Origin of the sequence: Pseudomonas sp. WS 5051, assembly GCF_012985715.1 — a bacterium.
GTDB classification, from domain to species: Bacteria; Pseudomonadota; Gammaproteobacteria; order Pseudomonadales; family Pseudomonadaceae; genus Aquipseudomonas; species Aquipseudomonas bubulae.
In genome coordinates this window covers 1-57,671 of record NZ_JAAQWV010000014.1, presented here as the reverse complement: position 1 = coordinate 57,671, position 57,671 = coordinate 1, and the positions used below count along the sequence as shown (strand labels likewise).

The 57,671-nt window shown below is 59.7% G+C and carries 44 protein-coding genes (1 of these 44 running past the window's edge); 11 read left to right on the top strand and 33 right to left on the bottom strand.

Annotation, left to right across the window (positions count from 1 at the left end):
* Positions 1-469, top strand: the 3' end of a protein-coding gene (locus tag HBN79_RS19190) for a metallophosphoesterase family protein (RefSeq protein WP_153379364.1). It extends 932 nt beyond the left edge of the window; only the last 469 of its 1,401 coding nucleotides appear in the window; its start codon lies off the left edge, out of view; it ends in the stop codon at positions 467-469.
* A 115-nt stretch (positions 470-584) separates the two neighbouring features.
* Here HBN79_RS19190 and garD read toward each other — a convergent pair whose 3' ends face one another.
* The 5 genes from garD to HBN79_RS19165 all read right to left on the bottom strand — a co-directional run bounded on the left by garD (position 585) and on the right by HBN79_RS19165 (position 10,646).
* On the bottom strand, positions 585-2,138 hold the full coding sequence (gene garD / locus HBN79_RS19185) for a galactarate dehydratase (protein WP_095025637.1): 1,554 nt from the start codon (positions 2,136-2,138) through the stop codon (positions 585-587).
* Between the two features lie 11 nt (positions 2,139-2,149).
* Complete coding sequence (locus tag HBN79_RS19180) at positions 2,150-3,505, bottom strand: MFS transporter (RefSeq protein WP_095002494.1); 1,356 nt, start codon at positions 3,503-3,505, stop codon at positions 2,150-2,152.
* 150 nt (positions 3,506-3,655) lie between these two features.
* Entirely contained in the window at positions 3,656-4,567 is a 912-nt protein-coding gene (kdgD, locus tag HBN79_RS19175) for a 5-dehydro-4-deoxyglucarate dehydratase (RefSeq protein WP_095002493.1), read from the bottom strand.
* A gap of 353 nt (positions 4,568-4,920) precedes the next feature.
* Positions 4,921-5,670, bottom strand: a complete 750-nt coding sequence (locus HBN79_RS19170) for a FadR/GntR family transcriptional regulator (RefSeq protein ID WP_095002585.1) — start codon at positions 5,668-5,670, stop codon at positions 4,921-4,923.
* Positions 5,671-5,933: 263 nt separating this feature from the next.
* Complete coding sequence (locus tag HBN79_RS19165; protein ID WP_169917043.1) at positions 5,934-10,646, bottom strand: AAA domain-containing protein; 4,713 nt, start codon at positions 10,644-10,646, stop codon at positions 5,934-5,936.
* A 182-nt stretch (positions 10,647-10,828) separates the two neighbouring features.
* Between HBN79_RS19165 and HBN79_RS19160 the strand changes: the two genes are divergently transcribed.
* Entirely contained in the window at positions 10,829-13,798 is a 2,970-nt protein-coding gene (locus tag HBN79_RS19160) for an autotransporter outer membrane beta-barrel domain-containing protein (protein ID WP_169917042.1), read from the top strand.
* A 234-nt stretch (positions 13,799-14,032) separates the two neighbouring features.
* Here the strand turns inward: HBN79_RS19160 and HBN79_RS19155 are convergent, their stop codons facing one another.
* From HBN79_RS19155 to HBN79_RS19095, 13 genes are all read right to left on the bottom strand, one after another.
* Positions 14,033-14,611 carry a TerD family protein gene (locus HBN79_RS19155; protein ID WP_095002490.1) on the bottom strand — a complete coding sequence of 193 codons (579 nt, stop codon included), beginning with the start codon at positions 14,609-14,611 and terminating at the stop codon, positions 14,033-14,035.
* A gap of 39 nt (positions 14,612-14,650) precedes the next feature.
* A complete protein-coding gene (locus HBN79_RS19150; RefSeq protein WP_016783512.1) occupies positions 14,651-15,226 on the bottom strand; it encodes a TerD family protein in 576 nt (191 codons plus the stop codon).
* Positions 15,227-15,252: 26 nt separating this feature from the next.
* Positions 15,253-16,299: a TerC/Alx family metal homeostasis membrane protein gene (locus HBN79_RS19145; protein WP_095002489.1), complete on the bottom strand. Its 1,047-nt coding sequence runs from the start codon at positions 16,297-16,299 to the stop codon at positions 15,253-15,255.
* Between the two features lie 7 nt (positions 16,300-16,306).
* Positions 16,307-16,756 carry a tellurite resistance TerB family protein gene (locus tag HBN79_RS19140; protein WP_095002488.1) on the bottom strand — a complete coding sequence of 150 codons (450 nt, stop codon included), beginning with the start codon at positions 16,754-16,756 and terminating at the stop codon, positions 16,307-16,309.
* A gap of 66 nt (positions 16,757-16,822) precedes the next feature.
* Positions 16,823-18,028, bottom strand: coding sequence for a TerD family protein (locus HBN79_RS19135; RefSeq protein WP_130872472.1), 1,206 nt, complete (start codon positions 18,026-18,028; stop codon positions 16,823-16,825).
* Positions 18,025-18,615: a TerD family protein gene (locus tag HBN79_RS19130; RefSeq protein ID WP_169917041.1), complete on the bottom strand. Its 591-nt coding sequence runs from the start codon at positions 18,613-18,615 to the stop codon at positions 18,025-18,027. Before HBN79_RS19130 ends, HBN79_RS19135 begins: the two co-directional genes overlap by 4 nt.
* 73 nt (positions 18,616-18,688) lie before the next feature.
* A complete protein-coding gene (locus HBN79_RS19125; RefSeq protein ID WP_095018727.1) occupies positions 18,689-19,366 on the bottom strand; it encodes an HAD family hydrolase in 678 nt (225 codons plus the stop codon).
* Complete coding sequence (locus HBN79_RS19120; protein ID WP_095020649.1) at positions 19,363-20,322, bottom strand: HpcH/HpaI aldolase/citrate lyase family protein; 960 nt, start codon at positions 20,320-20,322, stop codon at positions 19,363-19,365. Before HBN79_RS19120 ends, HBN79_RS19125 begins: the two co-directional genes overlap by 4 nt.
* Positions 20,322-21,416 carry a cysteine protease StiP family protein gene (locus HBN79_RS19115; protein WP_095024398.1) on the bottom strand — a complete coding sequence of 365 codons (1,095 nt, stop codon included), beginning with the start codon at positions 21,414-21,416 and terminating at the stop codon, positions 20,322-20,324. Before HBN79_RS19115 ends, HBN79_RS19120 begins: the two co-directional genes overlap by 1 nt.
* Positions 21,409-22,167, bottom strand: a complete 759-nt coding sequence (locus HBN79_RS19110; protein ID WP_095018724.1) for a trehalose phosphatase — start codon at positions 22,165-22,167, stop codon at positions 21,409-21,411. The genes HBN79_RS19115 and HBN79_RS19110 overlap by 8 nt, the downstream gene beginning before the upstream one ends.
* Positions 22,157-23,293 carry a phosphoribosyltransferase domain-containing protein gene (locus tag HBN79_RS19105; RefSeq protein ID WP_095020647.1) on the bottom strand — a complete coding sequence of 379 codons (1,137 nt, stop codon included), beginning with the start codon at positions 23,291-23,293 and terminating at the stop codon, positions 22,157-22,159. Before HBN79_RS19105 ends, HBN79_RS19110 begins: the two co-directional genes overlap by 11 nt.
* Before the next feature lie 77 nt (positions 23,294-23,370).
* The gene (locus tag HBN79_RS19100; RefSeq protein ID WP_169917040.1) at positions 23,371-24,513 is read right to left on the bottom strand and encodes a trypsin-like peptidase domain-containing protein; all 1,143 of its coding nucleotides are present in this window, start codon (positions 24,511-24,513) and stop codon (positions 23,371-23,373) included.
* Between the two features lie 40 nt (positions 24,514-24,553).
* Positions 24,554-25,567 carry an ATP-grasp domain-containing protein gene (locus tag HBN79_RS19095; RefSeq protein ID WP_169917039.1) on the bottom strand — a complete coding sequence of 338 codons (1,014 nt, stop codon included), beginning with the start codon at positions 25,565-25,567 and terminating at the stop codon, positions 24,554-24,556.
* Positions 25,568-25,743: 176 nt separating this feature from the next.
* Here HBN79_RS19095 and HBN79_RS19090 point away from each other — a divergent pair, with 176 nt between their 5' ends.
* The 3 genes from HBN79_RS19090 (at position 25,744) to HBN79_RS19080 (ending at position 29,189) form a co-directional block, all read left to right on the top strand.
* A complete protein-coding gene (locus HBN79_RS19090; protein WP_095024395.1) occupies positions 25,744-27,039 on the top strand; it encodes a carbohydrate porin in 1,296 nt (431 codons plus the stop codon).
* A 90-nt stretch (positions 27,040-27,129) separates the two neighbouring features.
* Entirely contained in the window at positions 27,130-28,590 is a 1,461-nt protein-coding gene (locus HBN79_RS19085; protein ID WP_169917038.1) for a phospholipid carrier-dependent glycosyltransferase, read from the top strand.
* Between the two features lie 92 nt (positions 28,591-28,682).
* Positions 28,683-29,189: a hypothetical protein gene (locus tag HBN79_RS19080; protein ID WP_095018720.1), complete on the top strand. Its 507-nt coding sequence runs from the start codon at positions 28,683-28,685 to the stop codon at positions 29,187-29,189.
* A gap of 46 nt (positions 29,190-29,235) precedes the next feature.
* Here HBN79_RS19080 and HBN79_RS19075 read toward each other — a convergent pair whose 3' ends face one another.
* Entirely contained in the window at positions 29,236-29,958 is a 723-nt protein-coding gene (locus tag HBN79_RS19075) for a histidine phosphatase family protein (protein WP_232527685.1), read from the bottom strand.
* A gap of 368 nt (positions 29,959-30,326) precedes the next feature.
* On the opposite strand from HBN79_RS19075, the gene HBN79_RS19070 reads away from it, so the two are divergent.
* Entirely contained in the window at positions 30,327-32,249 is a 1,923-nt protein-coding gene (locus HBN79_RS19070; RefSeq protein WP_169917036.1) for a methyl-accepting chemotaxis protein, read from the top strand.
* A 52-nt stretch (positions 32,250-32,301) separates the two neighbouring features.
* Here HBN79_RS19070 and HBN79_RS19065 read toward each other — a convergent pair whose 3' ends face one another.
* The 6 genes from HBN79_RS19065 to HBN79_RS19040 all read right to left on the bottom strand — a co-directional run bounded on the left by HBN79_RS19065 (position 32,302) and on the right by HBN79_RS19040 (position 39,033).
* A complete protein-coding gene (locus HBN79_RS19065; protein WP_169917035.1) occupies positions 32,302-33,747 on the bottom strand; it encodes a SulP family inorganic anion transporter in 1,446 nt (481 codons plus the stop codon).
* A 199-nt stretch (positions 33,748-33,946) separates the two neighbouring features.
* A complete protein-coding gene (gene ggt, locus HBN79_RS19060) occupies positions 33,947-35,614 on the bottom strand; it encodes a gamma-glutamyltransferase (RefSeq protein WP_095020641.1) in 1,668 nt (555 codons plus the stop codon).
* A gap of 289 nt (positions 35,615-35,903) precedes the next feature.
* Positions 35,904-36,161, bottom strand: coding sequence for a DUF3077 domain-containing protein (locus tag HBN79_RS19055; RefSeq protein WP_095018716.1), 258 nt, complete (start codon positions 36,159-36,161; stop codon positions 35,904-35,906).
* A 336-nt stretch (positions 36,162-36,497) separates the two neighbouring features.
* Entirely contained in the window at positions 36,498-37,418 is a 921-nt protein-coding gene (locus HBN79_RS19050; RefSeq protein ID WP_169917034.1) for a LysR family transcriptional regulator, read from the bottom strand.
* Between the two features lie 116 nt (positions 37,419-37,534).
* Positions 37,535-38,125, bottom strand: coding sequence for an NAD(P)H-dependent oxidoreductase (locus HBN79_RS19045; RefSeq protein WP_169917033.1), 591 nt, complete (start codon positions 38,123-38,125; stop codon positions 37,535-37,537).
* A 143-nt stretch (positions 38,126-38,268) separates the two neighbouring features.
* Positions 38,269-39,033 (bottom strand): sulfite exporter TauE/SafE family protein, encoded by a 765-nt coding sequence (locus HBN79_RS19040; RefSeq protein WP_169917032.1) that lies wholly within the window; start codon positions 39,031-39,033, stop codon positions 38,269-38,271.
* A gap of 167 nt (positions 39,034-39,200) precedes the next feature.
* Between HBN79_RS19040 and HBN79_RS19035 the strand changes: the two genes are divergently transcribed.
* The 3 genes from HBN79_RS19035 to HBN79_RS19025 all read left to right on the top strand — a co-directional run bounded on the left by HBN79_RS19035 (position 39,201) and on the right by HBN79_RS19025 (position 42,105).
* On the top strand, positions 39,201-40,082 hold the full coding sequence (locus HBN79_RS19035; protein WP_095020640.1) for a LysR substrate-binding domain-containing protein: 882 nt from the start codon (positions 39,201-39,203) through the stop codon (positions 40,080-40,082).
* A 137-nt stretch (positions 40,083-40,219) separates the two neighbouring features.
* On the top strand, positions 40,220-41,623 hold the full coding sequence (locus HBN79_RS19030; RefSeq protein ID WP_095018713.1) for an amino acid permease: 1,404 nt from the start codon (positions 40,220-40,222) through the stop codon (positions 41,621-41,623).
* A gap of 137 nt (positions 41,624-41,760) precedes the next feature.
* Entirely contained in the window at positions 41,761-42,105 is a 345-nt protein-coding gene (locus HBN79_RS19025; protein ID WP_016783536.1) for a cupin domain-containing protein, read from the top strand.
* Between the two features lie 60 nt (positions 42,106-42,165).
* Here HBN79_RS19025 and mmsB read toward each other — a convergent pair whose 3' ends face one another.
* Both mmsB and HBN79_RS19015 read right to left on the bottom strand, forming a co-directional pair.
* Positions 42,166-43,053: a 3-hydroxyisobutyrate dehydrogenase gene (gene mmsB / locus HBN79_RS19020; protein ID WP_095002466.1), complete on the bottom strand. Its 888-nt coding sequence runs from the start codon at positions 43,051-43,053 to the stop codon at positions 42,166-42,168.
* Between the two features lie 11 nt (positions 43,054-43,064).
* A complete protein-coding gene (locus tag HBN79_RS19015; RefSeq protein WP_095002465.1) occupies positions 43,065-44,579 on the bottom strand; it encodes a CoA-acylating methylmalonate-semialdehyde dehydrogenase in 1,515 nt (504 codons plus the stop codon).
* 114 nt (positions 44,580-44,693) lie between these two features.
* On the opposite strand from HBN79_RS19015, the gene HBN79_RS19010 reads away from it, so the two are divergent.
* Positions 44,694-45,641, top strand: coding sequence for a LysR family transcriptional regulator (locus tag HBN79_RS19010; RefSeq protein WP_095002464.1), 948 nt, complete (start codon positions 44,694-44,696; stop codon positions 45,639-45,641).
* Between the two features lie 58 nt (positions 45,642-45,699).
* Here HBN79_RS19010 and HBN79_RS19005 read toward each other — a convergent pair whose 3' ends face one another.
* From HBN79_RS19005 to recC, 6 genes are all read right to left on the bottom strand, one after another.
* Positions 45,700-46,203 (bottom strand): OmpA family protein, encoded by a 504-nt coding sequence (locus HBN79_RS19005; protein ID WP_095002463.1) that lies wholly within the window; start codon positions 46,201-46,203, stop codon positions 45,700-45,702.
* A 7-nt stretch (positions 46,204-46,210) separates the two neighbouring features.
* Positions 46,211-47,482 carry a diguanylate cyclase gene (locus HBN79_RS19000; RefSeq protein ID WP_095002462.1) on the bottom strand — a complete coding sequence of 424 codons (1,272 nt, stop codon included), beginning with the start codon at positions 47,480-47,482 and terminating at the stop codon, positions 46,211-46,213.
* Positions 47,479-48,054 carry a YfiR family protein gene (locus tag HBN79_RS18995; protein WP_095002461.1) on the bottom strand — a complete coding sequence of 192 codons (576 nt, stop codon included), beginning with the start codon at positions 48,052-48,054 and terminating at the stop codon, positions 47,479-47,481. Before HBN79_RS18995 ends, HBN79_RS19000 begins: the two co-directional genes overlap by 4 nt.
* 182 nt (positions 48,055-48,236) lie before the next feature.
* Positions 48,237-50,321 carry an exodeoxyribonuclease V subunit alpha gene (gene recD, locus HBN79_RS18990; RefSeq protein ID WP_095018712.1) on the bottom strand — a complete coding sequence of 695 codons (2,085 nt, stop codon included), beginning with the start codon at positions 50,319-50,321 and terminating at the stop codon, positions 48,237-48,239.
* On the bottom strand, positions 50,318-54,007 hold the full coding sequence (gene recB, locus HBN79_RS18985) for an exodeoxyribonuclease V subunit beta (RefSeq protein ID WP_169917031.1): 3,690 nt from the start codon (positions 54,005-54,007) through the stop codon (positions 50,318-50,320). Before recB ends, recD begins: the two co-directional genes overlap by 4 nt.
* Complete coding sequence (recC, locus tag HBN79_RS18980) at positions 54,007-57,456, bottom strand: exodeoxyribonuclease V subunit gamma (protein WP_169917030.1); 3,450 nt, start codon at positions 57,454-57,456, stop codon at positions 54,007-54,009. The genes recB and recC overlap by 1 nt, the downstream gene beginning before the upstream one ends.
* On the opposite strand from recC, the gene HBN79_RS23895 reads away from it, so the two are divergent.
* Positions 57,455-57,671: hypothetical protein (locus HBN79_RS23895; RefSeq protein ID WP_222931195.1), on the top strand; the 217-nt coding region annotated here is incomplete at its 3' end. The two genes, recC and HBN79_RS23895, sit on opposite strands and share 2 nt — an antisense overlap.

Below are 57,671 nucleotides of genomic sequence, written 5' to 3'. Positions count from 1 at the left end.
CGCCCGCCCCGAAGATACCGAGCCGTTGAAAACTGCCTGGAAGCCGCTGTTCGAGCGTTATGCGGTGGATCTGGTGTTGCAGGGCCATGATCACTGCTACAGCCGTGTCAGCAACGAGGCCGGGCGTGTTGCGTCCAAAGCCGCACAAGCCGGCGGCAAGATTCAGGGACCGGTGTATATGGTCTCGGTAGCGGGTTCGAAGATGTATGGCCTCAATGACCGGGCCCGGCAGCAACCAGATCGCAGTGCTGAAGAAACCCAGCTGTACCAGACGGTCGACGTACAGGACTCAAGGCTGAAGGTGCGCAGCTACACCGCGGCTGGCAAGTTGTATGACGCCTTTGACCTGGAGCGCGACGGCAAAAATCGCAACCACTTGCGCGAGCCGGTGAAAAACCTGCCCGCCGAACGCGCCTGCACGCAAACGGCTGGCCCCGACGGCTTCGCCTGCAGCTCAAGGGCCAAGTAACCCGCTGCTACGGGAAAACTTCAACTGTGGGAGCGAGCCTGCTCGCGAACGACCTTCGCGAGCAGGCTCGCTCCCACTGGAAGGTATCTACAGGGTTCGGGGGCACCTCACTGCTCTAGGTGATCGGCGCCGGATTGAACAGGGTGATGTCGTTGTGCAATTTGTGCTGCTCGGCCCAGGTGTGTTGTTTACCGCTGGCCACGTCCAGGTAGTAATGGAACAGCTCCCAGCCCAGTTCCTCGATGCTCGCGCGCCCGGTGGCGATGCGCCCGGCGTCGATATCGATCAGGTCCGGCCAGCGTCGGGCCAGCTCAGTGCGGGTCGAGACTTTCACCACCGGTGCCATGGCCAACCCATAAGGCGTGCCGCGACCTGTGGTGAATACGTGCAGGTTCATACCGGCGGCCAGTTGCAAAGTACCGCAGACAAAATCGCTGGCAGGCGTGGCACAAAAAATCAGGCCCTTGCCCTTGACCCGTTCGCCGGGCCCCAGCACGCCATTGATCGCGCTGCTGCCGGATTTGACGATGGAGCCCAGGGACTTTTCGACAATATTCGACAGCCCGCCTTTCTTGTTCCCCGGCGTGGTGTTGGCGCTGCGATCCGCCTCACCCTTGGCCAGGTAACGGTCGTACCAGTCCATTTCACGCACCAGTTCTCGGGCGACGGTTTCGTTGGCAGCACGGGAAGTCAGCAGGTAGATAGCGTCGCGCACTTCGGTGACTTCGGAAAACAGCACCGTCGCCCCTGCCCGCAGCAGCAGGTCCGAGGCAAAGCCCAACGCCGGGTTGGCAGTGATGCCGGAGAACGCATCGCTGCCACCGCACTGCATACCCAAAATCAGCTCGGACGCAGGCACGGTTTCGCGGCGACGTTGATCGAGTTTTTTCAACCGCACTTCGGCCAGCGCCATGATCTGTTCGATCATTTCGGTAAAGCCGTGGCTGGAGTCCTGCAAGCGGTACAACCACGGCTCGCTCAAGTCCACTGAGCTGTCGTTTTCGTGCATCACCTGGCCGGCCTGGAGCTTTTCGCAGCCCAGACTGATCACCAGTGCTTCGCCACCCAAGTTGGGGTTGCGCGCCAGGTTGCGCACGGTACGGATCGGGATATAGGCGTCGGTGGCGCTGATCGCCACGCCGCAGCCGTAGCTGTGGGTCAGGGCCACCACATCATCGACATGCGGGTAACGGGGCAACAACTCGTCCTTGATACGCTTGACCGCATGGTCCAGCACGCCGGTCACACACTGCACGGTGGTGGTGATGCCGAGGATATTGCGCGTCCCGACCGTGCCATCGGCGTTGCGATAACCCTCGAAGGTGAAGCCCTCAAGTGGCATTTGCGGTGCGGGAACATCGGTGGCCAGTGGCAGGCTATCGAGCGGCGGTGCGGTGGGCATGCGCAGTTGGTCCTCATTGACCCAACTGCCCCGCGCAATGGCTTGCAGGGCATAGCCGATCACCTGACCGTAGCGGATCACCTCGCCACCTTCGGCAATAGCCGCCAGCGTGACCTTGTGGCTCTGGGGGACAAAATCCACCGTCACCAGCCCGTCGGCAAACACAGTACCCGCCGGTACGCCCTGGTCGTTGACCACCACCGCGACATTATCCCGCGGGTGCAGGCGGATCGAGCGCGGTGAGTCGGAATGTTCAATCAACGTCATGACGCCGCTCCTCAAATATGGACAGGTAAAATGTCAGCGATTTTCGGGTCGCTGGTCGGTGGTTCTTTAAGTACCACACGCTTGATCGGGCCGACGATCACCAGATAGCTGAAGACCGCCACCAGTGCGTTGCAACCGACAAACACCAGCGCCCATTTGAACGAGCCGGTGGCACTGATGATGTAGCCAATGACGATCGGGGTAGTGATGGAGGCGATGTTACCGAAGGTATTGAACAGGCCGCCGCTCAAGCCGGCGATCTGCTTGGGCGAGGTGTCGGAAACCACGGCCCAGCCCAGTGCGCCCACGCCCTTGCCGAAGAAGGCCAGGGCCATAAAGCCCACCACCATCCATTCAATGTCCACATAGTTGCAGGCCACGATACTGCTCGATACCAGCAGGCCGGCGATGATCGGCGCCTTGCGGGCGAAGGTCAGGGAGTGGCCCTTGCGCAGCAGGTAATCGGAAATGACCCCGCCCAGCACGCCGCCGATAAACCCGCAGACCGCCGGCAGTGAGGCAATAAAACCGGCCTTGAGGATGGTCATGCCGCGATCCTGCACCAGGTACACCGGGAACCAGGTCAGAAAGAAATAAGTGATGCCATTAATGCAGTACTGACCCAGGTAAACGCCGAGCATCATGCGATTGGTCAGCAGTTGGCGTATGTAGTCCCACTTGGGGCCGTCGGCCTTTTTGCCTTTCTGGTCCATGTCGACCATGCCGCCGTTGTCGGCGATGTGTTTGAACTCCGCTTCGTTGATGCGCGGGTGCTCACGCGGGCTGTAGATCACTTTGAGCCAGATGCCCGAGAAGACGATGCCGAACACACCCATCACGATAAAGACGTGCTCCCAACCGTAGGAATACACGATCCAGCCCATCAACGGTGCAAACAGCACGGTGGCAAAGTATTGCGCCGAGTTGAAAATAGCTGAGGCCGTGCCACGTTCGGCGGTGGGGAACCAGGCGGCCACGATGCGGGCGTTGCCGGGAAAGGACGGCGCTTCGGCCAGCCCCACCAGAAAACGCAGCATGAAGAGCGCCACCACGGCCGTGGACATGCCGAATTCACCGACAAAGCCTTGCAGCACGGTGAACAGGGACCAGGTAAAGATGCTCAGAGCATAGATTTTTTTCGAGCCGAACCGGTCGAGCAACCAGCCACCGGGGATTTGCCCGGCCACATAGGCCCAGCCAAATGCGGAGAAGATATAGCCCAGGGTCACGGCGTCGATGCCGAGGTCTTTTTGCAGGCTGGAACCTGCGATGGCGATAGTGGCACGGTCGGCATAATTGATCGTGGTCACCAGAAAAAGCATGAGCAAAATCAAATAACGGACATGCGTCGGCTTGGTCGCTTGCATGTAGTACTACTCCCACTGATTATTTTTATGTGCGGGTTAATCTGTTTTGGCTGTAGCTGACGGGTGGAACTTATGTGGGAGCTGCGTGAGCCACCGATCGTATTCCTTTACGTAAAAAGCCGCTGATTACTCAGCGGCCTTGGTCATTGCTTACTGCGGACCTTGCTTGTCGATCAAGGCTGCCAGCGCCTCGTACTCGTCCGGCAGCAGATCGGTCAGCGGGGTACGCACCGGGCCTGCGCCGTAACCGGAAATGGTGGCCCCGGCCTTGACGATGCTGACCGCGTAGCCGGCTTTGCGGTTGCGGATGTCCAGGTACGGCAGGAAGAACTCATCGATGATCTTGCCGATCGTGCCGTGATCGTCACGGGCCACCGCACGGTAGAACTCCATCGCGGTTTTCGGGATAAAGTTGAACACCGCCGAAGAGTAAACCGGAACGCCCAGTGCCTTGTAGGCCGCGGCGTACACTTCGGCCGTCGGCAAGCCGCCCAGATAGCTGAAGCGATCACCCAGGCGGCGACGGATCGACACCATCAATTCGATATCGCCCAGGCCATCCTTGTAGCCGATCAGGTTGGGGCAGCGCTCGGCCAGACGTTCCAGCAGCGGTGCGGTCAGACGGCAAACGTTGCGGTTGTAGACGATCACGCCGATGTTTACCGACTTGCACACAGCCTCAACGTGGGCGGCAACGCCGTCCTGGCTGGCTTCAGTCAGGTAATGCGGTAACAGCAGCAGGCCTTTGGCGCCCAGGCGCTCGGCTTCTTGAGCGTATTCGATGGCCTGGCGGGTCGAACCGCCGACACCGGCCAGGATCGGCACGCTGGTAGCGCAGGTATCGACTGCGGTTTTGATCACTTGCGAATATTCGCTGGCTGCCAGGGAGAAGAACTCACCCGTGCCGCCAGCGGCAAACAGGGCCGAAGCGCCGTACGGAGCCAGCCATTCCAGACGTTTGATGTAACCCTCAGGGTGGAAATCACCTTGAGCATTGAAGTCGGTTATCGGAAAGGACAACAGACCGGAAGAGAGGATGGACTTCAGTTCTTGTGGATTCATTATTCGAACACCCTGGGAGCACATTGTGATGAGAAATACGTTAGCGATTCGTTGCGTCGTACGTCATCGTACAACTTAAAAAACGAACGTCAATCTCATTTCTTGAAATCGTGGCTGCCCTGGGGCGAATCAGTTTCGATAAAAACAAAAAAACCCGTCTAGTACGGGCTTTGGTGGAGTGTGGTGAAAGTGAAATTTAATTTTTGGTAAGTGACAGGTTGTCGTAGAACAGCTCATCTTACGCAGCAATACCCTGTGGGAGGGGCTTGCTCGCCATGCAAGCGCCGCGTTCTGTCAGGCAATCCGCGTCGATACGATCGCGGCCAAGCCCGCTCCCACAGGTGGAGGACGCCCTACCCGCGCTGCGCCTCTGCCTCTTCATGGGCATGGCGCAGGCGCTCGCGGCTGTTGGTCAGGTGCAGGCGCATGGCAGCGCGGGCCGCTTCCGAATCCTGACGGGCAATAGCCTGGTAGATTTCTTCGTGTTCACGGTTCAGGCGGTCCATGTACTGCTGCTGGTCATCATGGGCCAGACGCGCCGAATTGAGCCGGGTTCGCGGGATAATGCTGGTGCCCAGGTGAGTCATGATGTCCGTGAAGTAGCGGTTGCCGGTCGACAGTGCAATCTGCAAATGGAACTGAAAATCCGAGGCCACGGCATCTCCGTTACGCGCGGTGTTTTCATTCAGGGCATCCAGCGCTGCGCGCATTGCGGCCAGTTGTTCGGCACTGCGACGCTGCGCCGCCAGCCCTGCAGATTCAACCTCCAGGCTGATGCGCAACTCAAGAATCGCCAGCACATCGCGCAATGTGACGACAGTTGCCGGATCGATGCGAAAACCGCTCGGGCTCGGTGTATCCAGCACAAAGGTGCCGATGCCGTGTCGCGTCTCGACTTGCCCTGCGGCCTGCAGTCGGGAAATGGCCTCGCGCACCACCGTACGGCTAACACCATGGGCTTCCATGATCGCCGACTCGGTGGGCAACTTGTCGCCGCGCTTGAGCATGCCGTCGCGGATCTGCTCGGACAGCACCGTCACCAACTCTTGCGCCAGGCTGCGGCGCTTGCGAGGGAGGCGGGGTACGTCGTTGTGGTTTTCCATGGTGAACATTTTTCTCGAAATCAAAAGGATCGGAAGCATTGATGATTAAAGCAGCTGATCTATCGCCTTGGCCGACCTGAACACTGCGAAATCGCGCCCCCGTATGGACGCATCATAGCTCAAGGTGGTTGTACGATCACCTGCTGACACATGACAACGCAAAACCCCAAGGGGCTGGCCTGCCTGTAATACGGGCGCTGCGGTCTGGCTGGCCGGGTCACGGTATCGCGAGCAGGCTCGCGCCTACTGTTCCCCGGCGACCATCAGACGGTCAGTGGCAAAGGCTGCTCAGCCTCGACATCGCTCACGGCCAATGTGTCGTCCGGTACCCAGAACAAAAACGGGTCTTTGGCCGGACGGTTATCATGGGCCCGCACACGGCCCTCCTCGGTGACTGTTCCTGCGCGTTCAAAGCCATATACCTGACGGCGCTCGACATGAATGCTCGGCGCCGCGCCTTCGCCGCTGGCAGGCTCGATGTTCATTGCCTTCAAGGTAGCCAGCAAATCATCAATGATCTGCTGACGATCAAGGGTAAAAGCCGATGCAAAGCAACGCCAGAAACGCCAGCCCGCCCGCTCCAGAATACGCTGGCGACGCATGTCGCTGTCCCAGCGGTCCGGGCCGTGGAAGCGGTCGCCGTCACATTCGATGGCCAGGCGACTGTCGTTGTCGCCCTCGACCACCATGTCGATGCGATACGCGCCAACGCCCACCTGCGGAATCACCCGATAGCCACGCTGGGTCAGCTCATCGTACATCTCCTGCTCGAAGCCGGATTCGCACAACTCGCGCAGATCACTGACCTGCGCAGCATCCTGGGTAAAAGGGCTTTCAAAGTGCTCAATCAGGCCGCGGCGCAAACTGTCCACAGGGCTGAGGTCGGTCAGCTCGACACTGCGCACCAGGTACATGCGATCCCGTGCCCGCGAAGCGGCCACGTTGAAGCGCTGGGCTATCGAGTCGCGGCTGTTGGCAAAGCAATCGCCGGGAGAGGCCACCATGCTCAGGAACATGATGTCGCGCTCCTTGCCCTGGAACGTGCGGGCATCGCCACAGCTGATCTGGAACTGAGTAATAGCCTCTTCACCCAGCTCCTTGGTCAGCATCTGCATGATCTTTTGCGCTTGCTCGGCGCCCAGCAGCGAGACCACGCCGATGCTGCGTCCAGTGATCTGCGGCAGGGCGATCAGGCGGCGAATTTCCTCGACGATCACCTGGGCTTCGCCAAGGTTGAACTTGCCTTTCTTCTCCCCGTCCATCACCAGCAGATCCACCAGCGGCGGGTCAAGACGCTCAGTCATCAACGGCAGGCGCAGCGGTTTGAGTTCGTGGTTGTAGAACTCTCGCTTGGAGTATTCGATGATCGGCGCCACACAGCGAAAATGCTCGCGCAGCATGGTGCCGCTCTTGGCAAATACCACTTTGAACAGGTCATACAGCGAACGCTCGGGCGACATCAAGGGCCGATACAGGCCCACCTGATTGCCCAGAAAGCGCGCCATCATGTTCTGCACGCGCTCTTCTTCCATGCCGATACCATCGGGCGATACTTGTTTGTCATCGCCCACCACCAGCACTTTTTTCGCCCGCAGCAACGCCGGCAATGCACTGAGATCCGACTGCGACGCTTCGTCGATAATCACCAGGTCAAAGGCACCGTACTGCGCGGGCAGGCTTTCGCAAATGCGGTAATGCGGCATGATCCAGCACGGGATGGCCGAGATCGCCACATCGGCCGCCAGTCGCGCATCCTGACGATAACGCCCGGCGCGTACGCCGGTGCCCTTGCCGATCTTGCGGATTGCGGTGCGGTACAGCTCAAGGGCTGCCCTGACACTCGGCGTGGCGTTTTCCGACAGCCGCAGCCAGGTTCGTTTGACCACCGCATCCTGATAAAGACGCGACAGACTCAGCTCCAGCTCACCGCGTAACTTGAACAATCGCTTGAGGTCTTCGCGTCCGTCGATGCTTTCGAGGTAGCGGGCCAGACGGCTCAGGCGCCACACATCCAGGCAGTTGTCCGGGAGCAGGCCGTCGACCGGCCCGACGACCGGCTCTTCACGCAAACGGGCGGCCCAGAGCAGGCCGCCGCTTTGCGCGATCAGGTCGGTTACCCGCTGTACGGTCTCAAGGGCACTGGCCAGGGCCATCACCCGGCGCAACTCGTCCATCAGCGCGGACCACCGGGTTTGCAGTAAGGCGGTATCAACCTGAGGCTGACCAAGGCTCAAATCCAGAAAGCCTTGCAACTGCTCACTGATATCGCCACCACACCCGGCCAGGGCTTTGTTGAAGGTTTCCTTGATGGCCCAGGTGGCCGCCAGGCGATGGCGTATCAGGTAGTGTCGCAGGATGCTTTCGGCCTCGGCCAATACCGATGCGTTGCTGCGCAACTGGCTAACCTCGGCCCAGTCCGGGAGCAGCTGCTTGAGTTCGCGGTGGGCACGGGCTTCGCCCTGCTCTGTGAGCACAATGGCATCGAACTGCTCGATCGCCCGGGCCGCTGCCATCAGTTGTTCGGCGTCGGTTTCCAGCGTCGGCAAGGGTATTTCGGCGGCCAGCGCATTCCAGCGCAGCAGCAAGGTACGGCTGTGTTGCTGGAAGTGCACAAAGGCTTGCACATGCTGCCAGTCCTGGTCGCTTTGCGGCTTGCTGCCCAACACCACAATGGTGTCCAGCAACTGTTTTTGCGTGCCCTTGCCAAGCAGGCCGGACAAGCCGAACGGGCGTCGCCCCTGGGCCATGTTATCGATAGCTGCTACCACCTCGGGTTGCGCATGCAACTCGAACGACAGGCTTACCGGTCGTGCCACAAAGGCCTTGCGCCCTGCCAGCGCGTCTTCGATCTCGCCCTTGAGGCTGGCAAACAGCGCCAGCACATCATCGTTGCCACCACGCATCAGACAAGCCTGCATGGGCGCGGCCCAGCTGTGGCCCGAGGTGCTGATCTGTGTGCGCAGGGTTTGCAGTTGGCCCAAATGCTCGACCAGCGCCTGGGCCTGCTCCAGGGTTTCGGCACTGTTATCCAGCAGGCGCGGCACTTCGCCGGTGCTTTCCTTGAGCTGCAGCTGGCTTTCCTGAGCCAGATCCTGATGCACCTGAATCAGTGTCTGCGCGTCCGGGAAGTCAGCCAGCTGCGGCAGTTTCTGGCCCAGGTAGGCCAGTGAGTCCTTGAGTTCAAGCCGGGCTTCGCGCAAGGCGATGATGTCTTGCAACGTAAAGCGCGGACGATACGCTTCGTCCACGCCGATCCGGTCGGTAAAACCGCTGATTTCATCTTGGGCCGCCGCAACCTGCAAGGCCGCATGGGTAGGGCTCAGGCGCTCACCGTCGATCTCCAGGTCCGACAGATTACGCTCGGCCCAATGAGTGATCTCACGATCAACGCCGGCCATCTGACCATGAAGGGTGTTGATTTCGTCGTCAATCTGCCCGATTTCGCGCTTATACAGCGCACGATCGATGCGCTGTACTTCAGCTGAGATCTTTTGAATGGCAAACTCGAACTGCTTCATGCCGTCCGCTTCACTGCTCAACAAACTGATTGCCAGCGGACGTATGGCTTCCGGGAGTTTTTCCTGCAGCACCGCCAGGGCCGGGTCTTTCATCGACGTCACCAGCACCCGCTTGCCATTGGCCAGGTAATGGCTGATGACGTTGGCGATGGTATGGGTCTTGCCCGTACCGGGCGGGCCCTGCACCACAACGCCATCGTGCACTTGCAGCAGCTGGATGATTTGCACCTGCTCATCGTTGTACGGTTTGGGGAAATACAGCTCCTGGGCTTTTGCCGCCGGCGCATCATCCCCCTGGGTACCGCTGACGTAGGACAAACCACGAAACGGTGGCAGGACCACATCTTCCAGCACACTGGACGGTTCGGTGAGAATGGCCCGCAAGGCCGCCGGCAGCTCACCGGCCTCCTCGATCCCGGCTTCAAAGCGACCCAGGTCTTCAATAAACATATTGCTGTCGCGGGCGCGGGCAAACAGGCACCAGGTATCGGTGACACACAAGAACTCGGCAGCCTTGGGGACGGATCGATCGCCCTCGGCCAGCGTCACCGGCAAAAACTGACCATGGGCATCGAGCAGGGTCGATGCTGAACGAATTACCGGCTCGTAGCTGGCGGCGTTGAACGGGCTGATGCCGGCCTGATCCTGTTGGAAAAAATCCTTGGCCAGGGTTGCCAGCGGCCCGACACCGGCAATATCGGCCGCCACATAGGCATCCACTTCCAGGTGTGGCTCGGCAGCGCGCGGACGCACTTCAATGGCCATGCTGTCGGGGTTGATGGCGATCTCCACCAACTGGCTAATTAACGGGTAATGGATGACACCGACCACGGGATGTTCCCACGTCGAAACCCCCAGGCCCCACACCAGTTCCAGCTGCGCATCCCCCAGGTTGCCCTGCATCTGTTGCACCAGCATAAAAAGCTCGGCATACAGTTCGATGCTTTTGCGCCGCTGTTTTTCCTCAGCGGCCCACAGGCGCCAGGCCGTTTGGCTGTAAGACTTGAATTGCGCACGGATCTCGCCAGCATCCAGGCAGTCTTCCAGATTGACCCACTCTTCGACAGCGACGTCTTCCCCGATCTGCAGAGCTACAGGCATCAAGCGCGAGCGTTCGTCCTCGGAGATCGCCGTGCTGTTGATCAGGACCTCCCGTGCCAGGCGGACCTTGAGTGCCGGTTCGGTCTGCGGCGTGCCCTTGAGTTCGATCCACAACCCCAGCAGCGGGCTGAGGGGCGCCGGTGGCTTGCGCTCATGCAGACGTTCGAGCTGCAGCCAGACTTCGTCTTCCTCGCCGTTGTGCAGATCCAGGCTGACCCCGGGCAACGCCCGCAATTTTTCTTCGCTGGCACTGAAGGCGCTGTGTTGGCTAAGTGTTAACGCCGGCCGCTTTTGCATCAGCGCGGTCTGTTTAACAAATTCAATCAGGCCGGCAAGACGGGCACGTACTGTTTCCATGGGTGAGCTGAACCACTTCGATAAGGGGGCACTTCGACAGAATCTGGAAGCGCCGAGTAAAAGCGAAATTTCTTACAATGGCCGACACGATACAGAGGTTCTGGTGGTATTCGGATACATCATTTTGTAAAACCTGTTCGCTATACATGACGACCTTATTATTACAAAAAAGGTCGTTCGTCATGCCCGCCTCACCCCAGCGTCTTGCGCTCACCCTTGCACTGCTGAGTACCAGCTGTTTATCCCCTGTGGCGTTTGCCAAAGCGGCCCTCCTCAGCACCGCCAGCACCGACAGCCTGACCCTCAATGGCAACGACACCCTGACGTTGACGCCCAGCGGCAGCCTGACCACCACCAAGGTGGCGGTCACTCTGAAAGACGACACCCGCGGCTCAGGTGTCGTCATCGACAACGCCGGCAGCTTGATCTCGACAGGCGGGCGAGCCATCGATACCAGCGGCAGTACCCGTGGTGAACGCAACTACAGCATTATCAATCGCAGCGGCGCGACGATTCAGGGCAGTAACGATGCTTTGCGAATCGACACCAATTTCACCAGTGGCAGTGTGTTGATCGACAACAGTGGCACTGTGCGCTCGACCGGCAGTGGCCAGGCCATCGACCTCGACTCGCTGCGCAGCGAGGGTGTCCAGACCACCCTTATCAACCGCGAGGGTGGGCTGATCCGCGGCGAATTCAGTGACGGCATGAAAACCGGTTCCAACGCCACAATCCTCAACTACGGCGAGATTTCATCGGGTGATGCCCTGACCGACGACAACAAATTCGACGGCATCGATATTGACTCGGCAACCGGCGTGACCGTGACCAACCACGGCACCCTTTCAGGTGGTCGCCACGGCATGACCACCGATCTGGGCGCAACCCTGGTCAACTACGGCGAAGTCACCGGGCGCAACGGCTCGGGCTTTGGTTCGGACGGCAACGGCACCGTGATCAATTACGGCACCATCACCGGCGCCTACTCCGGGCTCAAGCCCAACGGTGACGGCGATGGCGTGGATATCGACCTGATCGCCCATATCGAAAACTATGGGGTGATTCAGGGCACCGGCGCCGGTGGCGTCGATAAAAACGGCTTTGCCAATGGCAGCGAAGGTATCGCCCTTGGCGGGGGTTATCTCTACAACGCCGCAGGTGCACTCATCAGTGGCGCCAACAATGCGGTGCTGGTGGATGACGGCAGCGATGGCCCCGGGGTCGCGGCCACCCGACTGATCAATAACGGCACAATCAAAGGGCTGGACGGTTTTGCCGTCAGATTTGTGGGAGAGTTCGATGATGTGGTCAGCAACAAGGGGCTGATCAGTGGCAGCAATGGTCTGGCCCTGGACCTCGGCGGCGGCGATGACCACCTGACCCTGGGCAGCGCCAGCCGCTTCGACGGCCTGGTGGACGGCGGTAGCGGCTACGACCGGGTGACATTGGATGACCCGGCCGGTGGCCGCTTCGGCAATAGCCAGAACGTTGAATGGCTGGACGTGAAGTCCGGCAGCTGGACCCTCACCAGCCACAACGACTTCAGTGACGGCGGCGAGGTGTTCAGCGGCGCCCGCCTGGTCAACCTGGGAGCCATCAGCGGCGCTATCACTGTCGATGAAGGTGGCATGTATGCCGGTGGTGGCAGCGTCGCCAACCTGCAGGTCAACGGCACACTGCAAACCGACACGCAGCTGGGCAGCGCCACCATCAGCCATGACTTGACCCTGAGCAGCGGCGCGACCCTGGCCTATGGCGTCAATGCCGATGGCAGCAGCGCACCGGTGCAGGTTGGCGGCACCGTCCACCTCAATGGCTCGACCCTGGCCATCAATGCCGGTAGCGGTACCTATCCGTGGCTAAGCCAGTACAGGGTGCTGAACGCAGCGGCCATCGACGGCACCTTTGGCAAAGTCACCAGCGATTACGCCTTCCTCACCCCGACCCTCAACTACACCCCCACCAGCGTCGAGCTGACCTATGCGCGCAATGACGTAGCATTTACCGATTATGCCAGCAGCGCCAACGGCCACAGTGCGGCCATCGGCCTGAGCCAGCTAAAGGCCGGCAACGCGCTGTATAACGCCCTGCTCAACACCTCGGCACAGACGGCGGGCGCCGCCATCGAGCAGCTATCCGCCAGCAGCAATGCGAGCCTGGGCAGCGCCACACTGGGCGCCTCTTTGCAGGTGGGCAGCAGCATGCTGGCGGCCATGCAGTCGTTGGGCGCAGGCGGTGGCCTACAGGTTGCCAGTGCAGCCAATGATACCCCTGCCCTGGCCGCCACGGGCCTGGTGCCGGGCGTGCGCAACCTCAACGACCCGAATGCCCGGGGCAGGCTCTGGCTGCAGGGCCTGGGCAGCTATGGCCGGCTGGACGCAATCCACGGCAACAGCGACCTGACCCAACGTACCAAAGGCGGTGTACTGGGTGCCGACTGGGCGCTAACCCCGGACTGGCGCATGGGCGTACTGGGCGGCTACTCAAAAACCGACGTGGACAGCACCGGCATGGAGGGCAGGGTCAACAGCTGGCACGCGGGCGCCTATGCCATCCACCAGAGCGGTGCGCTGGCCCTGCGCCTGGGGGCGGCGTATAGCGGCCATAACGGCGACAGCAAACGCAGCGTGATATTCAACAGCTTCAGCGATCAGCCCAAGGGGGACTACCACGCCAGCAGCCAGCAGGCTTTTGCCGAACTGGGCTACGCCCTGGGCAGCGGTCGTCTGAGTGCCGAGCCGTATGCCAACCTGGGTTATCAGCGTTATCAACGTGACAGCTACACCGAAAAAGGCGGTGCCGCGGCGTTGCAGGTTGACCGGCAAACCCAGGACAACTTCAGTAGCACCCTGGGTGTACGGCTGGCGCATCTGAACCAGCTCGAAAACGGCATGAGCATCACACCCCGCCTGAGCGCTGGCTGGAAACACCTCTATGGTGATGTCAGCAGCTCAACCAACCAGGCCTTTGTGCTGGGCGGATCGGCCTTTGATGTCGAGGGCAGTGCGCTGGATCGCAACTCGCTGGTGCTGGAGGCCGGGCTGGATCTTGGCGTCTCTGCCAGGCAGACCCTGGGGGTGGGCTATACCGGCGATATCGGCAGCAACAGCCGCAACCACGGGCTGATGGGGCAGTGGCAGATGAGGTTTTGATCAAGCGGTGCGTGGAATACTTGTAGCAGCTGCCGAGGAACGAAGGCTGCGTTCGAGGGCGAAGATCTCGTAAAACCTGAGCGTTCAATCTATCTGATGCAGCGAAGTGTCTGATTTCACGACGGCTTCGCCGCCGAACGCAGCCTTCGTTCCTCGGCAGCTGCTACAGGTGTTTATACACAAAAAAAAGGCCCTCCCCGATACCGGGGAGGGCCTTTCGTTTAACGCCGGGGGTTAGCCCAGGTTAACGCCAAAGTTCGAAGCCAATGGCGCCAGGCCACCGGCAAAGCCCTGACCAATTGCCTTGAACTTCCACTCTTCGCCATTGCGATACAGCTCGCCGAACACCATCGCGGTTTCGGTCGAAGCGTCTTCGCTCAGGTCAAAACGTGCCAGCTCCTTGCCGTCAGCCTTGTTCAGAACGCGAATGTAAGCGTTGGATACCTGGCCGAAGTTTTGCTTGCGGCCATCCGCTTCGTGAATGGTCACCGCGAAAGCCAGTTTTTTGGCTTCTTGCGACAGACCCGACAGGTTGACGTTTACTTGCTCATCATCACCGTCGCCGGCGCCCGAGCGGTTGTCGCCCTGGTGCACAACGTTGCCGTCGGGCGAAGTCTTGTTGTTGTAGAACACAAAGCTGCCGTCGTTCAGCACTTTGCCGTTCTCACCAACGATAAACACCGAGGCGTCCAGGTCGAACTCCTGACCGTCAGTAACCCGTGGGTCCCAACCCAGGCCTACAACCACTTCGGTCAGGCCAGGTGCTTCTTTGGTCAGGGAGACGTTGCCGCCTTTACTCAGACTTACTGCCATGTTCGTGAACCCTTATATGAAAAGTTGATGGGGTGCAGATTAAAACTTCAGGCCGTAGCTTTCCGCCAATGGCTTGAGACCGCCAGCAAAGCCCTGGCCCACAGCGCGGAACTTCCACTCGGCGCCATTGCGATACAGCTCGGCAAAGATCATCGCGGTTTCGGTGCTGGCGTCTTCTGCCAGGTCATAACGCGCCACTTCACTGTTGTTGTCCTGGTTCACAATGCGGATGAAAGCATTGCGCACCTGACCGAAGTTTTGACGGCGAGCGTCAGCTTCGTGAATGGTCACGGTAAACGCGATCCGGTCGATGTCAGCGGGTACTTTGGACAGGTCGACCTTGATCGCCTCGTCATCGCCGTCGCCTTCACCGGTACGGTTGTCGCCCGTGTGTTCAACCGAGCCGTCCACGCTTTTGAGCTGGTTGTAAAAAATGAAATCGGAGTCAGCGCGTACTTTACCGTCAGCCTTGAGCAAGAAAGCGCTCGCATCCAGGTCGAAGTCTTGACCATCGGTGGAGCGAGCATCCCAGCCCAGACCCACGAGGACTTTGGTCATCCCGGGGGCTTCTTTGGACAGAGACAGGTTGCCGCCTTTGGAAAGGGAAAGTGCCATGTGTAATTCTCCTTAGTAATGTGCGATCAAGCTTTCGTGTCGTTGTTAACGTCGGATTGCTCTTCTTCCTTACCGGGAAAGATGATGCTGGCCACGATACCGATAGCCAAGACCACCAACACCACAATCAGACTGGTGTTTGGATCAATTTCATAACCATGGCCAAACAGGTGATCGGTTGCGTTCAGGGCCAGCTTGCCGGCGATAAAGAACAGCAGGGCGATAACCGCTTTTTCCAGGTGCACCAGGTAGCGTTTCAGTGCTTCGAGAACGAAGTACATGGTCCGCAGACCCAGAATGGCGAACATCATGGCCGAGTACACGATCAAGGGTTCACGGCTCACGGCAATCACTGCCGGTACGGAGTCGAAGGCAAACAGAATGTCTGAAACCTCAACCACCACCACACACAAAAACAGTGGGGTAGCAAAAAGAGCGCCCTTGCCTACAAGAGTCATTCCCTTGTTCTGCGGCTTCGTGATCTCTTTTTCAAGCTCTTTGCGTGAAACAAAGAAATTATGCCCGTGCAGCTTCGGCCAGACCGGGAACAGTTTTTTCGCAAAACGGTAGGCGATGTGCTTGGAGTAATCCTCCTCCTCATCCTCTTCCTTGCTGCGCAACATCATCACTGCGGTCCAGGCCACGACCACGGCAAACAGCACTTCGACCCAAGGGCCAAACGCCAGCAGGCCAGTACCGATCGCCACGAAAATCAGGCGGAACACAATGGCGCCGATGATGCCCCAGTACAGAACCCGGTGACGCAATGCGTCCGGGATCTTGAACCAGGCAAAAATCGCCATGAACACGAACAGGTTGTCGACGCTGAGTACTTTTTCCAGCGCGTAACCGGTAACGAACAGGCTGGCCACACTTGGGCCGTGGGCCACATACAGGTAGCCCGCAAACATGAGCGAGATCACCACCCAGAACACCGACCAGACGGCGGCGTTGGTCAGCGAGACCGGTTTATCGCTTTTGTGGGTAAACAGGTCGATTGCCAGAGCAATGACCGCCAGAGCCACAAATACAGCGATGGTAGTTGGCGGAAAGCCAATTGCCGTGTTTTCCATGATGTCCTCAGAGATCAAAATCGCCAGGGTTCAGCCCCAGCTCATTGCAGATAGTGCGGCAGGCAGCCCGCTCACTTTCATCGAAGTTGCCGTCGGCGCTACCGATTGCGCAGCAAACACGCACCAGCAGGCGGGCGGCATCTTCTTTTTTACGTAGCTGACCGATTGATTTCAGCGCTTCAGCGCGACCGATCTGCTGGTCAAATTCAAACTTTTCACACACAGCGTTGAAAGCTTTGATCACGTCCTTGACGTCAAAGACCTTCAACTCATTGGAGTTTTGAATAAATCCGACCATTTTCTGTTTTTCGTCGCTGCTGATATTGCCATCGGCAGCGGCCACCAGTGCGCAACCGGAAACCACGGCTTCCATAAACTCACGGTTCTTGAATTTGCTGACTTCCGCCGAGAGCTTGTCACGGGCGGCGCTTGCGTTGGTTTTGAGCCATTCGAGCATTGGAGTCACCTTGTCAGAAATTGCAGGTACGGCGCCTGTTTCATCAGGCGGCCACTTACAGAGCGCTCATTTGGAGCCGGCAGCCCAGCGCATACCCCAACCAAACGCTTTATCCATGTCAGAGTGGCCCTTGAAGAATTCAACCCGACGGTTGACCTTCACACTGCCACCGACGTTTTCAAGCAAAGCAATGGCGCACATGCCTTTGGTCCCGCCCTCTTCGCTCAGGCGCACTTCAATCGGCGGCTCACCCGGGATGTACAAGGTGATGACACCGTCAGTCGCCTGCCAGTTCGGGGCACCTTCGTAGATGAACGCGTAAACCAGCACGCGACGCATCTTGCGCCACTCCTTGCCATTGATGCGCAACCACTCGCCGTCACTTACCGAGCCGGTGCGGTCGTCGCCCATCAACTGGATAAACGGCTCGTCACGGAAATCACCGAAGGCATTGCCCAGGGCCTGTACCGCGCCTTTGCGGCCGTTCTCCATTTCGTACAGGCAGCCCACGTCCAGGTCGATCCCGCCCGACTTGCCGCGCAGCGAAGCAAAGAAGCCGCCGCCCCCGGCGTTGGGGTTGGTACGGTTCCAGTTGAGGTTGATCTTGATCTCGCCGAAGTCACCGTCCTTTTTCTCAAGGCTGATGGACGGACGCTGCTTGTCCAGGGTGATCTTCGACAGATTGATCTTCGCTGCCGGTGCCGGTGCCGGTGCTGGTGCTGGTGCTGGAGGCGCTGGAGGTGGCGTCGGCGCTGCAGCAGGAGCAGGAGCCGCAATATCAACCCCAAAGTGCTCGGCCAAGGGCGCAAGGCCACCGGCAAAACCCTGTGCTACGCAGCGGAACTTCCACACGCCCTGACGGCGATAGAACTCGCCGAGGATCAACGCGGTTTCCTGCATGCCCTGGGTCGGAATCGGTGCTTCGATGCCGCCGCTCACCGTTACGGTCAACTGCGGGAAGGCGTCGAAACGGGCCTTGTTCTCATAGATGGTTGCGGTGAGGGCGACTTTTTCGATGGCCTGATCAATGGCGTCCAGATTGACGCTGAACACACTGCGACCTGCAGCCGATTCCACCAGCTTGACCGCGCCATTATTGACGCTTTGCTGGCCGAAGAAGCACATGTCGTTGTCGCCACGCACCTTGCCCGACTCATTGAGCAAAAACGCAGAAACGTCCAGGTCCGCGCCGGTCACCGGGGTATAGCTGACGGTGACGCTCAGGGTACCGCTGGCAACGCCGGTGTTGGCGCCCGGGGTCAATGTGGTCATGAGCGCACCGCCTGGGCTGCGTCAGTGGCCAGATCCTGGGCGGTACGGCCATTGGCCACGGTGCCGATGGCGGTCAGGTCCCAGCCCGCCGATGTGCGGCTGATGTATGCCATGACCACGCCGGTGTGACGGCCCTTGTCCGACAGGTTGAAGCGCGCCAGCTCTTTGCCGGTCAGCTCGTCAACGATACGGCAGTAGGCGTTTTCTACCGCTTCGAAATTTTGCCCGGTAAACGAGTTCACGGTAAACACCAGGTGTTTGACCACGGCTGGCAGCTGCTCCAGGTTGACCTGGATCGACTCGTCGTCGCCATCGCCCTCACCCGTGCGGTTGTCGCCGGAGTGCACGATGGAGCCGTCTTTGGACTTGAGCTGGCGAAACCACACCAGGTCCAGCGGTTGTTTGGCACTGTCGAGCAGGATGCACGAAGCATCCAGGTCGATGGCGGTATCACTGCTCAGCAGCTTGGCGAAAAAACCGCTGGGCTTGACCGGATCCCAGCCCAGGCCCATGCGAATTTTCTTGAGACCGGCTCCCGCTTCTTTCTCGAGAGAGATGGTTTGATTCTTGGACAGCGAAATGGCCATGAAACGTCTCCTTGTCTGCACTGAAGCACGATAGGTAATTACTGATTATTGACATGCTTTGCTTGCGCCTGGCTTACAGCTCCTCGCGCAAGCACACGTCAAGTGGCCGCTTGCGACGCCACAGTGCGTGAAATTCACGCCAATGCGGCTCTTGAGCGGCTCCGAGCATCTGTTCATCGCCCCGGGTGTCACCCCAGGCACGCAGTGTGTATTGGTCCAGAGGCCCGTATTGCGCCTCCAGCCGAATGACTTTTTGTTCACAGCGACAGTTGGTGCCCTCGATATCCCCGGTCAGCACGCCATCGACTGAGGCCAGCCGTGTACCGATCAAGCCGATACCGAGTTTTTTGGCAAAAGGTGTGAGCACCAGTTCAGGGGACGCCGAGCAAATTGTTACCTTGGCGCCCTGCTCAATCTGGTTGGCGACGGATGTTAAGCCCAAAGGCCGCATCAGACGCTGCCAGGAAACGTCACAAAATGCTTCAGCGCGCTCCTTTACCCAGGCCTCTTTGGCGCCGGTCAGGTAGACCGCGATCAGTTTCTCTTTCAAATCATTGCGAGAAATCCTGCCCAGCAGGTAGCACGCCGTGGCCGGAATCATCCGCAACAGGCGCATCGCGAACAGGCGATTGCCAAAGGCAAAGCGCAAAAACGGCACAAAGCTGTCGTGATAGGTCAGTGTGCCATCGAAGTCGAACGCTGACAGAACCTGCTTGTTGCCTTTGTCCGATGTATTCAAAACGTCGTTCAACCCACTAATTCAGCCAATCTCAGGCTGCCTCCAAAAGTGTCTGTCGGGCAGGCGACTTCAGGGCGAACCCCTTGCCAATGTGCCCGTTCAATAATTGTTTGCGCCCATTTGTAATGGGTCGCAGGCTCGCACATGGCGTCGTTGAACTTGAACACCGCAGGCGCCGCCTCACTCAATATTTGGCGTGCGCTGTTGAGATCTTCAAGGCTGACTTGCAACGCCCTGTGGATAACTGCAATTTGTGACGGGTGAATCGCAGTTTTCCCTACAAGCCCGTGAGCCATATCCAGCGCCAGTTCCTGATCCAGCACGTGTGGCGTATTGAGCTGCTCGAACACCGGTGCGGTCAGGGCAAAACCTGCCGAGCCCATGATCCCGCACAACATGGGAATCACATAGCTCATGGGCGTGCTGTACAGGGTCATGGTTTGTGGACGACGCAAACCCAGGCAGCCCATCAGGTCGTTGCCACCGATGCGCAGGGCAATAATGCGCTCAGGCAACAGCTCCAGCATGGCGCTGCGCAGCTCTACCATGGCATTGGGCACAAAGACTTCCGGGGTTTCCAGAGTGGGCATCAGCATCAGGTCGTCGCGGGTCACCGCCTGCTGCCACTCGCGGATATTGCCCAGGCTGAGTTTGGGCACCACAAAACCGTCGACATGGCGCATCAGCGACCAATCATTAAGCACCGCTGCCATTGCCGCATCACGCGGGCGCACAAACAGGATCGGCCCGCTCGACGGACGGCCGCCACGCGCCTCGATGCCCAACAGCAGGTTCTTGAGGTTGTTCAGCCCCTGCTGCACGTCGATTTCGGCCACGGCGTCTTCCAGGCACACCACCAGCGAGCGTAAACCCTGGATCTTCTCGCCCAGCACCACATCCAGAATATCGGGACGGGTGGCTGGCATATAAAGTGTGGCGCCCAAGGCATAGGCTGAATGCTTGATCATCAGCGAACACTCCTGATTACGGTCACAGCGCGATACGGCCCCAGTTCATCACCGACTTCCTGGACCTCGATATTGGCCTGGCGCGTCAGGTGCAACAGCAGTTGCACGTCCTGATCGTCAAGGTTGCGCACCAGCACGTGGTCCGGTACCCGGCGCATCACGGCGCGGGTGGCCTCGGCGATACCCGGTTTGACCCGGTTGGGGTTTGTCACCGCAAACCGCGTCGAGATACGTTCGACCGCGGCTACCGCCGAGTGTTGCAAGGCTGCGGCCTGATCCAGTGTCCAGGGTTGCGCAGCGGCCAACGGGGCAAGCTGTGCCCGCTCGGTTTCGATGCTGTGGATAAAACTCATGGTCACGTCGTGTTCCGCCAAATGGTCATACACCACGCAACCATGCAGGCCCGGGGTTTGCGGCCAGATGGAACGAGAAACCAGCCCGGAAACCGTAGCCCCCAGAATGCCCGAGGGGATCAGCCAGTCTTCAGCGGACGCCGCCAGCCAGGCGCGGCCACAAGGGTCCGCCAACACCACCAGGCGTGGGTCTGCCGGGAAACGCGAGTCTCCCGCCAGGCTTTCGCGGATCTGGCCGCTGATCGCGCCCTTGCCGGTCCAGCCATCGACAAACACGATGTTTTCGGCACCGTGGCTCTTGATGATAGCTTCGAGTGCGACGTTGTCGATTCCACGGTCACGAATAATGCTGATGCCGTAATGCGCAGCCTCGCGCCCCAGATCAAGCAGCGCCCTGCGCAGCAGTACACCCAGCGGTAAACCGGCGCGCACAAAGGACACCAGCGCAATCGAGGGGCCGTTGTAGCGCTCATTCAAGGCCAGCGCCAGCGCCTGCACATCGGCCGCCATGCGCGCGCCATTTTGCGTCAGGGCACGCTGGTAAAGGCTTTTATGGGTGTCGGACGGTGCATGTTCCTGGCTGATCATCTCGGAGTAATGGCGTTGCCGGGTCTGGATCAGCCGCTCTTTTTCCTGCACGTCGGTGACTTCAATCTGCAGGGCGCGCAGTAAAAAGTGCACGTCATCGGCGTCATAGCTGCCACTGCCGACGGTTTCCAGGCCTGCGAAAGCATTACTCATGGTCGACGCTCGCCAGCACATGAGCGGCCAACTGCCCGCGTTTGGGCGTGCCCCACCAGTCGCACTCGGCCATAAAGCCCAGGTCCGACACACTGTCACCGAAGCCCAGCAACGGGCGCTTGCCGTTGATCGCCTGATCGCGGCGGATCCATTCACGTACCGCTTCACGCTTTTGCAGGGTGATGGGCAGAAACGCCAGGTTGTTGCCATTGCCGTGTACATACAGGCCATCGAGCAACCCGCGCGCCTTGACCTCGGCCAATACGACGAGCAGCGCTTCGTCGGTTTCGTTGTTGTGCTTGGTGACCACGTAATTGGCCAGGCCCTGCTCTTCAACCACCCAGCCACGCAACGAAAAGCCAAGTTCGGCACCAATGGCCAGGGTTTGCTCGCTCAGTTGATGCAACCGGGTTTGCTCAAGGGCCAGTTCGTCGCACATGCGCGCATGCCAGACCGGGTCCAGCGAGCCGTCGGGCTTGAGAATCACGCCGCCGTGGGCACACACCGCGCCGTGGACGAACGGCAATTGCACACGTTGATAGGCCTCGATGCTGCGCGCAGTTACGGGGACGACATCGCTGGTGGCCAGCAGCCATTCCACAAAGCTCTTTTGTGTTGCGCTCATAAAGCCGTTGGGCTGGCCGTCCACATCCAGGGTGGCGGCAAAGCGTGGCTCATCACCCATTTTGCGGGCGGTTTGAAACAGGGTGTCGTCCAGATCAACGAACACCAGAGGACGATTACTGCTCATCAACGATTACCTGCGCATTCAACGCGCTAACCAGCGCCGGATCGACCGCAGCTGCCGGGGTTTCGCTGCAGATCAGCACCCGGTCGAACTGGCCGGGGGCGACGTTATAAAGAAAGTTGGGGATACCCAGGCCATAGTTGTCCGAGAACGACAATGCATGATCGATGCAATGGCCCAAGGCAATGGGCGAGCGGCTGGTGGAGCTGAAGCGCACGTCGGCACCCGCCCGTTCAAGGCGCTCGGCCAGTAGAAACGGGCGCCAGACAAATTCGCTGGTGCCGACCACCAAGACCCGTTCACCAGGGGCGACCTGCAGATCGGGCGCCAGGGTATCAAGGTGTTCGCGAACGCCCATGCGACCCCAGTCACGGCTGGCATCAAGTGCCCAGTCGCCCTGGGCCACGCTGCCCACTTCGGGCATTTGAGGGAGCTCTGCGGTGGTATCTTCGGCGAACGTGTAGCGACCATCGAGCAAAGAGACGCTGCTGACATGATCGCCCATGGCCTTGCGCACAGCGTCCCGGGACCAGTCGGTCAGGGTCGTGGTGACAATACGCTCGACCGAGTTGAGCCCTGCTTCGGCCAGCGCCCGGGACAGATTGATAAAGGTATTGCCGGTAGAGGCTTCATCGTCCACCAGCACCAGCGAGCGGGCGTTGAGCATCATCTCGCGGGTGTGTGCGTCTTGCGGCAAATGCAGCAGATGCGAGCTGGCGTGACTGTGCTCTTCTTCAAAACGGGCAAACAGTTCACTGCCCGTAGGGTGGCGGCTGCTGCACAGGTACACGCTGTCATCACGGGTCTGGCTGAGCGCGCGGTGCACGCCAGCACCCAGGCCAACGGCGGTTTCAGCCATGCCGATAACCAGCACCGGACCGGGCAGGTCGGCAGGGATTTTTGCAGCCAGGGCATTGAAGCTTTCCGCCATCAGTGACGGCCGTGCCGGGATATGACGCCCCAATACACGGGAAACGAATAAAAAGGCGCGCTTGGGGTTTCGGCGCTCGGCAAAATCGAAAAGTGCCTGTGGCTCAAAGGTCGATGCATTGACCTCTACCTCCAGACGACCGCGCTTGAGGTTTGCATGCAATACCTTGGGTTCGGTCTTGGAATTACCGCTGTTCATTGATGTTTACTACCTGAACATACTGAAAAAATGGGGGACGATTAGGGAGACGGGGGGTTAAGACAAGTAAAAAATGGTTACTGAAGATGGCTGGCGTCAATCCGCCACAGTCCAGCCTGCGAAGCGCGTACCAACTCCGGCGTGCTCAACGAACGTTCACTGCACCCGCGCCGGGCCGGTACACGGGCTGCCTCAAGGAACGCCAGTACCAGTGCCGACTTGACAGCAAAGTTCATGTTCTGCGCATCCGCCATGCTCGAGGTCACCAGGCCACTGACCAATCCTTGCGGGTCAAACACCGGGCTTCCGCTGGAGCCGGGCTGAATCGGTGCGGTGAACTGCATCAGGCTGGCATCGTCGCGAAGGCCAAACAGGCCCGAAACCACACCTTGGGAAACTTGCACGCCACCGCCTGCCAGCCCGGCGAGCGGAAACCCCAGGGTGACGACACTTTCGCCCAGCTCACAGCCCACGCCCTCACGAAAAGTCACCGGGTTCAAAGGGGGGGCACCAATGACCCGCAGCAAAGCGAGGTCGTTCTTGCGATCGACCACCACAGACTCCGCCTTGTATCGACCCTCAAAGGACGTAATCGACAATTGCTCGAGGCCTTCAATGACATGGGCACAGGTCAAAATATGCTGGGTGCTTACGGCAAAACCAGTACCTGTAGCCCCTTGGCGCGCAACGCTGTCGTCTGATGCCTCAGGTCTCATGCGTTGCGGATGACGATCATCCAGAGCCAGCCCCAGGCGTCGGGCAAACGCGCTCAAGCCGTAGGCGGACGCTTCGGCGAGTGCGCGGATTTTCCATTGATCGCTGCGTCGGTACACCTCGGCAATGACCATTGTGCCATCACCGAACTCATCCAGTGCCAGACTGTGCTCGATCTGCTCTCCGACCTTGAGCCGGAACTGGCCGAGTTCACGTAACGGACCCAGCGCGCCGAACACATAGAGCACCAGCAATACACGCTCACAATCTGCAGGCAATTGTTCCAGCACCAGGCTGAAGCGTGCCAGGCCGGCGGTGTCATGCCATGCCAGCCAGGGTTGCGGGGCGTGTATCAGCGCAGGCTCCCCGACGGGTTGGCGCTTGCCATCCACGGCCAGCAACGCCAGCCCCGCATAGTCACCCAATGCGCCCGCTCGCGAGCAGGTCAGGCTCATCTCACAACGCACAGATTCAAGGGCCGCATTGGCGCCCGGCATCAATATCATCGCTTGTGACTCCCCTGTGCCCGCGACAAACAAGAGCTGATCACCTTAACAGCTCTTCTCCGCGAACCGGAACCACCACCGTGATTGCCTTGACCTGCACATTCTCGCGCCATGTACTGGCTGGCACGGGCAGGCCCAGGCGGCGTGCGGCAAAGATACCCGGCAGGTTGACTCCGGCTTCGCGGGTGTAGCCGATACCGCCAGAATAGCGCAGGTTGATCTCCAGCAAATGCGGCTGGCCTGCGGCATCATCCCGGGTCTGCACATTGACGATACCGTCGCACTTGAAGTGCCGCGCCGCCTTGATCGTCAGTTCGACCGCCGCACCATCGCGCTCGAATGTCTGCATCAGGCCCTGCTTGCGCCGCCCCACATAGGCCACGGCCTCGCCCGCCTCACAGACCATGTCCACCGAGCATTCGCTGCCGGGCATATAAGGCATCACCAGCAACGGTTGGGGCGCATCCGATTGACCGTAGGCCTGGGCAAACACCGCCGCATTGACTTCATGGGCGTCGGCATTGGCAAAACTGCGAAACGGGTCCACGTTATCGGCCAAACGCCAAAAGCCCTGGCCGTAAATACCGCGCGTCGGTTTTACACACACCTGGCCGTCGCGGGCCAACTGGGCGTAAGCCGTCTCCAGTTCAGCCTGGGTGCTCACCGTCATCGCCGGTATGCACGCCAGCCCGGCCGCCAGGGCCTCACGGGTAAACGTCGACTTGTCGTCAACCCGCTCAAAGGTTTCCAGGTCCAGCGCCCCGGTAATCAATTGCAACCCGGCTGCTTCGAACTCGGCGCGGTGCGCTTCATATACCTGACCCACACGCCCGGCCAGCACCACCTTGATCTGCCGGGCGCGGGCCTGCTCGATCACCCAGCCGATGCGCTCCTGATTGTCTTGCGGCTCCCGCCAGGCGACATCCGCCAATCCGGTGATTTCAGGGCGATTTTGGCGGTGCGAGGCGAAAATTTGCACGGTGTCCGGCAGCGCCGCCCGGGCACCTGCAATCACATCGCGTTGGCTCGATTGCCCTTCAAGAAACCAGATCATGAACATCCCTTGGTACGGATAAACGCGGGAGTCTAGCGGATGGCCGCTACCAACGCCCTTAGTCATTAGAGGGAGGTCGTGTAACCAAATATGAAATTAATTAACTAAATAGTTCATAATGTGCGGCATCGTGTCGCGCCCCGTCGCCGACACTTCATATAAAGGAGCTTCTGTAGATGTTTTTCTCTTCCCGCGCCCTGCTGAACACCAGCCTGTGCGGCGGCTTGTCATTGCTGGCCCTGACGCCTGCCTGCGTACTGGCCGACACCACCGACAACCTGATGAACCGTTCGACCCTGACCGGCGACTGGGGCGGCGAGCGCCAAAAGCTGATCGACAAAGGCATCAAGCTGACCGGTGATTACAACTCCGAAACCTTCTCCAACTTGCATGGCGGGATCAAGCACGGCACCCGTTACTCGCAACAAGTGCGTATCGGTGCCCAGTTCGACCTGAGCAAAATACTGGGTAGCGCCGATGCTGGCCTGGTGCAAATCACCGTCAATGATCGTCGCGGTCACAGCGCCTCCGAAGACCTCGTAGGCAACCGCCTGCCAATCCAGGAAAACGCCGGCGGCAACTACACCCGCCTGTCCGAGTTCAGCTACCAGCGCACGCTGTTTTCCGAAGACCTGACCACCAAGGTTGGCTTTATGCCAATGGGCAACGACTTTGGCGGCATGCCGCTCTTGACCAGCTTCGTCAACGCCGGTTTCTGCGCGCATCCGCTGACGCAGTCCAATGGCAGCGGCTGGACCAACTACCCCACCGGCCACTGGGGCGGCGAACTGCGCTACACCGTCAGCCCGGCCCTGACCCTGCAAACCGCCGTGTTCCAGGTCAACCCCGAATACAACAGTCGCTCCTCCGAAGCCTTCAGCATGACCACCAAAGGCACTACCGGAGCGATCATGCCGCTGGAAGCGATCTTCACCAACAACGCCTGGCTCAATGGCCAATACAAAGTGGGCTGGTACTACGACACCTCCAATACCCGCAAGATTGGCAGCACGCAAAAAGCCAACAACCGCACCGGCGCCTATGTGCTGGTCGACCAGGCCATCTGGCGTGATGAGCAAGACCCCGAAAGCGTATTGCGCGCCTTTGGCCAGGCATCCAGCAGCAATGCCGCGACCTCGCCTATGCGCCACTGGTACTCGGTAGGCCTGGTCAAACAAAAGCCGTTTGCCAGCCGCCCCAAAGACAGCATCGCCTTTGCCTACGGCCGCGCCGTATTCAACTCGCGCTCCCGCGACGTGCAGGAAGCGGCAGCCAGCAGCCCGGAACAGGCGGACATGATCGCCAGCCTGGACAGCGGCGAGCAGTTGCTGGAGCTCAACTACGGCGCGCAAGTCACGCCGTGGCTGCTGTTGCGCCCGGACCTGCAATACATCATCGAGCCAGGGGCATTCTACGGCGCCAAGCGCAGCAATGCGCTGGTCGCGGGGCTGCAGGTCAAGGCAACGTTCTGACACAACCGTTTGCGTAGCTTTCACAAAGCTTTAAGGTTTGCCCTCCTATACTCCAGGCAGTACTCCATTCGATTGCTGCTTGGTAGCCCAATGCGTCTGACTCGTCCTGCCCTGCTGTTACTGCTTCTCGGTTGCGTGCTGTTCTTTTTTGCGCTGGGGAATCACCAATTGCAGGGCTCGACAGAGTCCCGCGTGGCAGGCATAGCCATGCAGATGCACCTGAGCGACGATTGGGTAACGCCCAATTTGCTCAATGCCCCCTTCCTGGAAAAACCACCCCTGAGCCTCTGGCTGGATGCAGGAGCCATTCGCGTATTCGGCGGCGAACTGTTCGCCGTACGCCTGGCCTCGGCCTTTGCCGGTCTATTTTGCGTGTTGCTGCTCTATGCAATGCTGCGCAAGCTGGGCCGCCCCACAGCACTGGCCTGGACAGCCGCCGCCATGCTGGCAACCATGGGCATATTTTGGGGCAACACCCGCCAGGTGGGCGAAGATGCCTTGCTCACCCTGGGCGTAACCATGGCCTTGCTGGCGTTTTTTCATGCCAACCGCCAGCCCGGTTTTGCCCGGGGCAGCTGGCTGTTATTCGCGACCGGCATCGCCATTGCCACCTTGAGCAAAGGCGTCCTGGGCCTGGCACTGCCGGGCGTGGTGATTTTTGTCTATCTGGTGTGTGAAAGCCTGCTGGAAAAACGCTTCAAGCCGCGCAACTGGCTACGCCCTGCCCTGCTGACCCTATTGGGGCTGATCCCGCTGACGGTCTGGCTGTGCATGCTCTATCAGCGCGGCGGCATGCCGTTAGTCAGCGAACTGCTGCTGACCAACAGCGTTGGGCGTTTTAGCGGCCCCTTTGTTGAAGCCGGGCATTACGAACCCTTTTACTACTACCTGCGAAAACTGCCCGAAGCCTTCCTGCCGTGGAACCTGCTGACCTATCTGGGTCTGTGGCACTTTCGCAAACAACTGCGCAGCAACCCCTTCCTGTTGTTTTTCTGTGTATGGCTGGTCGCGCAATTTGTGCTGCTCAACCTCGCCTCCAGCAAGCGGGCGGTGTACATGATGTCGATGGCCCCTGCGGCTGCAGTGATTGCCGCCGAGTACGCCCGGGTGCTGCTGGGCTGGCTGTACCAAAAAAGCGCGCACTCGACCGTGGCCAAATTCTTCAGCGACAACCATCGCCCGCTTGCCATCGCGCTGCTGGCGGCTCTGGTGGGCGCCTACCTGCTGGCGGCCCATCGGGCACCGCTGGCCGACAAGGAACAGTCTTTCCAGCCCCTCGCCGCTGAGGTCATGAGCCTGCAGGCCAGCGGCAAGCAGGTCGCACTGCTGCGGCCCGACGAACGCCTCGGCGCCGTGGTGTTCTACAGCCAGCAGTTGCAGCACACCCTCAGTTCAACAGAAGAGTTGCAGGCATTCCTCAGCGCATCCCCCGACAATATCGCCCTGGTAGAAAACCCCGAGATACCGGGCATGGCCCTCAAGACTCTCGACAAGCTCAGCGTCGGCCGGCACCACTTCTACCTTGTCAGCCTGGCCGCTTCAGCCCCATAAACTTGATCCCGGGCAACGCAACCGCAGATACCGTGGCCGATCACGGCACATTGACTACGCTCCTTGGACAATTCCCGACCAAGGAGCCCGCCATGACCATCGGTATATCCAGCAAAACATTGAGCGACTACGACGCTCACCTGGCCTTCAATACGGCCACCGCCTTCTTGCGCAAATCCGATCTGGCCAACTATCTGATCGATCAGCTAGAGCAGCAGCATGTGAAACTCAATGTCGAGGTCAGCACCGACCCGGCATTGGCCAATCAGGAGGTGTCGAACAACGGCGCGATTCTATGGAACCTGCGCAGCAACCTGTCACCCGGTGCGAACCTGCCTGACGTGGCCGCCCTGCTCAACCGCATCCCCGAGCAACAAAAGCCCTACATCACCAGCCTGTGGGCGCTGATGCACTTGCTCGCCCAGGCGTGCCAGCAATTGAACAACCAGCTCAACTTCCGCGATGCGGATGCGACCTGGCCATGGCTCGACGAAAAAGTGCTCAGCGCCAACGATATCGAAAACGTGGTGGCCCGCGAACTCAGCGACCTGCCATTGCCGGCAGAACAGAACTGGGATCGTTTGTTCAAGCACAATTGAGGGCGATAGATTGACTCTATGGGCGCGAGCCTGCTCGCGCCCACGATTAGAACTGCGAGGCTTCAAACCCGTGACGGTTGTTCGGGGTGACCACCGGCACGATATTTTTCCAGTCTTTGGGCTCGATATAGCCCAGCATCTGCGGATCCTCGTTCGCGCCATCGGTCTTGATAAACAACGAAGCGCCATAGCCAAACGTGGTGCTGGTTGACAGGTTCATGTCCATCAACAGTTGGTCCATGCATTCGCTGTGGCTCACCAGAATCAGGTTGTGGCCCGCCACTTTGTGCTTGAGAGCATCACGCAGCATGCTGCCGCGGCAGTTGAACAGCCAGTCCTGCGCCTCTACCGGGCGGGCAAACATGGCATCGGCGGTTTGTCGGGCCCGGGTCAGCAGGCTGCTGTGAATATCAGTATGGCTGAGCCCCAACTGCCTGAAGTCTGCGCCCAGCGCCTGAACTGCTGCTTCACCGCGCACCGTCACGCCGTCCATGGGGCCTAGGCACTGGGCCGAGGAACGGTCGCAACGCTCGCCGTGTCGAACCAGCGCAATCACATCACCCTTGGCCCAGCTGTCGGTGAGCAACAACACACGATCGGCATGGCTGGGCTGCGCCAGATCAGGCGGGGCCGCAGGGGCCAGCAGCCTCAATGTCAGCGCAACGGCAAGCGCACTTGCCACGATCACCACCAGCACATTTTTGTAACGGAGCAGAGCACGACGCAACAGCGTACGGTTAATTCCGGTCTGATCAAGACTCAACGTCACGATGCTTATGCCCTCTGCGCCAGCCAGTGATATCACTGACCGACACCCTATAACGCGAATATGACAACGGGTCGCTTCGCGGCCCGGCGGTATAAACAGACTTGCATAAAGCAGGTCTCTATTAGCTGAACGCAGGCTAAAAAAAGGGAGGTCAGAGGCAGGTGAAACGGATGTGAAAAAAAGCGTAAAAGCGCAATCCAGGCACGCTACTCAAATGGATAGGTTGTTATGTGAACTGGCGCCCAACAAAACGTTTCAGCTCTGGCGAATGCAGCCGATACCCCTCCAACACAACACTCGGCTGGGTCAAAAAAAATAATTCCCTCCAGCGAACTTAGATCATGCGTGCAGCGTTCCTGGAGAACTCTATGAATAGATGGCTGAGCAATATCAGCGTCAACCTGAAACTGTCCCTGGGCTTTGGCCTGGTACTGGCCCTTACCTGCGTAATGGCCGTCAGCAACTGGATCAGTCTGGGCCAAATGATTGATCGCAGTAACTGGATGAGCGACATCACCCGTTTAAACACCGCGTTTACCAACCTGCGGGTGACGCGTTTGCAATACATGCTGACCGATGGCGACGAAACTGCCGCACAAAGTGTACAGGCCAGCATTGACGCGTTTTCTGCGCAACAAAGTCAGCTGATTGCCACCTTCCAGAGCCCGGAAAACCTCAAGTTGCTCAAGGAGCAACAAGCCATCATCGGCCGCTACGAGCGTGCACTGGTGAGCATGCGCAAGGCTTACGTCGAGTCCGCCGCATCCCGTGCCGACATGGACCGCAGCGCCGCTCTGGCCCAGGACGCCATCACGACGTTGCTGAACCGCGCCCTGCAACTGCCCGCAGGTGACGAAAACCGTTTTGCCATGTACCAGAGCGTGTCTGAAGTACGTGAACAGTTCCTGCTCTCGCGCTATCAGGTGCGCGCTTATATTGCTGCGCCCACCCCCGCCACGGAAAAGGCCGCACGCCAGCAACTGGACGCGGCCCTTGCCAGCCTTGACCGCCTGAGCTCGCACTTTGCCGCCAATGCCGGCGACACCCTGCGCACCCTGAACAAAACCATGGAGCAGTACCAGCAGGCGCTGGAGCTGTACACCAGCACCGACAACACCATCATTGCCATGCGCAAGGACATGACCGAATACGGCTCCAGCATCCTTGGCCGCAGCGATGAGCTGTACAAGATTCAACTGGAACGCCGCGACATCGAAAGCGCCACGGCCAACAGCATGCAACTGATCACCACCTTGCTGGTATTGCTGTTTGGCATCACCGCGGCCGTGATCATCACCCGCCAGATCACCGTGCCCCTGCGTGAAACCCTGGCCGTGGTCGATCGCATCGCCAGTGGCGACCTGACCCAGAACCTGCGCGTCACCCGTCGCGACGAACTGGGCGTGTTGCAACAAGGTATTGCACGCATGGGTACGACCCTGCGCGAGTTGATCAGCGGTATCCGTGATGGCGTCAGCCAGATTGCCAGTGCCGCCGAAGAGCTGTCCGCGGTGACCGAGCAAACCAGCGCCGGGGTCAACAGCCAGAAGATCGAGACCGATCAGGTGGCCACCGCCATGCATGAAATGACCGCCACCGTGCAGGAAGTGGCGCGCAATGCCGAGCAAGCTTCGCAAGCCGCCGCGGCCGCAGACAATGAAGCCCGCGAAGGCGATACCGTGGTCAACCAGGCCATTGACCAGATCGAGCGCCTGGCGGTGGAAGTGGGTCGTTCAACCGAAGCCATGGCCGTATTGCAACAGGAAAGCGACAAGATCGGCAGCGTGATGGACGTGATCAAGGCCGTGGCCGAGCAGACCAACCTGCTGGCCCTCAACGCCGCAATCGAAGCAGCCCGTGCCGGTGACGCCGGGCGCGGTTTTGCCGTAGTGGCCGATGAAGTGCGTGGCCTGGCCCAGCGTACGCAAAAATCCACCGAAGAGATTCAAACCCTGGTCGCGGCCCTGCAAAGCGGCACCCAGCACGTGGCCACCGTGATGCAAAACAGCCGCACCCTGACCGACAGCAGCGTGACCCTGACCCGCCACGCAGGCACCTCGCTGCAGGGCATCACGCGCACGGTGTCGAATATTCAGTCGATGAACCAACAGATTGCCGCTGCTGCCGAACAGCAATCTGCGGTCGCCGAAGAGATCAGCCGCAGCATCGTCAACGTGCGCGACGTGTCCGAGCAAACCGCAGCGGCGAGTGATGAAACGGCCAAGTCCAGTGTTGAACTGGCGCGGCTGGGTAACCAGCTGCAAGAGATGGTCAGCCACTTCAAGGTGTAGAGCGCTCTGTCCCCTCTCCCACCGGGAGAGGGGTAGTAAGGGGCTCCTGACCTTATTCGTGCTGAACCCGGGCGCGCTTGAGCAACTTCTTGCTGCGCTCGGACAGGTGTAACACCCGCAGATGCTTGCCTGCTTTGCGATAGCGCTCGCGCAAAGTGTCCAGTGCCGCAATGGCCGAGTAATCGACAAAGCTCAAATGACGACAATCGAGTGTCACCTGCGCCGGGTCATTACCCGGATCGAACTGTTTGAGAAACATCGTAGTCGAGGCAAAAAACAGCGTGCCGTGCACACGGTAAAGCTTGCTGCCATCGCTCTGCAGATCCGCGTCGGCATACATCTGGCGACCCTGCTGCCAGGCAAAATTGAGCGCAGCAATAACCACCCCGCACATCACCGCTACCGCCAGATCGGTAAACACGGTAATCACGGTCACCGCGACAATCACCAGCACATCGTTGAGCGGCACTTTGTTCAGTACTCGCAAAGAGGCCCAGGCAAAGGTCTGCTGCGACACCACAAACATCACCCCCACCAGCGCCGCCAGCGGAATGCGTTCAATAAATGGCGACAGGAAGAACACAAACAGCAAAATCATCACACCGGCGGTCACGCCGGACAATCGCCCGCGCCCGCCGGAGCTGAGGTTAACCACGGTCTGGCCTATCATCGCGCAACCGCCCATGCCGCCGAATGCCCCCGACACCATATTGGCCGCCCCCAGCGCCACGCACTCGCGGTCCGGGTAGCCACGGCTTTCGGTGATTTCGTCGGTGAGGTTGAGGGTCAGCAGGGTTTCCAGCAAACCCACCACTGCCATCACGATCGCATAGGGCGCAATGATGCCCAGGGTCTCAAGGGTCCAGGGAATCTGCGGCAGGCTGAAGCTGGGCAAACCACCGGCGATATGCGCCATGTCACCCAGGGTGCGGGTTGGCAAACCCAGCAAGTACACCGCCAGCCCTACGCCCAAAATGGCCACCAGCGCAGGTGGCGCGGCGCGGGTCAGACGAGGCAACAGATAGACGACGGCCATGGTCACGGCCACCAGCCCGATCATCATGTACAACGCCATACCGCTGAGCCAGGTGTCGCCATCCTTGAAGTGATCCAGTTGCGCCATGGCAATCACGATTGCCAGGCCGTTGACGAAGCCCAGCATCACCGGGTGCGGCACCATGCGTACCAGCTTGCCGAGTTTGAACAAGCCGAACGCCAGCATGATCAACCCGCTCAGCAGCACCGTAGCCAACAGATACTGCACACCGTGTTGCACCACCAGGGCAACGATCACCACCGCCATCGACCCGGCAGCACCGGACACCATGCCCGGCCGGCCGCCAAACAGCGCGGTTAGGGTGCAAATGATGAACGCGCCATAGAGCCCCATCAAAGGGTTGAGATGGGCGACCAACGCGAACGCAATGCACTCGGGCAACAGCGCGAAGGACGTCGTGAGTCCGGCCAGGACATCAGCGCGCAGACGTGAGAGTTTCATGGTTTACCTAAAATTCGGGACGGGAAAAACTGAGGGAGTTACAGGCAACAGATGGTAACAAATTGCAGGGGCTAAAAAGCAATTGTGGGAGCGGGCTTGCTCGCGATGGCAACAACTCGGTGAACCAGAATGGCCGAGGTGTCTGCATCGCGAGCAAACCCGCTCCCACAAGAGTGATGCGTCTATGTGCGTTGCGGGCTTACTTCACCACCATCCCCACACCACGGCCACGCGGGTCGGAGGCGGTTTCAAGCTCAGTGCCTTTAACCCGGATGGCCTGAATATCCCCCATGTTCCAGCCCTGATCCTCCAGGGTGTAGCCCATCGCTTTCAGCTCCTGAGCCACCTTGCCGGTAAGTGGCGCATAGGCGTCGAAGTAGATCGTGTCTTTAGGCAGCAACTGGTGATGCACACGCTGTGCAGCTACGGCTTTCTCCAGTGGCAAGTCGTAGTCGTAGATGTTGTTGAGCACCTGGAAAATCGAGGTAAAAATCCGCGAGCCACCCGGCGTGCCCAGCACCAGCGTAACCTGGCCATCGCGGGTTACCAGACTTGGACTCATGGAAGACAACATGCGCTTGCCCGGCTCGATAGCGTTGGCATTGCCGCCCACCACACCAAAAGCATTGGCCACCCCGGGCTTGGAGCTGAAGTCATCCATTTCGTCATTCAGCAAAAAGCCCGCGCCTTTAACTACAACGCCGCTGCCGTAATCCCAATTCAGGGTATAGGTGTTGCTGACCGCGTTACCCTGTTTGTCGACAATGGAAAAGTGCGTGGTCTGATGGGGTTCCAGGCCCGGTTTGACATTGGCGGTCGGTGAAATCGCTTTCGGGTTAACCTCTTTCGCACGCTTGGCGATATAGGCCGGATCGGTCAGCTCGGCCACAGGCATCTTGCCGAAGGCCGGGTCGCCGAGGTAGTCGGCACGGTCGGCGAACACACGTTTTTCGATTTCGGCCAGCAGGTGGATATAGGGCGCAGAGTTCAGCTCCACACCTTTGAAGTCCGCTGCGCGGTCCTCCTTGATACCGATCAACTGCGCCAGAGCAATACCGCCCGAGCTTGGCAGCGGCGCGGTGTACAGGGTGTTGCCGCGAAAATCCACGCGCATCGGCTCACGCCAGCTGACCTTGTAGTCGTTGAGGTCTTGCTTGGTGATCAAGCCCTTGTCCTGCTGCATTTGCGCGACCAGCAGGTCGGCGGTCTTGCCGCGGTAGAACTCCTTGGCGCCCTGGTCGGCAATGCGCTCCAGGGTCACGGCCAGCTCTGGCTGTTTGAACGTTTGCCCGGGCTTCATGCTGCCAAAGTAGTCCGCGAAATTGGTAGTGCCCTTGAATAGCGCCAGTGCATCTTCGCGGTACTGAAATTGCTGATCGGCCACTTTAAAGCCGTTTTTCGCATACCCCACGGCCGGGGTCAGCAATTCGGCCCACGGCAATTTGCCAAAGCGTTGATGCGCTTCCCACAGCCCCATCACCGTGCCCGGCACGCCGGCAGCGCGGGAACCGACCAGGCTCAAGTTCTCGATGATGTCGCCTTTGTCGTCCAGGTACATATCGCGGCTGGCGGCTTTGGGGGCGGTTTCGCGATAGTCGAGGAAATAGGGTTTGCCATCGATGTACATCGTCATAAACCCGCCACCGCCGATATTGCCGGCTTCGGGGTAGGTCACGGCCAGGGTAAAGGCGGTGGCAACTGCGGCGTCGACGGCGTTGCCGCCTTTTTTGAGAATTTGTGCGGCCACTTCGGCGCCGTATTGATCGGGTGCGGCGACTGCGCCGCCGTCCAGGGTGACGGCATACGCCGAAGAGCTGGCCGCGATGGCAGCCGTCAGGGCCAGGGTTTTGAACCACACAATGCGCATTCGATACATCCTTTTATTGTTATCAACTGTGGCCGAACCTTGTCTGAATTCGGTGATATTTTCAAACAACAAACGTAAAAGTGCGCAATGACACACACCCTTGAGGGCAGCGCGGTTCTGCACCAAAACAGAACTGGTAGCAGCTGCCGAAGGAACGAGGCTGCGTTCGACGACGAAGTCATCGCAAATCCTGCAAACGCGGTATACCTGAAACACCAGGTTGTAGGGTTTTACGACTGCTGCGCAGCCGGACGCAGCCTCGTTCCTTCGGCAGCTGCTACAGAGGGCGTTATGTGCGCGTTTCGGTGATCAGTGCATCCACCAGACCACGGGCCAGCTCGACGCCGTGAATTACGCACCACAACTGCTCGGCCTCAAAACCGCTGAGGTGGGAACGGATGTCGTCGGCGGTCAGTTCTGCGCCCTTGAGCAACAGCGAGGCATGTTTGAGCGCCTCCTGCATCGGTACGCCGGGGTTGATGCTAAATAGCGACGTGCCCTGATGGGCGGTGGTGAGCAGCGGAGGGTCGGGAACAATTTTTTTCATGGCAAAATCTCTCGAAAACAGGCTGAAAGAACTGCCACTGTCCCGCTGTCAATCGGTAAGGGTGGCAGCTGCGTGCGGGTTGACAGACCGAGGAGAGATATCAAGACCCGGCGCACTCGAAAGTGCCCCGTACGCAGCCGCCGTAACACGATGAAAAGTTGTTGGCGTCCATCTTGATATCCCTCAACGGTCTGTCAAAACCGGTCACTGAAATCAGCGACCCGGCGAGACTAGCCACCCGTTTGCAGCGCCACAAGACAGCAAGGATTCTCTAGGAATCGTCCCTCAATAGAAAGCGACGCAGCAGGTGCAGACGTTGCTTTATATGTAGGAACCTCACTCAAGCCCTGTGAGCTTGTCGCAGATCGCGTAGCTGGCGAGCTTGGCCTGGATAAAGTCCAGAAAGCACTGAATGCGCAGCGCCAGCTGCGAGTTGCGGTAATACACAGCATGGATCGGCTGGCGATAGCCGCTGTTGAACTCGCCCAGCACCACCTGCAGGCGCCCGGCGCTGATATCTTCGTGGGTCATAAAGTGCGACAGGCAGGCGATGCCCTGACCTTGCAACGCCAGATGACGTACGGTTTCACCGCTTGAGGCACTGATGGCAGGCTGAATGGGCCAGCGGTCGCCCTGGGCATAACGCAGCGGCCACTGGTTGAGGCCATCGTTCTGGGTAAAACCTATCAGGGTATGGTGGGCCAAATCCGCAACATTTGTGGGCATGCCGTGGGCGGCAATGTAGTCCGGGCTGACGAGGATATTCAGCGGGCTGCACCCCAGGGAGCGGGCATGCAGGGTGGAGTCGGCCAGGGTGCCGATACGAATGGCAATATCGGTGCTTTGTTCAAGCAGGTCGATAATCAGATCGTTGCTGTTGAGTTCCAGCTGAATCTCGGGGTACAGGGCACGGAATTCAGGGATATACGGCACGATGGCATGTAGCACAAACGGCGCGGCGGCATTGATGCGCAAGCGCCCGGAGGGGGTACGCTGGTGCGAGATCAGGCGCTCTTCCAGCTCGTCCATTTGCTCAAGTATCAATTTGGCCCGTTCGAAAAAGAACTTGCCCTCCTCGGTCAGGTCCATGCGCCGCGTGGTGCGGTTGATCAGCGTGGTTTCAAGCTTGGCCTCCAGCCGTGACAGCGTACGGCTCACGGCCGAAGGCGTTTGCCCGGCCTGCTCGGCGGCGGCAGATATCGAGCCGCACTCGATCACCGAAACAAAGATTTGCAGCTCATCGGATCTGGCTTTCACGCGGTCGACCTTATCTACGTGTGGGAGCGGGCTTGCTCGCGATGGTATCACCGCGGTTCGTCATAACAACCGAGTTGCCTGCATCGCGAGCAAGCCCGCTCCCACCCCTGCGTCGCTTACGCCTTCAGGCCAAACACCTCGGCCAGGTGCTGCTCGTAACGGGCCGCATCAACGTCTGGCTGCGGACGTTTCATCACGTCAACACACAGGAAAGTCGGCAGGCCGGTCATGCCCAAAAATTCATTAGCCTTGTGGAACGGGAAGTACACCGCGTCCACGCCCTTGCCTTCAAAGAAGTCGGCCGGGTCATCGAACGCCTGCCGCGGTGCGTTCCAGGTCAGCGACAGCATGTACTGCTTGCCCTGAATCAGGCCGCCGCTGCCGTAGCGCTGCGAAGCGTCGGAACGGGTGCGGCCGTCACTGGCGTAAAGTTTACCGTGACCCTCGGTGAACACTTCATCCATGTACTTTTTAACGATCCACGGCGCGCCCATCCACCAGCCGGGCATTTGGTAGATGATTACGTCAGCCCAAAGAAATTTTTCCACTTCTTCGGCGATATCGTAGCCTTCGTCGATATGGGTCACTTTGACTTCAAAACCCTGACGATCAAAAAACGCCAGCGCAGTGTCGTGCATGGTCAGGTTGTAGCGACCATCGGAGTGGGCGAATTTTTTCGCACCGTTAAGCAAGAGTATTTTTTTCATCATCAGCCTCCAGGGGGTTAAACCCTCAGCGCTGTTGAGCGACAGGGGGGTTCAAAAACATGTCGGCAGAATATCGTTGCCCTCGCATGAGAAAAACCCGTGATGGGTCAAATCACCTTTGCCGCTACAGCACGAATCCATTGTTAATTGTTGATTAGCAAGTGAGTACCCAGCAGCGCCATGCCGATAAAAAACACCCGTTTAAACAGCAAGGCGCTGATGCGCTGGCGCAACCATTGCCCCAGCCACATGCCGAGCATTGCGGGCAACAGCGCCAGCAATGAGGCATTGAGCTCAGCGCCAGCCAGGTTGCCACGCCAGTACAGCCCGGCGGCAAGGGCCAATGTGGAGACGCTGAAGGACAAACCCAAGGCCTGCACCAACTGGTTTTTGCTCAGGCCCAGGGCTTGCAGATAGGGCACGGCAGGGATAACAAACACCCCGGTAGCCGAGGTGATGACCCCGGTGATCAGCCCGCACACCGGGCCCAGCCAGGGTTCGCGCTGCGGGGCGATGCGCAGGGTGGGCAGGAACAACCCGCTGAGGGCATAAAGCAACAGGGCCGCGCCCAGCGCTCGTACCACCCAGCTACCGCCATCGATACTGAGCCACAGCATGCCTGACGCGGTGCCGATAAAAATCCCCAGCTGCATGGGCCACAGACGTTTGAGCAACCCCCGCAGCTGGCCGCCGGCGGTCAGTTGCCAGGCGTTGGTCACGATGGACGGGATAATCAGCAGAGCCGCAGCCTGCGCCGGAGCAATAGCCAGCCCGAGCATACCCATGGCGACAGTCGGCAGGCCCAGGCCGATGACGCCCTTGACCGTACCGGCCAGCAAAAAGGTCACTATCACCAGCAGTGACAAGGCCCATCCCAGGTGTTGGTAAAACTCGACAAGTGTTTTCATGGGCCTATGCTGGGGCATGGGCCAGCGCCTGAAAATGCGCCATGCACAGAGTCAGCCTCTTTCATGACAATAGGCAGAACCCCTCGCCCGTAGCAACTGCCGAAGGCTGCTACAACAGCGGTTTGCGGCGCTATTTAGAATCTTTACAGGATCTTCAAGGACCTTTCATGCACTTCGACCTGGTTGACCTGCGTCTGTATTTGAATGTGCTGCAGGCAGGCAATATCACCGCCGGCGCCAGCCTCAGCCATCTATCGCTGCCTGCCGCCAGTGCGCGGATCCGGGCGATGGAAGCGTCCCTGGGCGTGGCGTTTTTGCAGCGCAGCCGTCGTGGCATCAGCCCTACCCCTGCCGGGCAAGCGCTGGCCCAACATGCCCGGTTACTGTTGCAGCAGGTGGAGCGCATGAACCACGACCTGAGCGAATACGCCCAGGGCTTCAAAGGCCGTATCCGCCTGCTGTGCAACACCGCCGCCCTCACCGAATACCTGCCCGAGCTACTCGCCGACTTTGTACGCCAGCACCCTGCCATAAGCGTCGACCAGCAAGAACTCACCAGCCTGCGCATCACCCATGCCCTGCGCCTGGACGCCGCCGATATCGGTGTGATCTCCAACGCGGTAGACACCCGTGACCTGCAAACCCGGCCCTTTCGCGATGACCCGCTGGTACTGGTCATGCCCCTCGACCACCCGCTGGCCCACAGGCCCGGCCTCTCGTTCAGCGACACCCTGAGCCATGACTATGTCGGGTTGTCGGCCAGCAGCGCGCTGGCGGTGTACCTGGAAGAACAGGCACTGCATATGGGGTGTCGCATGCAGGTGCGTATCCGTGCCGAAGGCTTTGACGGGGTATTGCGCATGGTCGCTCGCGGCGCCGGGCTGGGGATTGTGCCCAGGGCCACCATCGAGCGCTGGCAGGCCCCGCGCACCTTTGAAGTGGTGAATTTGAGCGAGCCCTGGGCTGATCGCAAATTGCTGCTGTGCGCCCGCTCGTTTGCGCAATTGCCCACCTATGCCATGGCATTGCTGGAAGCTTTGAGCTTGTAAGAATAGTCGCCGTTTACTGCCAGCCTGTATGCCTTGGTTTTTACCCAGAGTAATATCCGGGGCTTGCGACACCCGGGGCGCCTTTGCCCACGGGTACTTTTATCCAGTTTTGAGAATAACAACTCACAGGGCACCCGATGGCTGACGCTAATTCCCCCCCGGTCACACTCAAACGCGGTTTGAAAAACCGCCATATCCAGCTGATTGCCCTGGGCGGCGCTATCGGTACGGGCCTGTTTCTGGGGTCGGCGGGCGTACTCAAGTCGGCCGGGCCGTCGATGATCCTGGGCTATGCGATCGCCGGCTTTATCGCGTTCCTGATCATGCGCCAACTCGGCGAAATGATCGTCGAAGAGCCAGTGGCCGGTTCCTTCAGCCACTTTGCCCACAAGTACTGGGGCGGTTATGCGGGGTTTCTGTCGGGCTGGAACTATTGGGTACTGTATGTGCTGGTGGGCATGGCCGAGCTGACGGCCGTGGGCAAGTACATCCAGTTCTGGTGGCCCGAGGTGCCAACCTGGGTCAGCGCCGTGGTGTTCTTTGTACTGGTCAACCTGATCAATACCCTGAACGTGAAAGTGTTCGGCGAAATGGAATTCTGGTTTGCCATTATCAAGGTGGTGGCGATTGTCGGCATGATCGTCCTGGGTTGCTACCTGCTGTTCAGCGGCACCGGCGGCCCTCAGGCGTCGATCAGCAACCTGTGGAGCCACGGCGGGTTCTTCCCCAATGGCGGCATGGGGCTACTGATGGCCATGGCCTTTATCATGTTTTCCTTCGGTGGCCTGGAGCTGGTGGGTATCACCGCGGCGGAAGCCAGCGAGCCGAAAAAGGTGATCCCCAAGGCCATCAACCAGGTGGTGTACCGGATCCTTATTTTCTACGTGGGCGCCCTGACCGTGCTGCTGGCACTGTACCCGTGGGACCAGTTGCTGGTAACCCTGGGCGCCGGCGGCGATGCCTACGGCAGCAGCCCGTTTGTGCAGATCTTTGCCTTGATCGGCAGTGATACCGCCGCGCAAATCCTCAACTTTGTGGTACTGACTGCCGCGCTGTCGGTCTATAACAGCGGCGTGTACTGCAACAGCCGCATGCTGTTTGGCCTGGCCGAGCAGGGTGATGCCCCCAAAGCCCTGATGAAGCTGACCAAAAATGGCGTGCCGTTGCGTGCACTGGGCGTGTCGGCACTGGTGACGCTGTTGTGCGTGGTGGTCAACTATGTGGCCCCGCACAAGGCACTGGAGCTGCTGTTTGCCCTGGTGGTTGCCTCGCTGATGATCAACTGGGCACTGATCAGCCTCACCCATATCAAGTTCCGCAAGGCCATGGCCGTTCAGGGCGTGACGCCTTCGTTCAAGGCATTCTGGTTCCCGTTCAGCAATATCCTGTGCCTGGTGTTTATGGCGGTGATCGTCTCGGTTATCTGGATGATCCCCGACGTTCGTGCGTCGGTGTATGCGATTCCGGTGTGGCTGCTGATCATCTACGGCTTCTATGTGCTGCGCCTGCGCACCGGTAAGGCTCTGGCCAACTCGCACTAAGCATTTGGCTGTTACAAAAAAGCCCCGGCACTGAAAACAGTGCCGGGGCTTTTGCGCATCTGGGGGTCGGAACCAGGCATCTGTCAGAGTATCGCTGCGGTTAGGGTGAGGTTCGATAACCCATCACCGGAGGTTTTATGTCTGCGCCAATCACCGTGCTTCGTGACACCCACCCCCTGCCCGTGCTCGATGCCTGCAAATGGGAAAAACTCGAGGGCGACCCCCATACCGTCAACCTCAACGCCTACACCAGCGAAGACGGCAGCAAGATCATGGGCACGTGGATTTGCACGCCCGGCAAGTGGTATGTGGAATATGTGAAGTGGGAATACTGCGATTTCCGTGAGGGCTATTGCATCATCACCCCAGAGGGCAAAGAACCGATCCATCTGCGGGCCGGGGATATCTTTGTGGTCGAGCCGGGCATGAAAGGCACATGGGAAGTGGTTGAAACCGTGCGCAAGTATTTCGTTTTTGCCTGAGTGAAACCACGCAAAAAACCCGGGAGCCCGCCCGACGCGGGCTCCCGGTAAAGCGACCAGTTACTGAGGTTTGCGATAGCTGTTGATGATGGCCGAGAAATCCTTGCCGCCTTCGCCGCGCAGGCTCATGGCCTGATACAGCTGTTGCGCCACGGCACCCATCACCACAGGCTGGTGGGCCTGACGTGCCGCCTCGGTGGCCAGCCCCAGATCCTTGAGCATCAGCTCGGCACCAAATCCACCGGTATAGCCGCGTGACGCAGGGGCGGTTTCAACTATGCCTGGCCACGGGTTGTACACCTCCGAGCTCCAGCAGCGCCCGGTGGAGCTGTTGATCACCCCGGCCAGAACTTCGCTGTCGATACCCAGTGCAGCCCCCAGGGCCATGGCCTCGCTGACGCCGACCATGGAGATCCCGAGCAGCAGGTTGTTGCAGATTTTAGCCACTTGGCCGGTGCCCACATCCCCGCAATGGACGATGTTGCGGCCCATTTGTTCGAGTACAGGGTGCAGGGTGTCGAACAGCGCCTGGGGAGCGCCGACCATAAAGGTCAGGGTGCCCGCCTGCGCGCCACCGGTGCCGCCGGACACCGGCGCATCGGCCATCTGCACGCCCTGTTTGGCGGCTGCAGCGGCGACATCGCGGGCGGTCTGCGGGTCGATGGTGCTGCAATCAACGGCGGGTACACCTGCGCCGATGCCAGCCAGCACGCCGTCCTCACCCAGCCACACGCTGCGCACATGGGCAGCAGCCGGGAGCATGGTGATCACCAGTTCGGTGCCTTGGGCGGCCTCCCGAGGCGAGGTGCTGATATGGCCACCCAGGGCGGCCAGCTCGGCGAGAATGCTTTGGTTCAGATCAAACAGGTTCAGCGAATGCCCGGCCTTGAGCAGGTTGCGCGCCATTGGTGCGCCCATGTTGCCCAGGCCGATAAATGCGATATTCATGCTGTGTGCCCTCAACGAAGATTGATGGTTGTGTTGACGCCATCATTCACGCTGTCATCGTCGAACCAGCGACTGGTGACGGTCTTGGTTTGAGTATAGAACTGCACCACTTGCTTGCCGTACGGGCCAAGATCGCCGAGTTTCGAGCCACGGGAACCCGTGAAGCTGAAGAACGGCACCGGCACCGGGATCGGGATATTGATACCGACCTGGCCCACATCGATTTCAGTCTGGAACTTGCGCGCTGCAGCGCCGCTTTGGGTAAACAGGCCGGTGCCGTTGCCAAACGGGTTGGCGTTGACCAGTGCAATGGCCTGGTCGAGGGTATCGACCTCAATCACCACCAGCACCGGGCCGAAAATTTCCTGGGTATAGATTTGCATATCGGTGGTGACGCCTGAAAACAGGGTCGGACCGATAAAGTTGCCTTGTTCGAAACCCGGGACCTTGATGTTGCGGCCATCCAGTTCCAGCACTGCGCCTTCTTTGATGCCGCTTTCGATCAACCCCAGTACCCGCTCTTTAGCACGCCTGGAGATCACCGGACCTACATCCGTACCCGCCTCGCTGCCGGCGTTGACCTTGAGTTTTTGCGCCAGCGCCTTGAGGTCCGGCAGCCATTTTTTCGCCGCCCCCACCAGTACCACCACCGAGGTAGCCATACAGCGTTGCCCGGCTGCGCCAAAACCGGCACCGACCAGCGCGTTGAGGGTTTGCTCGCGGTTGGCATCGGCCAACACCACGGCGTGGTTTTTCGCGCCCATCATCGATTGCACGCGCTTGCCGTGACGGCCCGCCAGGTCATAAACGTGGGTACCGACGGCGGTTGAGCCAACGAACGAAACCGCTTTGATATCGGTGTGGGTGCACAGCGCATCCACCACATCCTTGCCGCCATGCACGACGTTGAGCACGCCTGGCGGGACCCCGGCTTCCAGCGCCAGCTCGACCAGCATCAAGGTCGAGAGCGGGTCTTGTTCGGACGGTTTGAGAACGAAGGTGTTACCGCAGGCGATGGCCATCGGGAACATCCATAGCGGAATCATGGCAGGGAAATTGAACGGTGTGATCCCGGCGCAGACCCCGATAGGTTGGCGCAAGGTGTAGGTATCCACCCCGCCCGCAACGTTTTCAGCGAATTCACCCATCTGCAAGGTGCCGATGGAGCAAGCATGCTCGACCACTTCCAGGCCGCGGAAAATATCGCCCTCGGCGTCGGCAATGGTTTTACCCTGTTCGGCACTGAGCACAGTGGCGATGCGCTTGGAGTGCTCGCGAATCAGCGCCTGCAGCTTGAGCATGATGCGCATGCGCGCGCCAATGGGCGTCAGCTTCCAGGTCTGGAAAGCGCGCTGGGCGGCAGCGATGGCGGCGTTGACTTCAGCGGCAGTGGCAAACGGTACTTTGGCCAGCACTTGCTGAGTGGCGGGGTTGATGATGTCGTGCCACTCGGTGGTCTGCGACTCGACCCATTCGCCATCGATCAGCAGGCGGGCGTTTTGGTACGGGGTGGTAGAAACGTTCATGGAAGTCTCCGGCATTATTATTTTAAGTAGGGCTGTCCAGATTGGTCGCAGGACTGTTTTTGGAGTATAGGTGTGCGTTCTTCTAATAAGAACGCACATAAAAGCCGATCAAACATGCAAAAAAACATCACATCGTTAAGCGCATTGAACTGGGACGACCTGAAGTTTTTTCTCGAGGTGGCCCGTACCCGTAAAGCCAGCACTGCGGCCAAACGGCTGGCGGTGGACTACACCACCGTATCGCGACGCATCAGTTCGCTGGAGGCTGCCCTCGGCACACTGCTGTTTGAAAAATCACGCACCAACGGCTTCACCCTGACCAACGAGGGCCAGCGCTTGCTGGGCTATGCCGAGGCCATCGAAAGTACCCTGCATATGGCCTGCGAGCAGGTGTCGGGTTCGGGGGTGGCGTTGTCCGGGCATGTGCGCATGGGTTGCACGGAGGGGTTCGGGAGCTTTTTTATCACCCCTCAGCTCAGCCATTTTGTCGACGCCTACCCGGCCATTTCAGTGGATATCCTGCCCCTGCCGCACTTCATCAGCTTGTCCAAGCGCGAGGCGGATATCGTGATCGCGCTGGAGCGTCCGGAACACGGGCCCTATGTGTGCTGCAAGCTATGCGACTACCGCTTGCAGCTGTATGCCACCCAGGAGTATCTGGACCAGCACCCGCCTATCAACCGGGCGGCGGATTTGGCCGAGCACACTTTTATTAGCTATGTGGACGATCTGGCGTTCAGTTCGGAGCTGCTGTACCTGGCCAACGTGCTGCCTGGCGCCAGCGCCAACCTGCGCAGCACCAGCGTGATTGCGCAATTCGTGGCAGCGCAGCAGGGCCGCTCGCTGGCGATTTTGCCGTGCTTTCTGGCCGCCCAGGACCCGCGTTTGCTGCCGGTATTGCCGGGCGAGGTCACCCTGACACGGCAGTTCTGGATGTACTGCCGCGAAGATCTGAGGAAGTTGAAACGCATCACCCTGCTATGGGATTACATCCGCGAAGTGACGGAACTGAATGCGCCGCTGTTGCTGGGCGAGACCCGGGGCATGAGGTTTGTGGACTGACCACACCGCCCCGTAGCAGCTGCCGAAGGAACGAGGCTGCTGCTACGGACCCGGCTTATCAGTCGGCAATCACCACAATCGACACACGGCGGTTTTCCGTACGCCCGGCCCGGGTGTTGTTGCTGGCTACCGGCTCGCGACTACCCAACCCACGGACCTGGATATTCTCAGGGCGCATGCCAACTTTGGTCAGGGCCTTGACCACGCTGTTGGCGCGGCGTACCGACAGTTGCTCGTTGTAGGACTCCTTGCCCGAAGAGTCGGTGTGACCATCCACCCGCACCCGCTGGATATCGGCACCCAGCAAGGCCGTGCCGATACGCTCAACGATTTCCTGGCTCTGTGGGTTAAGCACTTCAAGGTCGCTGCCAAACAGCACTTTGCCCGAAAGACCAAATGCCCAGCCCTCTTCGGTCAACTCAAAGCCCTGTTCCTTGAGGACCGCAATCTGCGCCGGGGTCAGACCCTTTGGCGGGGGAGTCTGGCAACCGGTCAACGACAACGTGGCCAACAACAAGGCAACGCTGAAAAACTGCAGATAACGCTGGGTCAATGCACGCATTTTTGAGTTAGCTCCTGATATTTACGGTGTTTGCGGGGTGCTCCGACTCCGCTACATGTTGCCCGCCTCGGGCGAGGCGCTTGGCCTGGTACATCGCCGAGTCCGCTGCACAGAGCAGTTCCTGGGCGCTTGCACCATGTTCGGGGTAGACGGCAATGCCGATACTCAGCGATGTCACGACGCTCACCTGCCCCGGCAGTTCGATGGCCTCAAGCATGCTGGCAATGATCTTCTCGGCAATGCGCTGGGCATCTTCTATTTTGTGCAGCGGAGTCAGCAAGATCGCAAATTCGTCACCGCCCAGGCGCGCCACTACGTCGTCTTCACGCAGTTGCGCACGAATGCGCGTTGCTACCGCTACCAGCACCGCATCACCGGCGGCATGGCCGTAGGCATCATTGATACCCTTGAAGCGGTCACTGTCGAGAAACAGCACCGCAGCCTTGTCCCGCGTTTTATTGAGCGAGCGCAGAGTGCGCGTCAACCGGGCTTCAAAGTAGGCGCGGTTAGGCAGGTTGGTGAGCGAATCGTGGCTGGCCTGATGAGCCAGGGCCTCATTTTCGTTTTGCAGATGGCTTTGCCATGACTCCAGCTCGTCGAGCAGGGCATTGAAGTCGTTGCCCAGACTATCGAGCTCGGCAATATGCGCGGGCGGTACGCGACGATCGAACGCACGTTCACGACGGGCAGCGTGGGCCACTTGCGCCAGCTGCTGCAAAGGCCCGGTAATGCCATCCAGCAGCCGGCGCGACAGGTACAGCGCACTCCAGGCACTGAGCGCGGTACACACCAGCACGCCAAGCAAGCCGCTAAGCAAAAAACGCAGCATATTGGCGCCATGCCCGCGCAGAACGACCCGGCCAACCTCCTGGCCCTGATGCAAAATCGGCATGCTGATCGGCTGCTGCAGCAAGCCATCGGCCAACAGCATTTCGACCCTGGACAGCAGATCGGTTTGCGGACGCTGCCATTGCGCGAGCAGTTCACCCTCGGCGGTATACACCTGAGCCTCGGCGACCGCTTCGGTGGAAGCAATCAAGGCCAGGGCCTCGGTTGCTGCCCCGGGGTCGTCAAACACCACGGCCGCTTCCACGGTGTAGTTGATGGAGCGGGCAATCAGGTGCAGGTTGTGATCGGCATAGACCTTGAGCGCCAGCACGCCCAGCAGGGTCATGGAGGCGCTGGCCAGTGTCACCGCAACCAGTGCCACGCCAAGATGCCCACGGCGCAACACCGAACGCAGCCGGCGACGTCGTTGCGGCGCATTCAACCCGCTCATGGCTGCGCCGCCCGACGGCGTGACAGTTGCAACACACTGGGGTGAATACGTACACCGCTGCGGGCGACGGAGTCGAGGTTGACCTCGAACGACACTTGCTCATCACGCACATGCAGGCAAAACAGGCTGCCCACGGTGCATTGGTCACCGTCTTCGCTGATGCTCAGCACCGCCTTGGTGTTGAGGCTGCTAAACAGGCGACTGCGCTCGTCGGCGCTCAGCTTGCCCAGGTATACCGCGTTGCAACTGCTGGCGATGCCGGGGTCACTCGCCAGCACGCGACGCACCTGCACCGGTCGGCCAGTAGACTGGGTCGCGCCCTTAAGCAGGTCATCGGTGTATTCGGTGGGGCCGATCACGCACAACTGCAGTTGTGCCGGCTCTGTGGGCCAGCGCGCATAACTGAGGATGCCCAGCACAACCTGGGTCACGGCCTTGGCGCGCTGATCCGCCAGGTTGATGGGCGTTTGAGCCTGAACCAGACAAGGAGTGCTCAGCAGTAACAGGCAAAAGGAAATCAGCCGTAGCCGCCATCCAAAGTGCTGTTCTGTCGATGAGACAGCCACATCCATGCGGGATTTCTCTGAGATCTTTATGGGAATAGTGTCGTAACGATAGCACGACAACCGTATTAACTGTGATACAGGTCACATTGGACGCGCCATTTCTTGTGGGAGCGGGCTTGCTCGCGATGGCATCACCCAAGTTTGCCAGCTCCCACAAAAAAGTACCCCGATCAGGATCAAGACTTCGGCTATCCCAGCCCCAGCATCAACCCGCTCAGGCGCTTGACCTTGCGCTGTACGGCCTCCTCAAAAACTCCCGCTCGCGGCTCTATCAGACTGAACCAGTGCTTGGCCCGGGTGATACCGGTATAGATCAGCTCTTTCGTCAACACCGGGTTGAGCGCTTCGGGCAGCACCAACGCCGTATGGGAAAACTCCGAGCCCTGGGATTTATGTACGGTCATGGCATAGACCGTCTCGACATCATTGAGCCGGCTTGGCAGTACAAAACGGATGCCGCCCTGCCCGTCGTTACGCGCGAAAGCCACCCGCAATACATGACGCCGGGCCTGACCATCACCCTCGGGAAGTGTGAGGGCGATGCCAATATCGCCGTTCATCAGGCCCAGTCCGTAATCATTGCGGGTCATCAGCACCGGGCGGCCTTCGTACCAATGCCGGTCGCCATCAATCAGCTTGCGGGCAAACAGGGCGCCGGTGATACGCTCATTCAGGCCCTCCACGCCCCACGGTCCCTTGCGCACGGCGCAGAGCACCTGAAAGGCCTCGAACGCCTGCAGCACGTTACCCGCCCATACCGCCCAACACGGGTCTTCAAGACCGCTCTCGGTGTCTGGTCGCTGATCGCGCAAAACCTCCAGGTAGTGCCGATAGCCTTTAGCCTCTGCCCCCCGCCCTTCCAGCGCCAGACGTTCAAATGCGCGGTCCTGCTCACCCTTCAGGGGCAACGCAAAGAGGTCGGCATGGCTGCCTGCCGCCAGCAAGGCTCGCGCTTCGCGGGGCAGTTGCTGGTTAACCAGACGCGACAGCTGGCCAATACCGCTGCCCTCACCAAAGCGCCGCGAGTGGCGCAGCATCACTACCTGCTGCGCCAGCGGGTGCGTACTGTCCAGGTCTTGCTGCAAACCACTGGCACTGAGATTTTCGCCGCTAACCTGCTCCAGCCAGTTTCGGGTTTGCGGGGTATACCAGCCCGCTTCGGCGTCGCGGCACAAATCACCCAGCACGGCACCGGCTTCAACCGATGCCAACTGGTCCTTGTCACCCAGCAGCACCAGCCGCGCATGAGCAGGTAGGGCATCGAGCAAATTGGCCATCATTTCCAGATCGATCATCGACGCCTCATCAACCACCAGCACGTCCAGCGGCAGGCGATTGCCCGCATGATGGCGAAAATGCCGCGTACCGGGGCGGCTGCCGAGCAGGCGATGAACAGTGGTCACGTCGCTGGGGATTTTTTGCCGGACCTTGTCGTCCACTTCCAGGGATTTGACTTGCAGGCTGATCGACTCTGTCAGGCGCGCAGCCGCCTTGCCGGTCGGTGCCGCCAGGCGAATGCGCAAAGGCGTGCCCGCCTCTACCGCCGGTGCTTGCAACAACGCCAGCAAACGCACCACGGTGGTGGTCTTACCGGTGCCGGGGCCACCAGTGACAATGCTGAAAGCTCCCCGCGTGGCCAGGGCGCAGGCCAGTTTTTGCCAGTCAATCGGCGCATCCTGTGCAGGTCTGCCAAACAAACCGTCAAGGCGCGTAGGCAAATCCGCCGGTGTCGCTTCAGCCATCGCCAGACGTTGGCGCAAGGCACCGTCGATTCGACGTTCATAGGCCCAATAGCGACGCAAATACAGACGCCGCTCACTCAATACCAAGGGTCGGCTGGCCGCATCCGCAGACGACCAGCCCGTGTGTTCAACCAGCGGGCTGGCTTGCAGGGCCTTGCACCAGGCCTCGCCGTCCAGGGCCTCAAGCAGTTGCGAAGGCAGCAGCATGGCGCCGGTTTGCACATCACCTTCGGGGGGTAAAGAGAGTGCAAAATCCGGCTCTTTCAGGGTTTCAAACAAATCCAGGCACACATGACCGTGGCCCAGTTGATGGCTGGTCAGGGCCGCCGCCAGCAACACCAGGGGGTCGCCCTGCGGATCGCGCTCATGCAGGAACGCGACGAAGGCCTTATCCAGAGCGCGCAACCAGCCGCGCTCGACCCAGCGTTCAAGTAACAACAGCAAATCCTCGGCCCGGCCCAGCGGTTGAAGCAGGGCCAGGCTTTCGGCCGTCAATGGCGTAGGCAACAGTTCGGCAAACGAACGACTCATAACAACACTCCCTGTTCCCACGCCGGTTCAGCTGTTTTCGGCAGCGGTTTGCCCTGGAACATCAGGTCCAGGCTTTCGATCAATAGTCTGGGCGGGCGGGTGAAAAACACGCCCTGTCCCTGGGCGCGGGTACCACGCAAAAACAGATACAGTGCGCCGCCCATATGCTGGTCGTAGTCATAGCCGGGCAATCGAGCCTTGAGCTGACGATGCAAAGCCAACAAATACAGGACATATTGCAGGTCGTAGCGGTTGTCCAGAATGGAGGCGGTCATCGCCTGCTCGGTGTAGGCCGAATCATCGGTACCCAGCCAGTTGGATTTGTAGTCCGCCACGTAATAACGCCCCTGGTGCTCGAAGGTCAGATCGATAAAGCCCTTGAACATGCCGTTGAGCAGGCTCGGCTCGGCCCCCGCCCGCGCGGCGCCACCGTGGGTATGCTGACGCACCAGTGTGTCCATCTGCACAACATCGACCTTGTGGCTGGCAAACCAGAATTCCATTTCAATCTGGTACTGGCTCAACTCACTCAAGACCACAGCGGGCTGACCATTATTCAGACGCAGCGGTTCATCTTGCAGATGCTGCAGCCAGTCACTCAAGGTTTCGATCCAGCCTTGCCAGCCACGCCGGTTGCAGCGCCGTGCTACAGCGTCCTTGATCGCTTCGGGGTCGGCCTTGAAGCCTTCGCTGCCCGCCCACTCAAGCAGGCCATGGAGAAAAGTCCCGGGATTTGGCCCACGGGGGAAGCGGTGAATATCACCCCCACTGAGCAACACTTCACGCGGTGCCTCAGGGTCGAGGCGCTCATCATCCGAGAGCTTTTGCGCCAAGGCACTTTCAGGTGCTTCGGCCGGGCTGAGGCTGTCACCAATGCGCAGTGCGCTATAGGAAGCGATCCACCAGTTTTCAGCGGCGCGGCGGCCCGGGATCAGCGGCTCAAGCAAGGTTGCCTGGTTGAGCGGTGGATAAAAATGCGCCGCGTCAGCAGCTGGAACGGGTTCGCACTGCAAGGCGTCGCAACCTTGCTGCACCTCGGCCAACCAGCTCTGCAAGCCCGCCGACTCGGCCAGCATGGCACCACCACCCAGCAAATAACCCAGGGCGCAGAGGTGCAAGACCGAGCGTTTGCTATTGCCGCGCTTGAGGTCGGCAACCCCCAGCCAACACGCATGCCGGGCACGGGTCAGGGCTACATACAGCAAGCGCAGGTCTTCGGCCAGACGCTCGTCATCGGCCTGGGCAATCAGCTCTGGCGTCGGTTTCAAACTGACCTGGGCGTTGCCCGCAGCATCGTGGAAGTGCAGCGGCAGACGACTGCCATCCACCGGTTTTGCTGAGCAGATAAACGGCAAAAACACCAACGGGTACTCCAGCCCCTTGGACTTGTGGATAGTCACCACCTTGACCAGTTGCTCGTCACTTTCCAGGCGCAGGATCTGCTCTTCACCCGCCTGGCCGGACAAGGCCAGGTGCTCGGCCAGATGACGGATAAGCGCCTGCTCACCGTCCAGCTCGGCTGCGGCTTGCTGCAACAATTCGGACAAGTGCAAGACGTTGGTCAGAACGCGCTCGCCATCGGGGCGGGCAATCAGGGCCTGGGGCAGTTCAAAGTCATGCAGCAGACGACGCAACATGGCGAGTACCCCTTGCTTGCGCCAGGTTTCGCGGTAACCGCGGAACTGCATAACACGTCTTTCCCAGGCCAGTTCGTCCTGGTTCAGACGCTCCAGCTCAACCAGCGGCAAGTCCAGGGTGATACAGGCCAATGCGGCACGCAGTGGGCGCTCGACGTCAGGCTCGGCGCAGGCCTTGAGCCAGGCCAGCACATCATGTGCTTCCTGCGCGGCGTACACCGAATCCTTATCCGACAGGTAAACGCTTCGCACACCACGGCTCGATAATTCTCTCCGCACGGCCTGAGCTTCCTTACCGTCACGCACGAGAATCGCGATGTCGGCAGGTAATACGCCACGCAGTGCTTCGCCGTCCTTGATAAAACCGCAGCGCCCTTGCTGGCCACCATTAAGCAGCTCGACAATCTGGCTGGCACAGGCGGCCGCCAGATACTGACGATACACAGCACCCGACAGCGGTTGCTCGGAGGGCAATTGCCAGAGCGTCAGGGCGCTGACAGGCTGGCCATCAAGCTGCAGGACTTCCTTACGCCCTTGGGATTTAACCGAAACAAAGGGCACGGGGTTTTCTGAACCCTCGCGGAACAAAAATGCCCCACGTCCGCTATCGCGTAGCTCGGCCCGCTCAAAGACATGATTGACGGCCTTGACCATGGCGTGACTGGAGCGGAAGTTGGTATCCAGCGTGTGCAAGCGCCCTGCAGTCGCCTGACGTGCGCGCAAGTAGGTGTAGATATCCGCCCCGCGAAAGGCATAGATAGCCTGTTTCGGGTCGCCAATCAAAAACAGCCCGGTGTCTGGGCAATTGTCTTCAATCCGGTAGATGGTCTCGAAGATACGGTACTGCACGGGGTCGGTGTCCTGGAACTCATCGATCAGCGCCACGGGGAACTGTTCACGAATCAGGGTCGCCAGGCGATCACCGCCATCGGCCTGCAATGCCGAGTCCAGGCGCAGTAGCATATCGTCGAAACCCATTTCGGCACGGCGGCGTTTTTCTTCTTCAAAACGCACACTCACCCAGTGCGCCGCATGCTGCAGCACGGCGGCGTCCGGGCTCGGCAAGGCATCGAGCGCGGCCTTGAGGCCGGGCATGGCATCCAGGCCCGGATGCTGCGGGGCAACGCCTTTCCAGGCTTCGGCCATACCGTCGGGAGTCAGACGCGTGAAGCCGGTACCCAGATCAAGCTGTTCCTGATCTTCGTCAGCCGCCCAGGCGCTGAGCTTTTCAAACCAGGGTTCAAAATAACGGGCCTGCATTTTACGACCGTCGACCGTTTTGCTGGCCACGCCCTGCAGGCAGATCTCACGCAGCTCTTGAGCCCATTGCAACCAGGGGGCTTTAAGCTGCACCAATGCCTGGCGGCGCTCCAGCAAGCAGGCTTCGATCATTTGTGCAGGCGTTTGTTCAGCATTGGCTGGCTGGCGCGAGCTACCAAACAACGCTCGCACGCGCGGCATCAAGGCGGCGGGGCCGCTCCAGTTGGCACGCACCCAGTTCAGCGCGTCGCCGTGCATGGGGTAGCAAAACAGCCGCCAGTAATCGCGCAGCACTTCGCCCAGCAAGTCGCTGTGATCGGTTTCCAGGGTCTGGGTAAACAGGCTGCCGCTATCGAAAGCGTGCTCGCGCAACATGCGCTGGCACCAACCGTGAATGGTCGAGACCGCAGCCTCGTCCATCCATTGGGCGGCGATATCCAGACGCCCGGCGCAAGCAGCCCACTGTTCGGGAGCAAACTGGTCACGCAGTTCTTCGACCAAGGCATCCGGCGCGTCGATCTCGCCACGAAAATAGCGTGCGGCTTCTGCCAGGCGGGTACGGATGCGGTCGCGCAGTTCTTTGGTGGCAGCATCAGTAAAGGTCACCACGAGAATTTGCGGTGGTAATAGCTCACGGCCAAAACCCGATTCTACGCCGCCATGCCCCAAAATCAGGCGCAGGTAGAGTGCCGAGATCGTGAAGGTTTTACCGGTGCCTGCACTGGCCTCGATCAATTGGCTACCGCGCAGGGGAAATGCCAGGGCCAGCGGTAATGTTTGCTCGCTCATTAGCGGGATGCCTCGCTGTTTAATGAGCGCCAGGGCGCATCAAAAAGGGGTCGATAGAGGGCATCGCACCACTCTTCGAATTCGTCGCCAGCCATCAAGGCCGCATAGTCAGGAAACTGCCGGGCCAGGGCGGCGCTTTCACGGCGCTCGCCGTCACTGGTTTGGCCATCACCCTCATAGGCTTTTTGCGCCGCCGCATCGGCCTTGGCCGGATCTGTCTGGGCCAGCCAGGCAAAAGCAGTTTTTACCGCGACAGGCAGCGGGTGGCTCATCCCGACTTTCCAGGCAGTGAGCAAGTTGCCAAGAATCTCCCGGGCCTGCTTGGTGTCCAGAGGTTCGAGCAGCAAGGTGTCATCACTGGCCACCAGGGCGGTCGTCATCTGCAGGCCACAGGCGCAGGCTGCCAGATGGTTCACCCATGGCCGGGTCAAACGGTGCCATTTCCGGGTTTTGATCGCACCAATGCTATTAGGAATAGTGGTTACAGACAGTAAGCCCTTGTCGCTACGCTGGTGCAGATTGCCGAGCCAGCCTTCCAGCGTCAGACCTTGATCCTCAAAACTGACAGGCAACGCGCTGTTTAGCGGTGTAGGCCAAAGAGCCAGCAGTTGCTGATAGCGCTGTAGTACATCTGGTAATGGCTCGATTAGTTCGTGTTGCAGGCACTCTCCAAACCCGGCCATGGGCAGCAAACCGCTGCCTTGCAGGCGCTGGGCACGGGTATGCAAGGCGCTTTCCAGTTGATCCGGCTGCGCCAGTGCAGCTTCAAGCAGGCTGTCGCTCAAGGTGTAGCGCTGCAATGCGTCGAGTACGAAAGGTTCTTCATCGGCCAAAGGTACTTCCGCTGCCTCAAAGAATACTTTCAGGCGCTGACTAAAGAAGTGGCGCACTGGGTTTCGCAAAAAATCCTGTAACTGCGTCAGGTTCAGTGGTTCTTCCTGGATATGCGCGCCAAGCGTGCCGGGGCCAACGGGCTCCAGTTGTGGCGCATGCAAGCGCTGCCATTCACGCGCATAGCTGAACAGGTTAGGGTTGCCTTCATGAAAGTAACGAGTGCTAAAGGGTTGCAGTGGGTGCTCTTGGGTCATGGCCTCAAGCAGGTCGCCGCCCCCTTGCAGATGCCAACCACTGGCAAGGTGGTCACGCAGCTGGCCAATCAGGACACAGGCCGGACGCTCGCTGTTGTCGCGAATACTGCGCCCTACCCAGCTGATATAAAGCTGATCACGAGCCGAAAGCAGCGCTTCAAGAAGCAGGTAACGGTCATCTTCGCGGCGCGAACGATCGCCCGGGCGGTAATCGCTGCCCATCAGATCGAAGTCCAGCGGCGGCTGGGCTCGCGGGTAGTCGCCGTCGTTCATGCCCAGCAGGCATACCAGCTTGAAGGGGATGGCCCGCATCGGCATCAGGGTGCAGAAGTTGACCGCCCCGGCCAGGAAACGTTGTGACAACTTGCCCTGGTCAAGCCCGGTAAGCCAGGCCTCGCGTACTACGGTCAGCGGTAACTCATCCTGCAGACCAACCAGTTCACAGGTTTCGAGCCAGGTTTCGCGCAGCTCTTCAAGCTGGGCCAACAGGTAGTCGTCGTGCTCTGTTTCGGCCTGGAAAAACAGCTGCACCAAAGCCTGCAGGCGCTCGCCCCAGAGCTGCGGCAATGCCGGTTGCGAGAGCTCCTGATGAGCGATTTCCAACGCATCGAGCAAAGCTACCAGCGGGCCGATCAGTACGGCATCCAGCCCCCCGATCTCATCGTAGGGCTCAATACCGTCGCAGGCCTCACCACTGCCTACGGCATATCCGAGCAACATGCGGCGCAAACCAAAACGCCAACTGTTTTGCTCCAGTTGCTCGGGCAAACCAAGACCGGCACGCTGCTGCGCATTCAACCCCCAGCGAATGCCAGCGCCTTCAATCCAGCGATGCAAGGTTGGCAAGTCGCGCTCTTGCAACTTGAAGCGGGCGCGCAGTGATGGCACGTCGAGCAAATCCAGGATTTCACTGACGGGGAAACGGCTGTCAGGCAATTTAAGCAGGTGTTCGAGAGCGATCAGCAATGGATCACGACCACGCTGCCCCTGGTCGGCCAGGGTGTAGGGAATAAAGCGCCGATCATCACGTTCGATTTGCCCAAAAACAGCACGGATATGCGGCGCGTAACTGTCCACATCCGGCACCATCACAATCACATCACGTGGCTGCAACTGAGGGTTCTCGCTGAAACGTGCGAGCAACTGGTCGTGCAGGATCTCGACTTCACGTTGCGCACTATGCGCAACATGGAAGCGTATTGAGCGATCCTGTGCCAGATCGATGGCGGGCCATAGCTCCCGGGTTTCGTTGAGCGGGCGCAGCTCAAGAATATCGTCCTGCAACTGGTTGAGCAGGTTAAGCGGTTCAACTTCGCTGAACAGGTCGATACGGCCATCGCGAAAAGCTGCGCGATAACTGTTGGGCTCGTCGTAGCTGTCGAGCAGGTTGATATAGTCACGGCCTTGTTTACCCCATGCTGCGAGTAAGGGGTGGGCGTGCTGGTGCAAGGTATCCAGATCAAGGGCAGTAGGCATTCCGCTTTTGCGGGCCTGACGTTTGTACTGATGACGCAGCAGATCTTTATCGGCAACGATGTCAGACCAATGATGGCGGCAAGGGTTGTGCACACACAACAATACCTGGCTGAAGCGGGCGAGCCCGGCCAGGGCTTCAAGTGCCTGAGCAGGCAGTGACGAGATGCCAAAAACGATCACCCGCGCGGGCAAGCCGGGCGGGGCTTGCTCGAGGCTGTTGATCTTGTCCATAAAACGCTGATGAACGCCGGCACGGCTCTGTGACATGCCCTCTTCACCTACATCGAGCAGAAGCGCACGCCACAACTCGGCCTGCCAGCAGTTAGCCGGGCTCAGGGCCGGGCTTTCGCCCCGGGCGTTACGCAATTGATGGCGACCTGCGGCCCAGTCCTCCAGCCAGTCGGCGCGATACACCTGATATTGGTCGAACAGGTCGGCAAGACGCTCAGACAGCTGATAGCGCTTGCGCAGATCGGTGTCGTGAGTCAGGAAGCGCTGCAGGGGTTCGAAGTGCGGCTGATCGATAAGGGCAGGCAGCAGGCGCATCAGACGCCAGGTCAGCGGGGCTTTATCGAGCAATGACTTGGCGGGGATTTCTTCACTGCCCAGTACCAGCCGATAGAGCTGCCACAAAAAACTGCCGGGCAACTGCACGTCCACGGCTGCAGCAATACCGCAGCCGCCGAGGTCGTCGTCGCGGGCATCTTCGGCAAGAGCCAGCTTTAACCATTGGGCGATGCCGTTACTCTGCACCAGAGCAATTTCGTTCTCCAGAGGAGCCAGCGGGTAAAGGCGCATCCAGCTGACAACCAGGCTGCGTAACTCATCGAGGCGGTTGCCATGAACCACCATAAAACCCGCATTGAGAGGCGTAGCAACCGACATGACGGCATCCTTAGGAGAAAGCGAAATCCAAAGGCGAACCTTAACATTGCTCGGCAATGGAGGCTTGAAGCTGCGGCTGTTTTTCTGCCCACAAAAACAAACCCCCTGTCTGCGTGAGCAGACAGGGGGTTTGGAATTTAATCTTGACGATGACCTACTCTCACATGGGGAAACCCCACACTACCATCGGCGATGCATCGTTTCACTACTGAGTT

What these genes read in the sequence shown, in the direction of transcription:
- HBN79_RS19120 (WP_095020649.1), bottom strand. Translation starts at nt 20,322, where the DNA reads ATGATCAAGCATTCAGCCTATGCCTTGGGCGCCACACTTTATATGCCA.
- HBN79_RS18995 (WP_095002461.1), bottom strand. Translation starts at nt 48,054, where the DNA reads ATGGATGTGGCTGTCTCATCGACAGAACAGCACTTTGGATGGCGGCTA.
- HBN79_RS19030 (WP_095018713.1), top strand. Translation starts at nt 40,220, where the DNA reads ATGGCTGACGCTAATTCCCCCCCGGTCACACTCAAACGCGGTTTGAAA.
- HBN79_RS19000 (WP_095002462.1), bottom strand. Translation starts at nt 47,482, where the DNA reads ATGAGCGGGTTGAATGCGCCGCAACGACGTCGCCGGCTGCGTTCGGTG.
- HBN79_RS19140 (WP_095002488.1), bottom strand. Translation starts at nt 16,756, where the DNA reads ATGCTCGAATGGCTCAAAACCAACGCAAGCGCCGCCCGTGACAAGCTC.
- HBN79_RS19025 (WP_016783536.1), top strand. Translation starts at nt 41,761, where the DNA reads ATGTCTGCGCCAATCACCGTGCTTCGTGACACCCACCCCCTGCCCGTG.
- HBN79_RS19160 (WP_169917042.1), top strand. Translation starts at nt 10,829, where the DNA reads ATGCCCGCCTCACCCCAGCGTCTTGCGCTCACCCTTGCACTGCTGAGT.
- recC (WP_169917030.1), bottom strand. Translation starts at nt 57,456, where the DNA reads ATGTCGGTTGCTACGCCTCTCAATGCGGGTTTTATGGTGGTTCATGGC.
- HBN79_RS19155 (WP_095002490.1), bottom strand. Translation starts at nt 14,611, where the DNA reads ATGGCAGTAAGTCTGAGTAAAGGCGGCAACGTCTCCCTGACCAAAGAA.
- HBN79_RS19080 (WP_095018720.1), top strand. Translation starts at nt 28,683, where the DNA reads ATGACCATCGGTATATCCAGCAAAACATTGAGCGACTACGACGCTCAC.
- HBN79_RS19115 (WP_095024398.1), bottom strand. Translation starts at nt 21,416, where the DNA reads ATGAGTAATGCTTTCGCAGGCCTGGAAACCGTCGGCAGTGGCAGCTAT.
- HBN79_RS19180 (WP_095002494.1), bottom strand. Translation starts at nt 3,505, where the DNA reads ATGCAAGCGACCAAGCCGACGCATGTCCGTTATTTGATTTTGCTCATG.
- garD (WP_095025637.1), bottom strand. Translation starts at nt 2,138, where the DNA reads ATGACGTTGATTGAACATTCCGACTCACCGCGCTCGATCCGCCTGCAC.
- HBN79_RS19090 (WP_095024395.1), top strand. Translation starts at nt 25,744, where the DNA reads ATGTTTTTCTCTTCCCGCGCCCTGCTGAACACCAGCCTGTGCGGCGGC.
- HBN79_RS19105 (WP_095020647.1), bottom strand. Translation starts at nt 23,293, where the DNA reads ATGAACAGCGGTAATTCCAAGACCGAACCCAAGGTATTGCATGCAAAC.
- HBN79_RS19130 (WP_169917041.1), bottom strand. Translation starts at nt 18,615, where the DNA reads ATGGCCATTTCGCTGTCCAAGAATCAAACCATCTCTCTCGAGAAAGAA.
- HBN79_RS19085 (WP_169917038.1), top strand. Translation starts at nt 27,130, where the DNA reads ATGCGTCTGACTCGTCCTGCCCTGCTGTTACTGCTTCTCGGTTGCGTG.
- HBN79_RS19170 (WP_095002585.1), bottom strand. Translation starts at nt 5,670, where the DNA reads ATGGAAAACCACAACGACGTACCCCGCCTCCCTCGCAAGCGCCGCAGC.
- HBN79_RS19145 (WP_095002489.1), bottom strand. Translation starts at nt 16,299, where the DNA reads ATGGAAAACACGGCAATTGGCTTTCCGCCAACTACCATCGCTGTATTT.
- HBN79_RS19015 (WP_095002465.1), bottom strand. Translation starts at nt 44,579, where the DNA reads ATGAACGTTTCTACCACCCCGTACCAAAACGCCCGCCTGCTGATCGAT.
- HBN79_RS19065 (WP_169917035.1), bottom strand. Translation starts at nt 33,747, where the DNA reads ATGAAACTCTCACGTCTGCGCGCTGATGTCCTGGCCGGACTCACGACG.
- HBN79_RS19110 (WP_095018724.1), bottom strand. Translation starts at nt 22,167, where the DNA reads ATGAGCAGTAATCGTCCTCTGGTGTTCGTTGATCTGGACGACACCCTG.
- HBN79_RS19150 (WP_016783512.1), bottom strand. Translation starts at nt 15,226, where the DNA reads ATGGCACTTTCCCTTTCCAAAGGCGGCAACCTGTCTCTGTCCAAAGAA.
- HBN79_RS19070 (WP_169917036.1), top strand. Translation starts at nt 30,327, where the DNA reads ATGAATAGATGGCTGAGCAATATCAGCGTCAACCTGAAACTGTCCCTG.
- recD (WP_095018712.1), bottom strand. Translation starts at nt 50,321, where the DNA reads ATGAGTCGTTCGTTTGCCGAACTGTTGCCTACGCCATTGACGGCCGAA.
- HBN79_RS19100 (WP_169917040.1), bottom strand. Translation starts at nt 24,513, where the DNA reads ATGATATTGATGCCGGGCGCCAATGCGGCCCTTGAATCTGTGCGTTGT.
- HBN79_RS19165 (WP_169917043.1), bottom strand. Translation starts at nt 10,646, where the DNA reads ATGGAAACAGTACGTGCCCGTCTTGCCGGCCTGATTGAATTTGTTAAA.
- HBN79_RS19040 (WP_169917032.1), bottom strand. Translation starts at nt 39,033, where the DNA reads ATGAAAACACTTGTCGAGTTTTACCAACACCTGGGATGGGCCTTGTCA.
- HBN79_RS19010 (WP_095002464.1), top strand. Translation starts at nt 44,694, where the DNA reads ATGCAAAAAAACATCACATCGTTAAGCGCATTGAACTGGGACGACCTG.
- HBN79_RS19035 (WP_095020640.1), top strand. Translation starts at nt 39,201, where the DNA reads ATGCACTTCGACCTGGTTGACCTGCGTCTGTATTTGAATGTGCTGCAG.
- HBN79_RS19045 (WP_169917033.1), bottom strand. Translation starts at nt 38,125, where the DNA reads ATGAAAAAAATACTCTTGCTTAACGGTGCGAAAAAATTCGCCCACTCC.
- HBN79_RS19005 (WP_095002463.1), bottom strand. Translation starts at nt 46,203, where the DNA reads ATGCGTGCATTGACCCAGCGTTATCTGCAGTTTTTCAGCGTTGCCTTG.
- HBN79_RS19055 (WP_095018716.1), bottom strand. Translation starts at nt 36,161, where the DNA reads ATGAAAAAAATTGTTCCCGACCCTCCGCTGCTCACCACCGCCCATCAG.
- mmsB (WP_095002466.1), bottom strand. Translation starts at nt 43,053, where the DNA reads ATGAATATCGCATTTATCGGCCTGGGCAACATGGGCGCACCAATGGCG.
- recB (WP_169917031.1), bottom strand. Translation starts at nt 54,007, where the DNA reads ATGAGCGAGCAAACATTACCGCTGGCCCTGGCATTTCCCCTGCGCGGT.
- HBN79_RS19095 (WP_169917039.1), bottom strand. Translation starts at nt 25,567, where the DNA reads ATGATCTGGTTTCTTGAAGGGCAATCGAGCCAACGCGATGTGATTGCA.
- HBN79_RS19135 (WP_130872472.1), bottom strand. Translation starts at nt 18,028, where the DNA reads ATGACCACATTGACCCCGGGCGCCAACACCGGCGTTGCCAGCGGTACC.
- ggt (WP_095020641.1), bottom strand. Translation starts at nt 35,614, where the DNA reads ATGCGCATTGTGTGGTTCAAAACCCTGGCCCTGACGGCTGCCATCGCG.
- kdgD (WP_095002493.1), bottom strand. Translation starts at nt 4,567, where the DNA reads ATGAATCCACAAGAACTGAAGTCCATCCTCTCTTCCGGTCTGTTGTCC.